This is a genomic window from Paenibacillus phytorum (assembly GCF_013141715.1).
Taxonomy (GTDB): Bacteria; Bacillota; Bacilli; order Paenibacillales; family NBRC-103111; genus Paenibacillus_E; species Paenibacillus_E phytorum.
Map to the genome: position 1 here is coordinate 1 of NZ_WHOA01000249.1, position 57671 is coordinate 57671.

46 protein-coding genes, 1 pseudogene and 1 riboswitch (1 of these 48 running past the window's edge) are annotated in these 57671 nt (G+C 47.4%); of the genes and pseudogenes, 38 read left to right on the forward strand and 9 right to left on the reverse strand.

Annotation, left to right across the window (positions count from 1 at the left end; all coding sequences use genetic code 11):
* Positions 1–604: 604 nt before the first annotated feature.
* On the reverse strand, positions 605–2269 hold the full coding sequence (locus GC098_RS37695) for an MORN repeat-containing protein (protein WP_171649456.1): 1665 nt from the start codon (positions 2267–2269) through the stop codon (positions 605–607).
* A gap of 51 nt (positions 2270–2320) precedes the next feature.
* Positions 2321–2707 carry a DUF4280 domain-containing protein gene (locus GC098_RS37700; RefSeq protein ID WP_171649457.1) on the reverse strand — a complete coding sequence of 129 codons (387 nt, stop codon included), beginning with the start codon at positions 2705–2707 and terminating at the stop codon, positions 2321–2323.
* 175 nt (positions 2708–2882) lie between these two features.
* On the opposite strand from GC098_RS37700, the gene GC098_RS41410 reads away from it, so the two are divergent.
* The 10 genes from GC098_RS41410 (at position 2883) to GC098_RS37750 (ending at position 18223) form a co-directional block, all read left to right on the forward strand.
* The gene (locus GC098_RS41410) at positions 2883–6158 is read left to right on the forward strand and encodes a stalk domain-containing protein (RefSeq protein WP_171649458.1); all 3276 of its coding nucleotides are present in this window, start codon (positions 2883–2885) and stop codon (positions 6156–6158) included.
* Positions 6159–6175: 17 nt separating this feature from the next.
* Positions 6176–8941, forward strand: a complete 2766-nt coding sequence (locus GC098_RS37710; RefSeq protein WP_171649459.1) for an adenylate/guanylate cyclase domain-containing protein — start codon at positions 6176–6178, stop codon at positions 8939–8941.
* A gap of 21 nt (positions 8942–8962) precedes the next feature.
* Entirely contained in the window at positions 8963–9457 is a 495-nt protein-coding gene (locus GC098_RS37715) for a GNAT family N-acetyltransferase (RefSeq protein WP_171649460.1), read from the forward strand.
* A gap of 23 nt (positions 9458–9480) precedes the next feature.
* Complete coding sequence (locus tag GC098_RS37720) at positions 9481–12537, forward strand: cyclic nucleotide-binding domain-containing protein (protein WP_171649461.1); 3057 nt, start codon at positions 9481–9483, stop codon at positions 12535–12537.
* Positions 12538–12589: 52 nt separating this feature from the next.
* Positions 12590–13027 carry an ATP-binding protein gene (locus GC098_RS37725; protein WP_171649462.1) on the forward strand — a complete coding sequence of 146 codons (438 nt, stop codon included), beginning with the start codon at positions 12590–12592 and terminating at the stop codon, positions 13025–13027.
* The gene (locus GC098_RS37730) at positions 13024–13359 is read left to right on the forward strand and encodes an STAS domain-containing protein (protein ID WP_171649463.1); all 336 of its coding nucleotides are present in this window, start codon (positions 13024–13026) and stop codon (positions 13357–13359) included. The genes GC098_RS37725 and GC098_RS37730 overlap by 4 nt, the downstream gene beginning before the upstream one ends.
* A 48-nt stretch (positions 13360–13407) precedes the next feature.
* A complete protein-coding gene (locus GC098_RS37735; protein WP_171649464.1) occupies positions 13408–14856 on the forward strand; it encodes a PP2C family protein-serine/threonine phosphatase in 1449 nt (482 codons plus the stop codon).
* A 133-nt stretch (positions 14857–14989) separates the two neighbouring features.
* Positions 14990–15766, forward strand: coding sequence for an eCIS core domain-containing protein (locus tag GC098_RS37740; protein WP_171649465.1), 777 nt, complete (start codon positions 14990–14992; stop codon positions 15764–15766).
* Positions 15767–15851: 85 nt separating this feature from the next.
* The gene (locus GC098_RS37745) at positions 15852–17690 is read left to right on the forward strand and encodes a hypothetical protein (protein ID WP_171649455.1); all 1839 of its coding nucleotides are present in this window, start codon (positions 15852–15854) and stop codon (positions 17688–17690) included.
* A 14-nt stretch (positions 17691–17704) separates the two neighbouring features.
* Positions 17705–18223, forward strand: coding sequence for a YbjN domain-containing protein (locus GC098_RS37750; RefSeq protein WP_171649466.1), 519 nt, complete (start codon positions 17705–17707; stop codon positions 18221–18223).
* Positions 18224–18290: 67 nt separating this feature from the next.
* Here the strand turns inward: GC098_RS37750 and GC098_RS37755 are convergent, their stop codons facing one another.
* On the reverse strand, positions 18291–18932 hold the full coding sequence (locus tag GC098_RS37755; RefSeq protein ID WP_171649467.1) for a hypothetical protein: 642 nt from the start codon (positions 18930–18932) through the stop codon (positions 18291–18293).
* 346 nt (positions 18933–19278) lie between these two features.
* Positions 19279–20262 (reverse strand): bile acid:sodium symporter family protein, encoded by a 984-nt coding sequence (locus GC098_RS37760; RefSeq protein WP_171649468.1) that lies wholly within the window; start codon positions 20260–20262, stop codon positions 19279–19281.
* A 151-nt stretch (positions 20263–20413) separates the two neighbouring features.
* A riboswitch (TPP riboswitch) is annotated at positions 20414–20512 on the forward strand.
* Between the two features lie 334 nt (positions 20513–20846).
* On the opposite strand from GC098_RS37760, the gene GC098_RS37765 reads away from it, so the two are divergent.
* From GC098_RS37765 to GC098_RS37805, 9 genes and pseudogenes are all read left to right on the forward strand, one after another.
* The gene (locus tag GC098_RS37765) at positions 20847–21467 is read left to right on the forward strand and encodes a thiamine phosphate synthase (RefSeq protein ID WP_171649469.1); all 621 of its coding nucleotides are present in this window, start codon (positions 20847–20849) and stop codon (positions 21465–21467) included.
* Between the two features lie 9 nt (positions 21468–21476).
* Entirely contained in the window at positions 21477–22760 is a 1284-nt protein-coding gene (gene thiO, locus GC098_RS37770) for a glycine oxidase ThiO (RefSeq protein WP_246359208.1), read from the forward strand.
* Positions 22744–22947, forward strand: coding sequence for a sulfur carrier protein ThiS (thiS, locus tag GC098_RS37775; RefSeq protein WP_171649471.1), 204 nt, complete (start codon positions 22744–22746; stop codon positions 22945–22947). The genes thiO and thiS overlap by 17 nt, the downstream gene beginning before the upstream one ends.
* A 5-nt stretch (positions 22948–22952) precedes the next feature.
* Positions 22953–23720 carry a thiazole synthase gene (locus GC098_RS37780; protein ID WP_171649472.1) on the forward strand — a complete coding sequence of 256 codons (768 nt, stop codon included), beginning with the start codon at positions 22953–22955 and terminating at the stop codon, positions 23718–23720.
* Between the two features lie 516 nt (positions 23721–24236).
* Positions 24237–25028: pseudogene (thiD, locus tag GC098_RS37785) on the forward strand (bifunctional hydroxymethylpyrimidine kinase/phosphomethylpyrimidine kinase); the annotation flags it as partial.
* 158 nt (positions 25029–25186) lie between these two features.
* Positions 25187–25831 (forward strand): thiamine phosphate synthase, encoded by a 645-nt coding sequence (thiE, locus tag GC098_RS37790; RefSeq protein WP_171649474.1) that lies wholly within the window; start codon positions 25187–25189, stop codon positions 25829–25831.
* A 13-nt stretch (positions 25832–25844) separates the two neighbouring features.
* Positions 25845–27629, forward strand: a complete 1785-nt coding sequence (thiC, locus tag GC098_RS37795) for a phosphomethylpyrimidine synthase ThiC (protein WP_171649475.1) — start codon at positions 25845–25847, stop codon at positions 27627–27629.
* Positions 27630–27908: 279 nt separating this feature from the next.
* A complete protein-coding gene (locus tag GC098_RS37800; protein WP_171649476.1) occupies positions 27909–28514 on the forward strand; it encodes an ArsR/SmtB family transcription factor in 606 nt (201 codons plus the stop codon).
* Positions 28515–28517: 3 nt separating this feature from the next.
* A complete protein-coding gene (locus GC098_RS37805) occupies positions 28518–29633 on the forward strand; it encodes an aminopeptidase (RefSeq protein ID WP_171649477.1) in 1116 nt (371 codons plus the stop codon).
* 78 nt (positions 29634–29711) lie between these two features.
* Here the strand turns inward: GC098_RS37805 and GC098_RS37810 are convergent, their stop codons facing one another.
* Positions 29712–30563 (reverse strand): AraC family transcriptional regulator, encoded by an 852-nt coding sequence (locus GC098_RS37810; RefSeq protein WP_171649478.1) that lies wholly within the window; start codon positions 30561–30563, stop codon positions 29712–29714.
* Between the two features lie 334 nt (positions 30564–30897).
* On the opposite strand from GC098_RS37810, the gene GC098_RS37815 reads away from it, so the two are divergent.
* From GC098_RS37815 to GC098_RS37825, 3 genes are all read left to right on the forward strand, one after another.
* Positions 30898–31749 (forward strand): sugar phosphate isomerase/epimerase family protein, encoded by an 852-nt coding sequence (locus tag GC098_RS37815; protein ID WP_171649479.1) that lies wholly within the window; start codon positions 30898–30900, stop codon positions 31747–31749.
* A gap of 149 nt (positions 31750–31898) precedes the next feature.
* The gene (locus GC098_RS37820) at positions 31899–32564 is read left to right on the forward strand and encodes a TVP38/TMEM64 family protein (RefSeq protein ID WP_171649480.1); all 666 of its coding nucleotides are present in this window, start codon (positions 31899–31901) and stop codon (positions 32562–32564) included.
* A 45-nt stretch (positions 32565–32609) separates the two neighbouring features.
* On the forward strand, positions 32610–33293 hold the full coding sequence (locus GC098_RS37825; protein WP_171649481.1) for a phosphatase PAP2 family protein: 684 nt from the start codon (positions 32610–32612) through the stop codon (positions 33291–33293).
* Positions 33294–33637: 344 nt separating this feature from the next.
* Here the strand turns inward: GC098_RS37825 and GC098_RS37830 are convergent, their stop codons facing one another.
* Together GC098_RS37830 and GC098_RS37835 are read right to left on the reverse strand one after the other, a co-directional pair.
* Positions 33638–35635 carry an alpha-amylase family protein gene (locus GC098_RS37830; protein ID WP_171649482.1) on the reverse strand — a complete coding sequence of 666 codons (1998 nt, stop codon included), beginning with the start codon at positions 35633–35635 and terminating at the stop codon, positions 33638–33640.
* Between the two features lie 139 nt (positions 35636–35774).
* Positions 35775–36659, reverse strand: coding sequence for an AraC family transcriptional regulator (locus GC098_RS37835; RefSeq protein WP_171649483.1), 885 nt, complete (start codon positions 36657–36659; stop codon positions 35775–35777).
* Positions 36660–37155: 496 nt separating this feature from the next.
* Between GC098_RS37835 and GC098_RS37840 the strand changes: the two genes are divergently transcribed.
* From GC098_RS37840 to GC098_RS37895, 12 genes are all read left to right on the forward strand, one after another.
* Complete coding sequence (locus GC098_RS37840) at positions 37156–38463, forward strand: ABC transporter substrate-binding protein (protein ID WP_171649484.1); 1308 nt, start codon at positions 37156–37158, stop codon at positions 38461–38463.
* A gap of 87 nt (positions 38464–38550) precedes the next feature.
* Positions 38551–39435, forward strand: coding sequence for a carbohydrate ABC transporter permease (locus GC098_RS37845; RefSeq protein ID WP_051253895.1), 885 nt, complete (start codon positions 38551–38553; stop codon positions 39433–39435).
* An 18-nt stretch (positions 39436–39453) separates the two neighbouring features.
* Positions 39454–40281, forward strand: a complete 828-nt coding sequence (locus GC098_RS37850; protein ID WP_171649485.1) for a carbohydrate ABC transporter permease — start codon at positions 39454–39456, stop codon at positions 40279–40281.
* 38 nt (positions 40282–40319) lie between these two features.
* Positions 40320–41348: a LacI family DNA-binding transcriptional regulator gene (locus GC098_RS37855; protein ID WP_312880605.1), complete on the forward strand. Its 1029-nt coding sequence runs from the start codon at positions 40320–40322 to the stop codon at positions 41346–41348.
* 73 nt (positions 41349–41421) lie between these two features.
* Positions 41422–42375, forward strand: a complete 954-nt coding sequence (locus GC098_RS37860) for a carbohydrate kinase family protein (protein WP_171649486.1) — start codon at positions 41422–41424, stop codon at positions 42373–42375.
* Between the two features lie 2 nt (positions 42376–42377).
* Complete coding sequence (locus tag GC098_RS37865) at positions 42378–43745, forward strand: family 4 glycosyl hydrolase (protein WP_171649487.1); 1368 nt, start codon at positions 42378–42380, stop codon at positions 43743–43745.
* Complete coding sequence (locus GC098_RS37870; RefSeq protein WP_171649488.1) at positions 43745–45028, forward strand: glycoside hydrolase family 125 protein; 1284 nt, start codon at positions 43745–43747, stop codon at positions 45026–45028. Before GC098_RS37865 ends, GC098_RS37870 begins: the two co-directional genes overlap by 1 nt.
* 5 nt (positions 45029–45033) lie before the next feature.
* Positions 45034–48087: a glycoside hydrolase family 2 TIM barrel-domain containing protein gene (locus GC098_RS37875; RefSeq protein WP_246359205.1), complete on the forward strand. Its 3054-nt coding sequence runs from the start codon at positions 45034–45036 to the stop codon at positions 48085–48087.
* A 56-nt stretch (positions 48088–48143) separates the two neighbouring features.
* On the forward strand, positions 48144–49085 hold the full coding sequence (locus GC098_RS37880; protein ID WP_171649489.1) for an aldo/keto reductase: 942 nt from the start codon (positions 48144–48146) through the stop codon (positions 49083–49085).
* Positions 49082–49837: a sugar phosphate isomerase/epimerase family protein gene (locus GC098_RS37885; RefSeq protein WP_216625581.1), complete on the forward strand. Its 756-nt coding sequence runs from the start codon at positions 49082–49084 to the stop codon at positions 49835–49837. Before GC098_RS37880 ends, GC098_RS37885 begins: the two co-directional genes overlap by 4 nt.
* Before the next feature lie 24 nt (positions 49838–49861).
* Entirely contained in the window at positions 49862–52993 is a 3132-nt protein-coding gene (locus GC098_RS37890) for an alpha-mannosidase (protein ID WP_171649490.1), read from the forward strand.
* An 877-nt stretch (positions 52994–53870) separates the two neighbouring features.
* A complete protein-coding gene (locus GC098_RS37895; RefSeq protein WP_171649518.1) occupies positions 53871–54899 on the forward strand; it encodes an LLM class flavin-dependent oxidoreductase in 1029 nt (342 codons plus the stop codon).
* 8 nt (positions 54900–54907) lie between these two features.
* Here the strand turns inward: GC098_RS37895 and yxiS are convergent, their stop codons facing one another.
* Positions 54908–55216 carry a protein YxiS gene (gene yxiS / locus GC098_RS37900; RefSeq protein ID WP_171649491.1) on the reverse strand — a complete coding sequence of 103 codons (309 nt, stop codon included), beginning with the start codon at positions 55214–55216 and terminating at the stop codon, positions 54908–54910.
* A 77-nt stretch (positions 55217–55293) separates the two neighbouring features.
* Here yxiS and infC point away from each other — a divergent pair, with 77 nt between their 5' ends.
* Positions 55294–55779: a translation initiation factor IF-3 gene (infC, locus tag GC098_RS37905; protein ID WP_171649492.1), complete on the forward strand. Its 486-nt coding sequence runs from the start codon at positions 55294–55296 to the stop codon at positions 55777–55779.
* 97 nt (positions 55780–55876) lie between these two features.
* On the opposite strand, the gene GC098_RS37910 is transcribed toward infC, so the two are convergent.
* Complete coding sequence (locus tag GC098_RS37910) at positions 55877–56599, reverse strand: C39 family peptidase (protein WP_246359209.1); 723 nt, start codon at positions 56597–56599, stop codon at positions 55877–55879.
* Between GC098_RS37910 and GC098_RS40645 the strand changes: the two genes are divergently transcribed.
* From GC098_RS40645 to GC098_RS37920, 3 genes are all read left to right on the forward strand, one after another.
* The gene (locus tag GC098_RS40645) at positions 56481–56780 is read left to right on the forward strand and encodes a hypothetical protein (RefSeq protein WP_246359210.1); all 300 of its coding nucleotides are present in this window, start codon (positions 56481–56483) and stop codon (positions 56778–56780) included. The two genes, GC098_RS37910 and GC098_RS40645, sit on opposite strands and share 119 nt — an antisense overlap.
* Positions 56781–56924: 144 nt before the next feature.
* Positions 56925–57431: a hypothetical protein gene (locus GC098_RS37915; protein WP_171649494.1), complete on the forward strand. Its 507-nt coding sequence runs from the start codon at positions 56925–56927 to the stop codon at positions 57429–57431.
* Positions 57428–57671, forward strand: the 5' portion of a protein-coding gene (locus GC098_RS37920; RefSeq protein ID WP_171649495.1) for a M48 family metallopeptidase. Its footprint extends 1007 nt past the window's final position; the window shows 244 of its 1251 coding nt (coding positions 1–244); the start codon lies at positions 57428–57430; its stop codon lies off the right edge, out of view. The genes GC098_RS37915 and GC098_RS37920 overlap by 4 nt, the downstream gene beginning before the upstream one ends.

A 57671-nucleotide genomic window follows, 5' to 3' on the forward strand; every position in this document is an offset into this window, starting at 1 on the left:
TTCCAGTAGAAGAACGAATTTCTAAGCCTGGAAGTCGATTCCATTGGAAAAATCCAATGGAAGTATGAATTTCGTTTTGAATACCGATTCGAATGTCCCAGAAGGTCAGTAGGCGCAAAGGGGTTGTCCGCAAGTAGATTTATCTACTTGCGGACAACCCCTTTGTTTATGCATTAACTTGAGGTGATGAGTGAGAGAAGCGAAGAATTACCTACTTAAAACTGATTTAGAGGAACGAGGAGCCTCTATTTTAGGAAATAAGTGTTAAAAATGAAAATGGCGGAACGTGAGGGCCTTATTTCTTAAAATAAGCACCAATCCAGAGGCAAAACAGCGAAATAAGGTCCTGTCGTTCCGTTTGCTTCGGAATTTGAGCTTTTTCATCCAAATAGCGGCACTACGTTACGTCTAAGTGCGGAGAAAGCGATTGCCAGGTCAGAAGTTTGTAGCTAACTCCCCTTCCGCGTGCAAAAGGAACCCGTTAGCATGTGAAAGAATCGAGGCAGCAACACGTGTAAAAGGAACCCATTAGCACTTGAAGGACTGAGGCAGCGCCATCTGCAAAAGAAACCCGTAACACACAAAGGTCTTGAGGCAGCGCCTCTTATTTGGTAGAGCTGACCTGAAGCAGGTGAGCTTCTTTGGTTTTGTTGAAATGCGTGAAGGTGAAGATGAAATCACCTTTGTAATAGCTGTTCGTGTAGGTGCCAGCCCCGGCACCTACCGCGAGTTCCATGACGATGTAGCCGGCATCGTTGGGTTCTCCGCGCTTTTTGACAGTCTCGATGGCTGGCTGCAGCAGCGCCAAAGGCTTCGAGCCCCAAATGCTGAAGGAGGTGACAACGGCCTCCTTCGGGTTGCCCTTGGACGGCTCTACCAGCAGCGACAGCTGGTAGGCCGGATAGTTCAGCAGCAGCTTAACGCCTGCTGCCGATGCCGGATCGGCCGCGCCAGCGCCCGCGGCCGGCGGTTCCACGGCGGCGTCGCCCGCAGCCGCCGTCTCCGAGGAGGCAACCTGCGGCGCCTCCTGGCCCGCGAGCATGACGCTGGCATCCTGCAGCGTCACCTCGGCCGGTTTGCCCAGCAAGTCTTCGACTTTCTTGCTGGACAAACCGATGAAGCTCTGCAGGCTGGCCTGGCCGCCTGCAAAAAAGCTCCGCAGCAGCGGCGCGCCGTCTGCGTCAAACAACGTACCAAGGCCGTCATAGACGCCGGCCTTGAAATCGCCCTTGTAGACGAGTTTACCCAACTCGTCATACGCTTCCCCTGCGCCGCTAAGGGCGCCGCTCTGGAACGTGCCTTTAAAGCGCGGCACGCCTTTCTCATCGAAGGCGGTACCTTCACCGCCATACGTGCCAGCGAGGAATTGGCCTTTATATTTGATCAGGCCATTCGAATAAAACTCGGTGCCATCTCCGGAATAGCTGCCGTTCTTAAAGCCGCCTTCATAGATAAGAAGTCCCTTCGCATCAAAAAGCTTACCAGCCCCGTTATATTGACCGGCTGCAAATTCACCCTCATATTGGGCGATGCCGCCCGATGAGAACAGCTTTCCAGCCCCATTGTAAAGGCCGCCGTTAAACAAGCCTTCATACAAAAGATCTCCGCTTGGCGCGAACAATTTCCCAGCCCCGCCGTATTTTCCATTTTGAAATTCGCCGATATACTGCACTTTCTGCTGCGGATCGTATTGGGTTCCCGCCCCGTTAAAGGTATCTCCGGCAAATGCCCCTTTATATTGCCGGGTGCCGTTTTCGTCATAAAGGGAGCCGCTGCCTGATTTTTGCCCTTTTTCAAAATCACCTTCATAAGCGGGTTTGCCGTTACTATGGAAAAGTTTACCTTTACCAGCATATTTGCCGTCAACCAGATCCCCCACATAGAGAGAATCCTTTTGGATACCCACGACTTTGCCATTGCCTGAAAAGCTCGTAAGTTTAGGGGTATCTTTCTGAAAAACAGGAACGCGATTCAACCACTTATTCACGATCGCAGGAGGGCGGATGAAGATAAAAAAGATCAAAACGAGTAGGAACAAAGTGAGGAAAAGAAGCAATCTTTTGGAGACATAATAGGAGCCGATCAAAACGTAGTTTTTCAGCGACGTTTCGCGCGTCTGCAGCATGACCCTTAGGATCTGCTGAAACTTAATAATCGCCATTTTGGGCAGCCTTCCGACTGTTAAGATGGCTTTCATGATATGCCCTATGAATGGTGCAACGACAGGCCTTAGCACTTTTTCAAGGGTTTTGACCGGCTGGATCTCCAAATCTTCTCACTCCTAGATGGCATTATTAAATGAGGTGTTTTTTAAAATGAGTTAAGGCACCTGAATGGTCATTTGCCCTGGTTGCTGAATTTGAATGACGCCGCCCCAGTTGCACATACATTTGGACGTATTGTTCAGAGCGGGCATGTTCGCGACGAGCACAGTCGGTGACCCAGGAGCCCAAGGCGCAGCTGTTACTGGCACGCAGGGCATGGGAGTTAGCACTCCAAGTGCAGCCGCCGTTGCCGCAGCAACCATTGGATTCGCCATAGAATTGCACATGCCAAACGGCATAATGTTCACCATTGGCTTATTATCCATAATGTTGGCAATGGGCATAGCAGTCATCACCATGTTCGCCGGAAGCAGCATTAATGTACCGGGCGCTGCACCGAACGAGCATTGCAGCATCGCTCCACCGCAAACGAGGTTTCCCATATGAGTCTCTCCTAACAAAAATTCACTGTTTCCATTACTTTTATACTACTAGATAAGTACATGAGCAGTCTATTACTATATTCGATAGTTTTCACTATTTTTCTCCAAAAGATGGGTGCGGGAGTGGGGGAGATATTGTACTATAAGAGGAGATGGTTGAGCGGAGGGATTCATAGTGATACGGGTAAAATTTGTGAAGTTGGGACTTGTGCTGCTGCTAGGAGTATCGTCGATTGTGACAGCAGGTTCGGAAGTCGAAGCTGCGACAGTGAAGTCTTTAACCATGCGCGAAGCCATCGATCAGGGGTTGAAAATAAGTCCCCAATTACGGAATGCTAAGACCGATATTTTGAAGAAAAAGATAGAGCTGGAGCAAGCGCAGCATGCGGTTAAAAATGAGGAAACTAAGGCTTCTGGACTATTTGCCAAACCTCGTAATTTAGGTCAGGAATTATCGACTCGTTTGAAGGTGCCTGAAGCACGCAAGCAGCTTTATATCGCGCAGGAAACGCTGCGTCAGTCGATGAATACGGCACGATTTGATGTGCAAAAAGCTTATTTAGCAGCTTATCAAGATGAAGTGGCAGAAGAAAATGCACGGAAGAAAGCGGAAGAAGCTAAGACAACAGTGGAAACGGTAAAAAAGAAGCGGAAATTCGGTCTTGCAGATAGTACTGAACAAGAGAAGACAGATAAGGCGCTGGAGAAGGCGCTATCTGAATATAAACAAGCACAGTTAACGGCCAAATCAAGTCGTCTGGCGCTGGGCAAGCTGCTGAATTTGGAAATGGAAAATAAAGTCCAGCTTTCTTTTGAGCCGGATTACGCGGATTTGAATCAGAAGCAGCTGCCTGCCTACATAGCAAGGGCTCAAAAGTCGACGCTGAGTTTGCTGAAGGACACGGAGGATCGGCGGTTAGCAGATGAGAAGCTGAATACGACGCGTGATTTGTACAGTTCCAAGTTTGGTTCGGCGCGAATGAAGGTCATGGATGGGATGTATAAAGCCAAAGATGTGGATATGGAGCTGTTCCTAGCTAGTTATGAAACGACGCTTTCACAAGTGAAGAAGGATTGGGAAGGCTTTTTTATGCTGCTTGGATTCATTCCTATTCCCAAATCGCTGCTTCAAGGGGAGTTTGACGGGCTGCGCTATTTGGACGATCTCAGAGATGCGCTTCCGATCGCGACCATGGAGCAGAATAAAGCACTGCTTCAGGAGAAGGAAAGCCGGAATGCGGTTATTGCTGCGGTACGGCAGTCATTTTTGGAAGCAAAAGGGGCCGAAGAAGGCTATGCGCAGGCGTTGCGTGATAAAGACAATGCGGTAGCCAATCTGGATAAAGCGAACCAGAAGCTGAAGCTAAGTCTGATGAAAACAGATGAGCTGCAGGCTTATAAGGACACTGTCATACAAGCTGATCAACAAATTCTATCTGCACAAATGGGTTATAAAATGGCGCTCGGCAAGCTGGATATGGATACCGGCGGTGCGGTTGAAAGAACGATAAAGAAAGGTGTTTTGCCATATCGTGACCTCGATGATGGGCTTGCAGCTGTAAAGCCGCAAAAGCCGAAAGCGCCTTTAGGTACTTGGAAACTGAAGCCTTCGGTGGGCACGCTGCTTAGCGATTTCAGTGTGAAAGTAAATAAAAAGCTGGGCGCTACGGAGTACGCGGTGTTTACGAAAGAAGGCCGTGCTATTGGGAAGCGGACGAAAATGAATAAGCCTGTGCGTAATTTATCGCTTAAGTTTAGTTCCATAGATCAGCTGAAGGTTGTGCTGTATCAAAGAGGGAAAAAGATCGACGAACTACACCTGGAAGGAAAAGGGAATTCAGGGCGATTAGTAGCTGTAACTGCCGAAGATGGAGTGTCTAGCGGAAATTCAGGCGCAAATTCAGATGGTGACAAAGGGGACGGAAGCGGTGGCACAGGAGAGAACGGATCAGGTTCAGCTGAAGAAGAGAAAGGGCTGGGAACCGTCATCATCGGCTCCTACAAAGTGCAGCTGGACGCGCTAACCCCAGCGGCCTATAACGCAGCAGCGGCCACGATAACGAAGTCGGGGCAAGGGATTTTTTATAAATCGGATGAGCCTGGGGCGGCTTGGATCGGCATGGATAATGCCGTAGACCCAAGCGCGTTAACCGATCCAGCCAGTTCTGCTGTTCTGACGAAAGAAGCAGCGGCTGCTTTGAAGGTTACCGTTGAGATTACGAAGCCGGGAGCTATTGCTTCTTTGGAAACACCCGCACAGCTGCAGCAGCAGATTGATACGCTGAAGAAAGATATCGTGAAGCTGGAAGCGGCCAAAGAATCAGCTGTAGCAGATTTGAAGCTGAGCGAGATCGCGGATCTAGCGGTTCAGCTGAAGGATGCGCAGGCCCAGCTCGGGATGCTGGAGGCGCTGCTCAAAGGCGACAGCCAGGCAGCTCTCAAGCAGATAGAGCTGGTGAACAACCCGGACGCGCTGATCGCAGCGCTGTCCGAGGAAGCCGTACCGCCGGTCGAACCGGGCGGTGAAGGCACTCCCGGCGGCGCAGGGCCCGCCGCCGGGAACGAGGCCAGCGAGGATCAGCTGGCCGATCAGGCCGAGCTCCAGCAGCAGAAGCTGGAGCAAGCACTCGCCGCCGGCGATGCCACAGCGGCAGCAGCTCAGCTGCAGCCGCTTCTGGCGACGCAGGCGCAGCTCGCGGATGCGCAATCTGGCGCATCCGTAGGTCTGGCTTCGCTCAAAGAGGCGAAGCAGAAGCTCCAAGCTGCGCTTAGCACAGCGCAGCAGGATCCTGAGCGGGTCGCGACACTGACCCGCTCGCTGCAAGCCGTCGACGAAGCGATGCTGTCGCTGCAGAAGGACGCGCTGTTCGCGCAGCTTGACGCTGTGCAGGAGCTGCTGGCAGCGCTGCCAGCAGCTTCGGCCGTGCAGCCGCAGCTGGAACAGCAAGTAACCAAGCTGCTGGAGCAGCTCCAGCAGCAAGAGAAGGCCAAATACACGCCAGAGGAGCTACAAGCTCTGGCTGAAATCTCAACCACCTTGTCTAACATCACAACGGTAGACACAAGCTCTGCGTCTGGTTCTGAAGTCACGATTCGACCCATTTCGGCAGAAAACGTACTTTCTCCCAATATTTTCATCAAATTCGACGTTCCGCCTGTTATAATAAACGGGCAGGCCTATTTACCTATAAGATCCGTATCCGAATCGTTCGGTGCGGCTGTTGATTGGGATCAAGAAAGCCTTACCGTAACGGTAAGCACGGAATATGCGACCATCACTAGCCGTATTAATAATACTACAGCCTATATAGATGGCGAGCCGATTCAGATCGATGGACTCTCTTTGCTGCTCGCAGGAAAGACCTATGTGCCGCTAAGGTTCATATCCGAATCATTAGGACTTCAGGTCGACTGGCATGCACCTACTCAAATGATTCAGATTTCTAATTAAGAGGAGATTAAAGTGCGATGAAGAAATCGATTGCGGCATTGCTGCTAGTACTGCTGCTTCTAGGTGCTGCCGGTACTTATCTTAGTCTACACCGGGATAGCTTTACGCTATGGCCCTTTAACAAAAGCATGCCCTTCGATGGTTTGTCGAAGGCTGTCTCTGATCATCAAAACAACTTGTTCGTGATTGATAATGCAAAAAAAACCATCCACAAGCTGAACAGCCAAGGTGTTCTACAATTCTCCATCACAAGTGAGACGGGGAAGAACGGGGAAGTGTACCGTTTTAATGATATGGCTGTCGATGACCAAGGCTACCTCTATACCATTCGTACACTGCTAGATCCGTATGGCATTGCGGTCAAATCCGAGCAGATTGTTCGATATAAGCCTGACGGACAGTTTGATCGCAGCTTGTTTACAGAAGAATATGATTCCCAAACGAAACGATACAGACTGGGGTCCTTACGGAATGTTCAGGTTCGTGAAGGTATGGTGTACTTTTTCAACGACGAGGTACATCAATTGACCTTATATCAGGCGCCAATTGGAGAGGCTTCTTCCTCCGAGCCGAAGTCCGTATACACGATTAAGCTTCCGGAGAATAAATATGTGTCCGAGGCAGATGGTTATAAGCCAGGGGAGATTTATTATTCGACGCGCAGCGGAGAAATTTATCGCGCTTTTAGTGATGGACGCTCGGAGCTAGTTTATCCGCTTCCGGGTCTTGACCGCACGAGGCGTAATTTCCCAGAAAGCTTACATCTGGATAATCAGGGACGACTTATTTTCATAGATTTTAACAGTAAATCGATCTCCAGACTTGATCCCAAGCAGCCCTATATCATCGAAAGTCTTGTGAATGAGGATAAAGCCAAAGCTAGCGGCGTGGAGCTTGCTTTCGATGCAACGAACAGCAGTATCGCTCAAGATGGCAGCCTCATTATTGTAGAATCAGCTCAAATTAATCGCCGTCTTTCAGATGGAACAATTACCCCCTCCTTAGAAGAGGCATTGTATAGCGAAGCGACGAGAACAAAGACCATTATTCTTTGGTCTATCGCTATAGCAGGAATTCTACTTCTGCTGTATGCGATCAAAATCGTTTTCTTTAACTTGCTGCAGCGTCGCCTCCCTCTCATGATGAAACAAATTTTTATTTTAGTGCCAGTCATAGCGGTTTCGATGATTCTTCTGTCTACCGTCATTTACACTAGCTTCTCGAAGAAAATGGAAGAAGAAACCTTCAGTGAGCTTCTCTTACTGGCCAAAAACGGTCAAAACCTGATTGATGGCGATAAGCTAGAGAGTCTTACTTCACCTCTGGATTACAATGGGGCTATTTATCAATCCTTCCGTAAAAAGATTCAATCTGTCTTTGACAATAATGAGCAAGATGATAATCAAGGCTTTTACAAAGCCGTTTATAAATACGAGAATGGCGTCATTTATCGTATTTTGGAAGATGATGATGGGATGCATATGTTCAATCCATTTCTACAAACACCCGAGAATCAGCAGGTCGTGCTGCAAGGCAAGCCAGCCACAGGCCAATGGCAGGATTTTTCCGGTGAGTGGAGATATGCGATTGCTCCTATATTTAATTCGGCGGGTAAAATTGTCGGCGTTTTCGAAACTAGTAAAAATTTGGACGGCATCCTCAAGCATCGCCAAACGGTACTCCAATCGATCATTCGCAACATTGCTTTTATATCGATAGGCTTACTGCTCGTTCTCTTTCTGATGACCTACGTGCTGCTCTCTTCCATTCGTAAGCTTCGCAATAGCGTTGGGGAGATTGCCAAGGGCAACTGGGATACGGTAGTTACCATAAACACAAGGGATGAAGTGTCAGACCTAGGCGACAGTGTCAACACGATGGCTGCACGCATTCGAGATTATATCACCAAGGTAGAAAACTTTAGCCAATCCTACTATCGCTTCGTGCCGCAGCAATTTCTGCGTTTTCTGAACAAAGAAAGCATTCTGGAAGTCGAGCTTGGTGATCAAGTGGAGCAAAATATGTCCATTTTGATTTTCAATATCCGAGGGTTCTACCAAATGTCCAAAAGGCTTTCACCTGAAGAGAATTTTAACTTCGTGAACTCATTTCTTAAAAGATTCGGACCTTATGTGCGCAATCATCAAGGTCTCATGAATAAGTACCTGGGCGCAGGCTTCATGGCGTTATTCCCGAATCAAGCAGATGAAGCGCTGCGAGCCTGTATCGAGATGCGTAAAGAACTAGACATCTATAATTCTCATCGAGCCAAAGTTGGTTATAAGCCGGTTGATTTCGGCATTGGCTTGCATAAAGGACCGCTCCGGCTAGGGATCATTGGTGAGGAGCAGCGTTTGGAAGGCAATGTGATTTCCGACGGTGTTAATTTGGCAACTATGCTGGAGAAAATGACGGAACCGCTAGGGGCATCGATTCTGATTACCGATTATGTGGTTCAATCGTTGGAGCAGCCAGACAGCTTCCACTATCGCAATTTGGGATTGATTCAGGTAGAAGGGGTCAAAGAGCCGCTACATCTGTTCGATGTGTATCAGGGAGATCCGGATACGATCCGAACACTGAAGGATAAAACCAAAGCTTTGTTCGAGCAAGCTGTAACGTACTATCAGGTAGGCCGTTTTTATGATGCTCGTGAAGCCTTCTTAATGGTTATTAAGCAAAATCGTCAAGATAAAGCAGCACAGCTGTATTTCTATATTTGTGATGAATACTTCCAAAACGGTACAACGGCAGAGTGGAATGGTACATTATCTGTTTCTTAATGTGAAAGAGGCGATCTTGGCATGCATGTACAGGAATTAGCAACGGAAAAGGACGCATTACGAATTACAGATTTCTATTTGTCTTCGGATTCTTTTGATGACCAGCGGCATACACCGGGAGAGCTTGAGCATTTCCGTAATGCTCCCATGCTAAGCTTAACGCAGCGCAATCATCGGCATTGGTTTATTGAGAACGAATCAGGTGAGATTATTGCGGTTACCAGCTGCAAGGAAAATGAGCATCAATCCGGAGGATTTCTGTGGGATTACTTAGCTGTACACCGCGAGTACCGCAGACATGGCTTTGCGAAGATATTATTCCAAGCGTTGGAGACGTTCGCCAGGTTAGCGGAGGGACGATATATACTTACCTATACCTGTGATTTGCCAGAGTACCAGCCCATCCAAAAAATGTTTAGAGCGAATGGTTTTGAATTAATCGGCACTTATCCGAATTACTATTATGAAGGTGAAGCTAGGCTGGCTTTTTACAAACCACTGTTAAACAACAAATGAAATAATAGATTGGACCTGATGATATGCAAGGAAGCTTAACCAGATGGATGGGACTGCGCACAGAAGATATTCGGAAGCTATGGATGATGCTGCCGATCTTTTATTTTAGCGGGATTGCTGAATCCTTGAACTATACCGCGTTCATGGCGCTTTTTAACCAACGATTCGGTGTGCAGTATTTACCTTATATCTATATCGTAGAAGCGGCAATCATGCCTCTAGAGGGTTGGCTCTTAGCGAAGCTGGCGAATCGGCTGCCTAAGGCCAAAATGATGACTACGCTCTACCTAATCATGATAGGATTGCTGCTCCTCAATGGTGCCGTGCTGCTTGGATTTAAGCTTGGCGGCATTGATTTCCGGTATTACTACCCGATTCTGTTCTTATCTTCCAACTTTGTCGTGAGGCAGCTGACGCTGCTGCTTTGGAGTACGGCCTTTGATCTGTGTCCCACACAGCAGGCCAAAAGGTTGATGCCGATGTTCATCGCTTCGACGACGACCGGGGGTATTACGGCAGGCTTGATCGCTCACCAAATTGGTAAACTGCTTGGTACCGAAGCGGTGTATGCGCTCGCTCCAGTGTTGATGGTGTTCGGCTTCATCTTTTTCCGCAAAGCGTTGGCACGGTATTTGGTGCCCTTGACTTTGAAAGAAGACAAACGATTGAAGGACCTGGGAACTTCCGGAACGGGGGGAGAGGCGCAGCAGCCTGCTGGCTATTATGCGAAACAGATGCTGCGCAGCCCGTTCCTGCTTTGCGCCATTGCTTTGATGACACTTATGCCTGCGGTTTATTTTATGATCGAGTATCAGTACTTCACGGTTGCTGAGAGCAAGTTCCCCAAGGAAGGAGATCTTACCTCATTTTATGGATTAATTACCGCTATTCAATTCACGATCTGCTTGCTTCTGCAAACGGTGTCTACCCGCTTAATGAACTGGTTGGGCGCGAGCAATATGCTGCTGGCGATTACGGTCATCTTCCTTGGTGGCTTTGGACTTACTGCTTTGTTTTTAAATCAATCGCTGGGGCTTGTGATGGTGTCAGGCTCTTATGCCATTTTTTATATTCTACTGTATTACATTGCGGAGCCGTGCTATCAGCTCTTTTTCAAAATGATGCCTATCGGAAAGCGCGACGGCTATCGTTATTTTGCTCAAGGTGTGGCTGCTTCGGGCGGGATCTTAATCGGTTCGCTGCTGTCCTTGCTGCATTCGTTTGGCTTAATTCAGCTGTCTCCTCTTGCCTGGGTAGGTGTAGTTGTAGCGGCTATTCTCGTCGTGGTGGCTTGGTTCGGAAGGAATCTGTACATTCGTGAACTGGTCAAAAGTGTGCAATCTTTGCATGCGGATCTTTCAGATATTGCGGGCTCCTTTATTGGAGGCATTCGCAGCTCCAAAGCTTTATCCTCCATGCTCGGCTATCTGAAGCATCCGAATGATTATGTGCGAGAGCTGGCTCTCGAAGTGATTGGTAAAGCGAAGGATTCCGCGTTCCTGCCGCATTTGATCGGAATGATCGGTGAGGAAAGCTCAAGAATCCGCATTGCTGTGCTGCGGGCGATGAATCTTCAAGGGGCAACGATTCAGGATCTCGTTCAGGTCGCTTCGTTCCTGGAGGATGAGGACCCTGAGGTGCGTGCGGAGAGTGTGAAGTTGATTTCAAAGGCAACACATCTCAAGAGCCAATCGCATTTCTTCATTCGTGTTAAGCTGCTAGACAACCATCCGAAGGTTGTGCACGAAGGCGTTAAGGCGCTTTATGCGTTGGAAAGTGAAGAAAGCTATCAAGCCTGTGACGAGGCTATTATTAAAATGCTCGATAACGGCGGTGAATGGGCGGTATATGGCTGTCACACCGTAGCGGATTTGAAGCTGGATTCCTATTCAGCATGGGTGCTATCTTTGCTTGACGATCATCGTCCTGCTGTCAAAGTTGCGGCTGCGCACTGTATTGGCAAACTTCAGCAGGTGGATGCAATTCCTCACCTCTTGTCGATGGTGCCACTCGCAGACCAAGAGCTGCGCAAGGCCATTCTCGAGGCTTTCGTAGATATGGGGGCTAAGGCCCTGCCAGCCTTGCTGAACGGTGCGAATCATGTGAATCCGTTTATATGGAATTCGGCGGTTACAGCACTTGCTGAGCTGCTGGATGAAAGTAAATTACATTCAGAGTTAGTTGATCGCTGCGTAAGTCGAATGCTTGCTTCCACGCAGGAACGCGCTCTGCCTGCTGCTCTTCAAGAGCTGGGGATGCAGGGACTTGCCGAGCTTGCCAACCAGCGCTGTGGTGAGCTGCATAATGCACTGGTAGGCGGCGCGTGGGCGGTAATGGCCAAGTTCGTAGATGAGCGTGTGGTTACGACACTACGCGAAGCGACTCAGGACGAGAGTGACGAGGTTCGCGATAATGCCTTGGAAGTTCTGGCTGAAGGGCTCGGTGATCGTAGACTGGCATTAGCTCTGTTGGAATTATTAAAGAAAGAAGCGGGCAGCAGTCGTGGGGTTATAACGGAGCCGCTTCTCATTTTGCAAGAAGCTAAGATTTGGTCAGATGATTGGCTTCGAGATATTGCTATTTATGCACTAAGTTCACTGGAGCGTGCCGATATGAAGGAAGATCGCAAGTTTTTAACGATGCTGGATAAAGTTATTTTCTTGAAGCAGGTTTCCCTATTCGCGGACCTGTCCGTGGACGAACTAGGTTTAATTGCAGGGATTGCAACGGAAGAAGTACATGAGGATCTAACTTATTTATTGCGCCGTGGTGAGCGGAATGCAGCCATGTATCTCATCATTGAAGGCAATGTTGAACTGAGCAATGAGACAGGTATTGGGGAGACTGTAACGATTGGTGTACTAGGACCGAAGCAAGCATTCGGCGAAACGACGGCATTAGACGGATCGCCTTCCTCGATTACAGCTCAAGTGATTTTCGATGAGGTGCGTGTGCTCACTTTGCAAGGGGAAAGCTTGTCTCGGTTAGTGAGATTGTACCCAGAGATCGGGATTGGGCTGCTTCATGCTTCTAGTGCCAGAGTGCGGCTGCTCGAAAATATGCTTTTGAAAATGGCTTAACCGGTTAATCGGCTAGTGGTTTCAGTAATCAGCGTCTGGGAGGGTGAATGTCGTGTCAGCAGAGTCCATCGTTTTGAGCAATGATCTGAAGGAACTGGAGCGGCTAGGTGTGTTCTTGCGAGGCTTGTCAGGGACGATGGGCATGGACGACCATACGTTGTACCAAGTGAATTTAGTCTGCGACGAGCTTGTGACGAACATCATTCTCTATGGCTATCCGACTGGTGAACCCCGTATGCATACGATCCGCATTGATTTGGGGCTTGTCTCTGGGGGTTGGGAGCTTCGAATGACTGACCGCGGAGTGCCTTTTAATCCTCTGTTGAAGTCAAGTCCGACTGTGGACCTGAGCTTGGATGATCGAGGGATTGGCGGTCTCGGCATCTACTTTGTGAAGCAGGTTATGGATGACATTGTGTATGAACGCTTGAATGATGAAAATGTTCTAATGATGAAAAAATGGCGAATCAAGGAGGAGGGAATATCATGATGATAACCGAGCAAATGCAAGGAGATATCGTGCTTTTGAGCTTAAACGGCCGACTGGATGCAAATACATCAGCGAACTTGGAGTCGGCTTTTGCAAAACTAGTTGAACAAGGGAAGGGCAAGTTTGTGTTTGATCTTCAAGGACTTGACTATGTCAGCAGTGCGGGGCTCAGAAGCTTACTTGCAGCAGCCAAAATGATTAAGGTGATTCAAGGCAAGCTGGCGCTGGCACGAATGAATGAGCATGTGAAGGATGTATTCGATATGTCAGGATTTAGCCGTATTTTCTCGATTTATGAGACGGAAGTGGATGCTGTCCATGCGATTTCTTAGTACGACGGCCAGGAATCAATGTAAGGCAAATTATAGGGGGCACGCTGGATGAATATCGTTGTTGGTGTGCTTCTTATTGTGTGTCTCGTGGTTGTCATACTATGGCAGCTGAGCGAGCGAAAGCGTAGATCCGCAGAGCTGGAGCTTCAGAGAACTATGCAGCTATTCGATGTAAGTTTGGAAGTGAATTCGACGATTCGTAAACAGGATTTGCTTGTGAAAATCATGGAAACCTCTTCCCGCATTATGAATGCCGAGGCTTCGTCAGTTATTTTGGTCGATGAGGAAAAAGGGGAGCTGTTCTTTGACCTTGCGTTAGGTGAAAAAGGCGACGAGGTTCGTGAAATTCGCCTCAAAATAGGTGAAGGCATCGCAGGTTGGGTGGCTCAGACCGGCGAATCGGTCAAGGTTGATGATGCTGGGCAGGACGAGCGATGGTCGTCGAAGGTAGCGAAACGAGTCGATTATCCGACGCGCAGCCTTCTCTGCGTACCACTGGTAAGCAAGGGGAAAATCATCGGTGTGCTGCAGGTGTTGAACAAGCGGGATGGCGCTCATTTCTCTGACCGCGATTTACAGCTGCTTGAGTCCATCGCATCGCCAACGGCGGTTTCTTTGGAAAATGCCATGCTGTACGACGCGCTGGAGAAGTCCATTCATGCTTTGAAAACGACAACGGCCGCTAAAGAACGGATGGAGAGCGAGCTGCGCATTGCCACTGATATCCAGATGGGCTTCCTCCCTCACGGGAGTTTGTGTTTAAGCAGTGGCGGCGTTGAAGGTGATATGAACGACTCAACTGAAGCGGGAGGTCGTGAAAGTACTGACGTGGCTGTCGTGGAGACACAGGCCATTATTCGTCCTGCTCGTGAAGTGGGCGGGGACTTCTACGACTACTTCTGTATCGGGGCAGATCGCTTGTTCTTCGTGCTTGGCGATGTATCTGACAAGGGAATACCGGCTGCTTTGTTCATGGCAGTAACCATGACGTTGTTGAAAGGGAAGATGACCTCAGAGATGACTCCTGGAGAGCTGTTGACGGCAGTCAATCAAGAGCTTTATAAGGATGACTCAACGATGTTTGCGACGATCTTCTGCGGTTTACTAGATGTACGAACAGGACAGTTAATTTATAGCGATGGTGGTCATTGTCCCCCTTACATCATGCGGGAAAGCGGAGACGTGGAGCAGCTGAAAGGGAAGAAAGGGCTTCCGCTTGGCGTTATGGATGATATGCTTTATATGGATAATGAAATAACATTAGGTCTTGGTGATCGAATTATACTTTATACCGATGGGATTACAGAGGCAGAGGACCGGCTGCAGGAGCAATATGGCTTCTTCCGACTATGTGAACTATTGACGAAGGAGCAAGCAAGTAATCAAACGCGCTTGCTCGAGCGGATGGTTGAGGACGTAGATGACTTCACGAATGGCGCTGTCCAGTCTGATGATATTGCTGTGCTCGTTATAGACAGAAATACAACCAAAACGTAACCTCAAAGCCATATAGTTGTGATATAGTGAATTTATACGACTTCATGCGTTCAGACACGGATAATTAGGGGACGCAAGCCATCAGCGGATGGGAAATAAGGCTGGGAAATACCACAATAGGGGGTTCATGCCAATGCAACAGTCACGTATAAACAGGCAACCAGATACTTCTTTGCAAACGAATCATCGTACCAAAAGCAGTACGCAAGGACAGTCTGCGGGAGCAGATCTGATGAATATTCAGCGCACGATTGGCAACAAAGCTGTTGGCAGCATGCTGACTGTTCAGACGAAGCTTACTGTTGGACCCGTGGGTGATTCTTATGAACAAGAAGCCGACAAAGTCGGTAAAGAAGTAGCTGATCATATCGCAGCATCGGAAAGTGGCGGGGCATCTAAGACTGACGTTCAGCGTACGGAGAGTGAAGGTGCAGGTTCGGAAGAGGAAGAGCTGCAGATGAAGCCGTCGAGTGAAGCAATCCAGCGCTCGGAGGGCGGAGAATCGGAAGAGGAAGAGCTGCAGATGAAGCCGTCGGGCGAAACAATCCAGCGCTCGGAGAGCGGAGAATCAGAAGAGGAAGAGCTGCAGATGAAGCCGTCAGATGGCGGAGGTTTCGACGCCGGGGCGTCCATTGAATCTCAGATTAAATCGAAACAAGGCAGCGGAAGTAAGATGGATGATCAGATTCAAGCGAAGATGGAATCTGCATTCAAGGCTGACTTTAGCAAAGTTAATATACATAATAACGCAGAGTCTACGAAGCTAAACGAATCGTTAGGGGCGGAAGCGTTCGCAACGGGGAATGATATCTTTTTCCGAGAAGGCAGATATAATCCTGAAAGTCATCAAGGTCAGGAACTACTGGGGCATGAATTAACGCATGTAATCCAGCAACGAGGCGGCAAATAAACTTAGATCTACGGCAACAGGGAATATTATTCGCTTGTTGCCTTTTTGTATGGATAACCAGATCGCGTAAAGGAGTAAAGCTCTAATGGCAAAAGGGAATCACTTTCAACCCAGACCGAGCGCAATTGCTAACCAACATGCAAATCAGTCACAAATGTCTCAGAGGAGCAGCGCAGCGCCTCAAGCGTTTCCGCTCGCTCCGAACTTCTTTATACAGATGCAGCGTACGGCAGGCAATCGGGCAACGCAAGCTTACACCAATCAACTCATTCAGCGTAATACACCGGCTTCTCCTTTACTAGTGGTTCCTACTGCGGCGCCAGCAGCTACGGCAGCGCAGACGGTAGCACCAACACCGGCAGCTGCAGCGACGCAGACAGCAGCCCCAACGCCAGCAGCAACGCAAGCTGCAGCGCCAGCGGCGGCAGCATCAGCATCAGGAATGTCTAAGGAAACCGCAGATATGACAGCGGGTGTCACATCAACATTCAGTGACAGCTTCGGGGCTCGATCGGATAATTTGAAAGATTCTTTTGATAAAACGGATAATGCAAGTGATGCTCAACAATCCGCTAGTATGGGGGCTGTCGCTTCAGCTGCGGATTTGATTGGAGGTCCCTTCCAAATCTTGAGTACGATCAGGGAAACGTTGGCCATTTCTTCAGCTGACCGTACGAAAGGGGATTACGCATCAGCAGGATTAGCCATAACTGAATCCGGCGGCAAAATGGTTAGCGGCTCGGCAGGTTTGGTTGATAAAGCAGCGAAATCTACGGGTCACAAGGATGGCGTAGGAGGTTCCTCATCAGTCAGCGATTACTCCGGAACGGTTGCTGAGGCGATATCGGCTGTGAAGAGTACCATTATGACCGTTAAGGGTATATATGATATGTATAGTAAGTTCTCCGAGAAGGATACGGGCGAGAAGGCAAAGGGTGTTATTGATGTTATCAGCAATGCCATCCAAGGTGCGCAATCGGGTCTTAAAGTGGCTAAGGGCATCATGGAAATTATGGAGACAAGTACAGCAAGCTTAACCTCCGTCATACCGGGTGTCAGCATTGCGGTCAGCGGTGTGAAAATTGCCATAAAAACCGTCGATGTGATTAAAGCCGGCTTAAACCGTTCGGCAATGACGGCATTGAAACGTGATTTCAAAGGGAAAGCTGAGAATGCTGCATTCGTCAAAGCTAAAACGTGGTATCGCAACGCAGGCGTGGATAAAGCGAAGCTTGCTGCGCATAAATTAACCCTAGAAACGAAGTCAGCGCAAGGCGATGCGGCAGCTAGAAGTCAGCTCGAAGCAATTAAAAACTACGAACTGGCCAAAGAAATGAAGAACATCAATGTGAAGCGGACGACACGCGGCGGCTTGCAAATTGGCTTAGAGTTAACTAAAATTGCAGCAGACATTGCAACATTGACTGGGGTTGGAGCACAAGTCGGAACACCTCTCAAAATTGTCGCTTCTGGTGTGGGAGCTGCCATGCCAATTGTGCGCTCTTTGAAACAAGCAGGACGCGACCGTGCAGCTAAGGACGGAGCATGGGGCATTACCAAAGCGGTATTCGATGCGAATAAATCGACAGAGAAGAAGCGGGAACGTCGTAGCAGAGATGCGGATCTGATTCTTGATTTAATCAGGAGCTTGCCTGAGATCTACGATCCTGTACCAGCAGCAGCGCCTGCAACGGCAGCCCCAGCGGCTGGGTCTGCACCAGCAGCAGCAACTCCTGCACCAGCACCGGTAGCTAGGTCTTTCACCGGAGGTGGCCATACAGATTCAGAAGTGATTACTCGCTACAAACAAGTATGCAGTTTTATAGAGGCAGCGGGAGTTAATTGGCCAACGCTTAAAGGCTTAGAGAATGATCCGGATAAACTGAGAGAAGGTCTTATTACTGCGATGGGCCAAAGAGAATAGGAGAGTGGACATACATGCTACCAGATTTGGTACATGCGCGCCATTTGGCGCAACTGGGATTATTGAAGCAAATCCTAGATGAAGCGGATCTTGCCACGAATTTATTGGAAAAATCCGAAGCGATTCCACTTCACGTGTTAATGGCAGGATTTCAAGAGGATAAAAAAGGGCGTGAACGGTTCCTGCACTTTAGTTTTTTACCTCTGAACGATGATGATATTGTTGCCATCCAGCTGCTACAAATTTACAGTACGCTGCCGTTTCACCTACAAGAAGGAGCGCGAGATGGCGTGGCTTCAGTACTGCTGGAAATTAATACAAGATTGCCAATTGGTCATTTTGGCATCAATGAACAGAATGAGCTGCACTATCGGTATGTGTATAGTATTTCAGCGTCCAGCACTTTTGAAAGCGAAGAAGTATTGGAGATTCTCAGCTTGTTCGTCTACATGTGCGATATGTTCGCTGAGCATGTTGAATTAGTAGCTAGCGGCGAAGCCTCTGCGGAGCAAGTTGTTCAATCTTTGAGATAGTTAAAGTAAACCCAAAAAACCGATTGCTTCCTTCCATAGGAGATCGGTTTTTTGGCTATATTCTGCGCTATTTGATTTTAGTCTGCAGCAGTTCGATAAGCTGCTTGCCGGGATCTCTCATTTCGCCGCCAGCTGGACGATTTCCGTTGCCATTCTTACCGCCTGTTCGATCGGTTGCATTAGCCTTTGGTTGTGCAGAAGCATCTGGTTTATTTTCTGTATTTCCAGATTCGCCATTTCGGTTACCCTTGCCACTGCCGGTGTTTCCGTTATTCCCAGATCCATTTGCACCGCCGTTTCCTCGATTGCTCATGCGCCCAGCTGAATCTTCTATAAATTTCTTCTGAGCATCCGTAAGCTTTTCAAACAGCTTGGTCTTGTTTTCATCACTAAGTTCAGCTTTTGTAACGATTTCTTGAGCAACGGGCAGCATGGCTTGAGCCTGTTCCTTCGTAATGGTAAGTCCATCAGCTTTGTCCAGCATGAGCAGCGTCTGGAATGTACTGAACATTTGTCTTTGCGCCGCATTCATGACAGGCCGTTCTTGAGCATTTTGCTTGCTGTCTGCCTGGGGTTGTCCGTTTTGTTGTTGCTGCTGCGGTTGTGCTGAGGTTGCTGCAGCGGGTTGTGAGGAAGACGCATTCCCACAACCACTCAGTAATACGGGAATAAGGATGCATAAGCCCGCTATTTTTGTCATTTTCATCATTGCTATGTTTCACTCCTATCAATCATCTTCTTCACAATCGTACATGGCAATTATGAAAAATCTGAGAAGAGAAGCTGAATGATACATAAAAGTTAGCTTAAAATTTGCTGAGGGATAAGATTAAGAAGACGAAATGACACAAAGTTTACAACTAGGGAGGTACTATTTATGCAGGAGCTTGTTGGGGAGTGCAAGGATTGTAAAAAGCCAGTTTTCTGCCATGATGGATTTATTAACGGCGTAGTGTTAGACGATAACACCTTAATATGCTTTGAATGTTTCAACGAAGAGAGCGAAATCAGCAGCTAGAAGAACAAAAAAAGAAGCTGCTCAGGCAGCTCCTCAACTAAACTTGTTTAACACCTTTGACGGTTAAGTTGGGAATATCACTCTTTAAAGCGTACCGCCTGTTCAGCAGATAACCGAAAAGGGAAGCCAGCGACTGCTGGAATAGCATTCCTAGTACAACGGGGACAGCCACAGGAGGCGGGAAGTAGGCAACTGCGAGTACCGCGCCAGCACTAATATTACGCATCCCACTGTTAAACGTAAGTGCTACGACGGCGTCTCGTTTCAACCGCATGAGCTTGGCGACTAACCATCCTAGGATGTAACCAAGTGAGGCTATGAAGAGTACAAATCCGGCTAAACCTAGTAATTTAGCATTAAAATCACGTAAATATGGGGCGATTACGGAGCTGTTGATAGCGACAACGATACCCATGGTTATTTTGGAGAAAGGACCTAGACGCCCACTCCATTGTTCTTTAATTTTGCCGCGTGTACATTGATTCAACAGCATGCCTATGATAGAAGGTAGAACGATCATCAGGAACAGGCCTTTCATCATCGCGAAGGAGTCCATCTGTACTTTGGTGCCAATTAAAGCAGATAGTGTGTAGGGAACGACAAAGGGTGAAAGAATGGTGTCCATGAGAATAATCGATAACGTGAGCACGATATTTCCACGATAAATGGCTACCCAGACGAAGCTTGTAATACCAGTAGGTATGGCTGCTGCTAAGATGAGGCCTGTTATGGTCATGGGCTCATGGCTATATACGACATGTCCGAGACCCATCGCAATCAGCGGCATCGCTACATGTAGAAACAACAATGTGGTTATGAGTGGAAGAGGCTGAACGACCACTTTGACGAATTCTTTGAAGCTGGAGCTTATGCTGCCTGCGAAAGTCATAAAGGCAAACAACCAAGGGGATAAATAGCTGAATCCGGATAAATGACTGCCTAGCAAAACGCCGATGAGAACGCTGACTGGTGTGATTAGCGGCAAGATTTTTTCTAATTGACGATTCAATTGGGACAGCATTTAGGTGAACATCCTTCCTGCAAACTTCTTAGGCAACACTGTCTCCCTATTATAAGAGTTGGTAGGGGGAGTGACTAGATTAAGATGCGGAGAAATTTTTTTATTTCCAAGCGCTGGATGACGTGCTATGATATTTAACAATTACATAAGAATGAATCCCTAGGGGCGCCGCAAGGCTGAGACAGAGTAATCTGAACCCTTTGAACCTGAACTGGGTCATACCAGCGGAGGAAAGTGGAACGATCATTGGAGCCCCATCTTTGCATGTTTATTAGGCGGCGCAACCTACAACCACTTTTCTTTGGAAAAGTGGTTTTTTTCATGCCTGAAAATAAGTTTTTAGGGGTGAAATTGATTTAATTCTTACATATTGGGCGGGACCCAAGAGATGAGATTTTATATGGATTATAGCGGTATAGCGATGTTTTTCAGCGCTAAAGTATATGCCTAGAGGAAAAGTGTCTCCGTAGCGGCGAAAAACATGCTTAAAACCTGAACGTACAGCTGGATAAGGAAAATTCTGTTTTTGTTTTGTTGTTTTTTATGTTTTAAAGCAAAGAGCAGGAAGGGAGTTGAGCCTCAATATGTCAGGATATGAACTGCATGTCATTTCCAATGGCAAGTTATCTTGGACGGAGTTGGCGGCGGTTGTAGCAAAGATTTACCCCTATGTTACGGCCATTCATATACGTGAAAAAAAGAAATCGTTAGATGAGATCTTCCTAGGTGTACAATTTTTGATCGAATCAGGTATTCCGTCGAAAAGCCTTTATATTAATGGTTACCCGTCCATTGTCACGGCTGCGGCTTTAGGCGGATTACAACTCCAGGGCAGCACCCCGCCGCTTTCAACCCTAAAAGAATTCTGTCAGGGAGTGCAGAGGACTGGCGTATCGATACATAGTGCGGAGGAAGCTAAGCAGCGAGAGCGGGAGGGTGCGGATTATGTGATGTTTGGTCATATTTTTGCTACGAATTCTAAGCTGGGTATCCCACCTCGGGGGTTGGAGTCGCTCAGAGATGTGGCAGCCCAAGTATCAATTCCGATTATTGCGATCGGAGGCATGAGACCTGAACGCGTAAGTTCAGTTTTGGAGGCGGGAGCTTCCGGTATAGCTGTGATGAGTGGGATATGGGAAGCGGAAGATCCGGTGGAAGCAGTGAAGGCTTACGCCAACGAGCTAGAGCGAAAGGAGGTGGGATAAATGAAACATATGAACGATGTGATCATCGTCGGCGGCGGAGTTATTGGCTCTTCAATCGCCTATAACTTGGCAAAGCGAGGCCAGTCGGTCATGCTCCTCGAGCGCGGGAGGCTTGGCATGGAAGCCTCGGCGGCGGCGGCGGGCATGCTCGGAGCACAATCCGAGATGGAGGATACGGGCCCGCTTTTCCAATGGGCCCGACAAAGCCGAGCGATGTTCCCTCAGCTGAGCGAGGACTTGAATGCTCTCACGGGCATCGACATCGGTCTCGTCCGTGAAGGTCTGCTGAACGTGGCGCTCAGCGACGTTCAAGAGCAGGAGTTGCGCGCGAGGGAGAAGCTCCAACGCGCAGCGGGCGAGCAGGCGGAGTGGCTGAGCGCAGCTGCAGCCGCCAAGCTCGAGCCCGCCTTGAGCGGGGCGACGCGCGGAGCCTTATACCTGCAGGGCGATGGGCAGGTAGAGGCGCCGCTGCTGGCGGCAGCATTCGCGCAGGCAGCCCGGGTGCTGGGGGCGAAGGTGCAAGAATTCGCCCAGGTACAAGGGCTGCTGACGGAGCGAGGCCGAGCCGTCGGGGTTATGACGAGCGAGGGTCCGCTCTACAGCGACCACGTCGTTGTGGCGGCTGGCACGTGGAGCGGACAGCTAATGGCAGGTATCGGCGTCGACCTGCCGATGTATCCCGTGAAGGGCGAGTGCTTCTCTGTCCTTACGACGAAGCCGTTGCTGAGGAAGACCCTGTTCACGACAGGGTGTTATATCGTCCCGAAAGCCGGAGGACGACTGCTGGTCGGCGCGACGGTAGTGCCGAACAGCTACGACCGCAAGGTGTCGCTGGCTGGGCTGGCCGAGCTGATGGATCGCGCGAGGCTGCTCATGCCCGCGCTTGGCGAAGCCGAGTGGGAGAAAGCTTGGTCGGGTCTGCGACCGCAGACGACAGACGGGCTGCCGTACATCGGCAAAGTGCCGGCGTACGATGGTTTATATGCTGCATGCGGGCATTACCGCAATGGGATTTTACTTAGTCCGGTCACCGGGAAGGTGATCGCGGATTTTGTTTTAGGCGGGGGAGAGGATTCTTTTCAGCCTGAGCTGGAGCTGGGATTGGAGATAGGATCAGGGACAGGATCCGAGGCAGAAACACAGTCAGGATCACAGACCTTTTCGGCTATGGAATCGTTGCTCGATGCTTTTAGTCCTGATCTATCTGGGGAATCGAAGCGGATTGGGCGGCGTGAAGGGAACCTATTTTCAGCTACAGGAAAGGAGCTGCACAGCATTGAAGCTGCACATTAATGGGCAAAGCGTAGACATTCCAGAATCGATCCGAACCATTGAAGAGCTGCTCGCGCATTTTGATTTGAGTGAGAAAATGCTCGTCGTGGAACATAACGAAAACATTTTACAAAAAGAAGATCACGCGAAAGTTGAGCTTTCCGAAGGACATAAAATCGAAATCGTTCATTTTGTTGGAGGGGGATAATTCTTATGTTAAAAATCGGTCCTTACGAGTTTCGTTCACGACTATTGCTAGGCACGGGTAAATTTCCGGATTTCAATATTCAGAAGCAGGCGGTTGAGGTTAGTGAATCTCAGATTTTGACGTTTGCGGTGCGTCGTATGAATATTTTTGAAGCGAGTCAGCCTAATTTCTTGTCGATGCTGGATGTGTCGAAGTTCACCTTACTGCCGAATACGGCAGGCGCCAAAACAGCTGAAGAAGCTGTACGTATCGCAAGACTAGCGAAGGCTTCCGGACTTTGCCATATGATCAAAGTTGAAGTTATTGGAGACGAGATGACGCTGCTACCTGACCCGGTTGAAACGTTGAAAGCCTCAGAAATGCTGCTAGAGGAGGGCTTCATCGTACTGCCATACACATCAGATGATGTTCTTTTAGCCAAACGCTTGCAAGCCCTCGGTGTTCATGCCATTATGCCTGGCGCATCGCCAATCGGAACAGGTCAAGGCATCATTAACCCGCTGAACCTGAGCTTCATTATTGAGCAAGCTACAGTACCTGTAATCGTCGATGCCGGCATTGGCGCTCCTTCGGACGCGGCACTTGCTATGGAGATGGGAGCCGATGGTGTGCTGCTTAACACTGCTGTGTCGGGTGCCAAGGATCCGGTCAAAATGGCTTACGCCATGAAACTGGCGATTGAAGCCGGACGTGCAGGATTCGAAGCGGGCCGCATTCCGAAGAAGCGGTATGCTTCGGCTAGCAGTCCGATGGAGGGTTTTAGTCGCGTTTAATTGGGGGAGAGCAAAAGTGTGAGTCTGAGAGAGCCGAAAATGACGTCTCGGTAGTGGAATAGTGAATATTCCATCGTGAGCGGTCGGAAAAAGTTTTCTCGGCTGGTGTGAGTGGATTGAGAGTAAGAATGTGGGACTGAGAAAGCCGGAAATGACGTCTCGGTAGAGATATAGTAGATAATCCATGGTGAGCGGTCGGAAAAGGTTTTCTCGGCTGGTGTGAGTGGATTGAGAGTAAGAATGTGGGAATGAGAGGGCCGGAAATGACGTCTCGGTAGAGGGATAGTGAATACTCCATGGTGAGCGGTCGAAAAAGGTCTTCTCGGCTGGTGTGAGTGGATTGAGAGTAAGAATGTGGGACTGAGAGGGCTGGAATGGACGTCTCGGTAGAGGGATAGTGAATATTCCATGGTGAGCGGTCGATAAAGGTCTTCTCGGCTAATGTTACCGTGCAAAAGCAAAAGTGTGTGTCTGTGAGGCGGACATGTAGAAGTTGAAGCTGAAAGGGGGAGTAAGATGTCTGTTTACAAAGCATTAACGATTGCGGGCTCGGATAGCGGAGGGGGTGCGGGGATTCAAGCAGATCTGAAGACGTTCCAAGAGCTGGGCGTCTATGGGATGTCGGTCATTACCGCGGTGACTGCGCAGAATACGCTGGGTGTTCAAGGGGTTTATCCGATGAGCGCTGAGGCGATCGAGCAGCAGTTGGCTTCTATCGGGGAAGATCTACCTCCCAATGCGCTCAAAACAGGGATGTTATTCAGTGGTGACATTATACGAATCGTAGCGACCGCGATACAAACCTACAAGTGGCAGCGGGTCGTGGTCGACCCTGTGATGATAGCCAAAGGCGGGGCCTCCTTGCTTCAGCAAGAGGCTGTTGAGGCGATGATCCACTCTTTATTGCCGCTGGCTGATGTGGTTACACCGAACATACCTGAAGCTGAAGCACTTAGCGGTATGCAAATAACAGACAGCGAGTCGCGTCAGCAGGCTGCGAAGCGGATTCATCTTTACGGCTGCAAGAACGTGATGATTAAAGGCGGTCATGACGTGAATACGGAGCATGCAACTGATTTGCTGTATGACGGGAAGACATTCACGGAGTTTTCGTCCAGACGTTTGGTTACCAAGCATACGCATGGTACAGGTTGCACGTTTGCTGCGGCGGTCACTTCGGGACTTGCACAGGGTTTAACGACGAAAGAAGCCATCCAACTGGCAAAAAGATTCATCCAAGCTGCAATTGCGGAGCCGTTACACATTGGCAGCGGTCATGGTCCTACGAATCATTGGGCTTATCAACGTGGAGTAAGAGCAAGTATTACTCGAACGGTGGCGAATGAGCTTGACAGGACGTCAGTTGGCGGGCAGCTAAAGAGTGATAGGGCTGTGGACGCTGAAGCTAATGCCGCTGGCTTAGATGACATATTCGTCAACGAGGATGTTCTCATTCGAGGTGTGCGATGAATAGCGAGCAGCTGCGCAAAGCGCTGCGTTTGTATTTGGTCATGGGCAGCCCGAACTGTGGAGGGGCTGACCCGTATGCAGTGCTGGAGGCCGCGATTGCCGGCGGCATTACGATGTTTCAGTTCCGCGAGAAGGGCGCCGGAGCCCTGCAGGGGGCGGCGAAGCTCGAGCTAGGCGCGCGGCTGCGCCGCTTGTGCGCGCAGCACGCGATCCCCTTCATCGTCAACGATGATGAAGGGCTCGCTCTAGAGCTTGAGGCCGATGGCATTCACATCGGCCAAGAAGACGCCCCAGCCGCCGCCGTGCGGCAGCGGCTGAAAAACATGATCGTGGGCGTCTCGGCCCACGATCTCGCAGAAGCCCGGTCGGCGCTTGCCGAAGGCGCCGACTATCTGGGCGTAGGCCCCCAATACGCCACGCGCACAAAGCTAGATGCGCGGGAGGTCCAGGGGCCTGCCGTCATCCAGCGGATTCGCGCAGGCGGCATCCGGCTGCCGCTCGTTGGCATCGGAGGCATCGATGCCACGAACGCATGCCACGTCATCCGCGCAGGGGCGGATGGCGTAGCCGTAGTCAGCGCGATTGCAAGCGCGCACTCACCACGTGAAGCAGCAGCTGAGCTGCTTAGAAACATCAAATAGAGGAGGAATTCGTATGACAACGACTAATAGTAGTTCTGTGAAAGACGTCCAAATTTCAACATTTCCAGGAAGTAAAAAGGTGTATGTACAAGGCTCAAGACCCGATATTCAAGTGCCAATGAGGGAAATTTCTTTGGGAACCTCCACGAATATACAAGGAGAGGAAGTAGCTAATGAGCCTGTGCAGGTTTATGACACAAGTGGTGTTTATACCGATACAGAACTGAAAACGGATATCCGTCAGGGTCTTCCCGCTAATCGCTTAACATGGATCGAAGAACGTGGTGACGTTGAATCTTACGTTGGACGTGAAGTGAAGCCAGAAGATAATGGGCTTGCATCTCCTGATGCAAGAGGTGCCGCTGAAATATTCCCTGGCTTACACCGCAGGCCGCTCCGAGCTAAAAAAGGCTGCAACGTGACACAGATGCATTATGCACGCCAAGGCATCGTGACACCGGAAATGGAGTACATTGCGATTCGGGAGAATCTCGATGCTGAATTCGTTCGTAAAGAAGTCGCTATAGGTCGTGCCATCATTCCTTCCAATATTAATCATCCCGAAAGCGAGCCGATGATCATCGGACGCAACTTCCTTGTGAAAATTAATGCCAATATCGGAAATTCCGCTGTCGCTTCTTCCATTGAAGAAGAAGTTGAAAAAATGACGTGGGCTACCCGGTGGGGCGCTGACACGATTATGGATTTATCAACTGGCAAAAACATACATACAACGCGCGAGTGGATCATTCGTAACTCCCCTGTTCCTGTTGGTACGGTGCCATTGTATCAAGCACTCGAAAAAGTGAACGGCAAAGCAGAGGACCTCACTTGGGAAGTGTACCGTGACACGCTGATTGAGCAAGCAGAACAGGGTGTCAGCTACTTCACAATCCATGCGGGTGTATTGCTGCGTTACATTCCTATGACAGCTCAGCGCGTAACGGGTATCGTCTCCCGCGGTGGATCCATCATGGCCGCATGGTGCCTTGCTCACCACCAAGAGAACTTTCTCTATACGCATTTCGAAGATATTTGCGAAATTATGAAAGCTTACGATGTCGCCTTCTCGCTTGGTGACGGACTCCGCCCTGGTTCGATCGCGGACGCGAACGATGAAGCCCAATTCGCCGAATTGGAAACACTTGGCGAGCTGACGCAAATCGCTTGGAAGCATGATGTCCAAGTCATGGTTGAAGGACCAGGCCACGTGCCGATGCACCTGGTCAAAGAAAATATGGACCGTCAGCTGGAAGTTTGCCAAGAAGCGCCTTTCTACACGCTTGGACCGCTGACGACCGACATTGCACCAGGCTACGACCATATCACCTCGGCCATTGGGGCAGCGATGATCGGTTGGTTCGGCACGGCGATGCTGTGCTATGTGACGCCGAAGGAGCATCTCGGCCTTCCGAATAAGGAAGACGTACGCGTTGGGGTCATCACGTACAAGATTGCTGCGCACGCCGCCGATCTGGCTAAAGGCCATCCGGGAGCGCAAATTCGCGACAACGCGCTGTCGAAGGCGCGCTTCGAATTCCGCTGGCGCGATCAGTTCAATCTCTCGCTCGATCCAGAACGCGCAATTGAGTACCACGATGAGACGCTGCCGGCCGAAGGCGCGAAGACGGCGCACTTCTGCTCCATGTGTGGACCGAAGTTTTGCAGCATGCGTATTACACAGGATATAAGGCAGTACGCACACGCTCAAGGGCTTGATGAAGAGTCCGCGCGAAACAGCGGCATGGAGGAAAAGTCCAAAGAATTCCGTGAAGCAGGAAGCCATATTTATCGATAAAATAGAGGGACGTTTCCACCATTAATGGGTGACAGAAACGTCCCTTTTTGCTACCATAGAGAAAAGCTTAACTTCGTTAATCCGTTAAAGCGTTGAAATGGTCAGAAAAGAGGACATTCATGCTTGCTGAGACTGCAATTGACATGAAATCCTTTTCGCATTATGATACGGTTAAAAAGATTTGACCGTCGTTTAATTAATCTCATTAAGAGATTAAGAGTTGACCATGAGCGCATGTTTAAGGGCTAGATTGGTACAATAGAGGGAGGTCGAGTCCAGATGAAGCTGCAACCAGTTTATATTATTGAAGAACTTGAGCAATTAAAAACGATAAGCGATCCACTACGCGCTAAGGTGTTACTTTATTTAATAGAGAAAGCTTACACCGGTCAGCAAATAGCTAAAATGCTGGGAATGGCACGTGCAAAAGTGCATTATCATTTGAACGAACTTGAGAAGCATGGTTTAATTTCGGTCGTTCGTACGGAACTCAAGAATGGTATTTTGCAAAAGTTTTATCGTGCAATAGCCCGCGGCTTCGTCCCTAGTGAAAAACTGCTGCCTTACGTCTCAGAGGTAGAGAATTACTATCGCGAGAGGACGCTTAGCGTACTTGGACGTGCCAGACGCAGAGCGATTAATGCCCCTGAAGAGGCGTTTCAAATTCCTTCTTCTGATCGTACCCAATGGCCGATTATCATGACCCAGGTCGAAGTCAAAATGAGCAAAGAGAAATATGCAGAATGGCTGAGAAAGTTTCGTGCTCTTATCTTTGAGCTCGATGCATCGCAGGAAGAAAATGGGGAGTGGTTTTATTTGACTACGGTCGGCTTTCAAACGAATGAGCCGAATTTTGACCCTGTTATAGAAGAAGAGGAGAGATAAAGTATGCTAGATCCAAGACTAACGAAGCTCGCAGATGTGCTTGTGAATTATTCGGTTAAAGCGCAGCCTGGAGAAAATATTTTGATAGAAGCGTATGGCATTGATTCAGCTCTAGTGAAAGAGATCGTGAAAAAGGTTCACGCAGCTGGCGCGCACCCTTTCGTCAATGTAAGAGATCATGTGATTATGCGTCAACTCATCATGAACGGTACAGAAGCTCAAATGCAAACATGGGCAGAAGCCGATGCTTTCCAAATGAAACAAATGCAAGGCTACATAGGTGTACGCGGCGGAGCCAATATTTATGAACTGTCGGATATTCCGGCAGATCGGATGAAGCTGTACAATTCGATTTATTATCAACAGGTTCATTTTGATGTCCGCGTGAAGGATACGAGATGGGTCGTTCTTCGTTACCCGACGTCTTCCATGGCGCAGCTTGCTAGCATGAGTACAGATGAATTCGAGGAGTTCTACTTCAACGTATGTACGATGGATTATGGCAAAATGTCCAAAGCAATGGATGCTTTGAAAGACCTAATGGATCGCACAGATAAAGTGCGCCTCGTTGGTCCAGGCACGGATTTGACGTTCTCGATTAAAGGAATCGGCGGCGTTAAATGCGATGGGGAGCTCAACATCCCGGATGGCGAGGTTTACTCTGCACCGGTTCGTGAGTCGGTGAATGGTATCATTTCCTACAATACACCAACGCCTCATGATGGTTTCATTTTTGAGAATATCGTACTTGAATTCGAAAATGGTAAAATAATAAAAGCGACAGCTAACGATACAGATCGAATTAATGAAATTTTCGATATGGACGAAGGTGCGCGTTATATAGGGGAATTCGCAATTGGTGTGAATCCTTACATTAAAGAGCCGATGAAAGATACGCTATTCGATGAGAAAATTGACGGCAGCTTCCACTTCACACCTGGAAATTGCTACGATGATGCTTATAACGGCAACAAATCCTCCTTGCACTGGGATATCGTGAATATCCAACGTCCGGAATACGGGGGCGGCGAGATTTGGTTTGACGATGTGCTCATTCGTAAGGACGGTATTTTCGTACTGCCTGAGCTTCTACAGCTGAATCCGGAAAACTTGAAGTAGAGCCCATTGTCTCAATAACAAAAAAAGGTTGTCCAAAGTCACGAAGACTTGGGCGACCTTTTTCTGTTTGGCTACAGATCAAACCCGCCGCTGCTGGGCCTGGTACTGCCGAGGAGGAAGGCCGACAGCCTTCTTAAACGTTCGGATAAAGTTGGAGTAGTCGTTGAAGCCTGCTAGCTGGCACGTATCAGTGACTGTAGAGCCCTCGCGCAGCAGCTGTTTTGCTTTGGCGATGCGCTTGAACAAAATATGCTCATGGATGGTGCTACCAGTGTGTTTTTTGAACAGTCTGCATAGGTAGGAACGATTCATGAACACGACGTGTTCCAGTACCTCGAGCGACAGATCTTGATCTAAATTTTCGTCAATGTAGGTGAAAAGAGAGGAGAGTTTGTCGGGAATCATGATCTGTTCCTCTTGTTTGCCTTGATTTTGAAAAATTCGATTGATAAACACGAGCAGCTCGATAAAGGCTGAAACAAACAGGATTTCCGATCCTGGGAGCGCTTGAGGTCGCTTATGCATCTCCATACGTTCGTAAAGCTTCATAATGTCATCAATCTGCTGTGGAGTCAGCCGCATCCGGTTTTGCTCACCAAAAATACGGTTATTGAAGCAGTCGAGCAAGTTAAACTGCGGAGAATTAAACGTCTCCATCAGCGTAGGATTAAAATGGATCACGACGTTCTCATAACGCTGTTTTTTGGATTGGAAATTAGGTCGATGCAATTCATTACTGTGCATGATCAGCAGATCCCCATACTGCAGGGGGTAAACCTGTTTTTCGATGAAGTAATGAACGTCCCCAGTAAGGAAAAAATAAATTTCATATTTGTCCTGGTGTTGGTGGAAATCCAATGGAATCGGATCATGGGTCACGGCATGTCTAAAATCGATCATGCGATGTAGATTCTGGTAAAGTTCCTGCATGTGAGGCTCTCCTCTATTTAGCTGGAGTCAATATTAGCAAACTTTTGCCCAATTAATGCAATGAATACGTTTTTATTATACTGCAAAATAAAGAATAGTTAAACAATCAACCAACTCTTGTTCAAGCGGAGAGACTTTAAGCTACGCTCAAAGATCCCTGTAATACCCCACAAAGTGACGCCAAGCTCTGAAGCATATTCCGTCCGCATCGAGCTTTAGCTCGATCGGCGTCTAAACTTACCATTTAAAGCGGTTATACATCACCGAATTGCTTCGATAAGAGTTTAGACAATACTTTGCGGGGGCCCCAAATGAAATTAGGAGGCATATTCATATGAAATTATCCGTGTTTACTGTAGCAACACCTGACCTGACACCAGAAGAACTAGCCAAGGCGGCCGTTGCTGCCGGGATTGAAGGCATTGAATGGCGTTTTAAAGATATTCCTGCTGACGCGGTAAATGAGAAGCCTTCTTTCTGGAGAAATAATCTTTGTTCCATTGATCCGAATGGTTCGGATGAAGAATTGGAACGTTTCCGACTTGCTGCTGTTAACAATAACTTAGTGAACTTGAGTATCACCCCTTACTTAAATGCTTGTAATGTTGCAGAGACCGAGCATGTTTTCAAAACTGCTAAGAAAATTGGAGCTTCCTTCATTCGTATCGGTGTACCTGGCTATGACAAAAGCAAAAATTATAATGACTTGTATGCAACGGCTGTAGACTATTTACATCATGTGCAGGAATTTGCTCAGCAGTATGGCGTTAAAGCCTTAGCTGAAATCCACCATAATACGATCACACCAAGTGCTGGTTTGGCACATCGACTGGTTTCTAACTTCAATTCGGATCACATCGGGGTTCTGCATGATGCCGGCAATATGGTGCATGAAGGATACGAGAATTTCCGCATGGGTCTTGAGCTGCTCGGACCTTATCTAGCGCATGTTCATGTTAAAAATGCAAGATGGTTGCCAACTGGCGAAGAGCAAGATGGCATCAAGCTCTGGAAAAGCGAGTGGTCACCACTAAGCGAAGGGATCGTCAATTGGAAGCAACTGCTGAATGACTTAAAAGCGGTCGGCTACGATGGTTATCTCGGCATTGAAGATTTCAGCGGTCAATATGGCTCGCAGGAGATGCTGAACAATTTTGCTTCGAAAGTGAAGCAATGGTTGGCATAAATAATTGAATGGTCTTAGGAGTCTCACTCGTCTTCAGCGGGTGGGGCTTTTTTTAGTTCGTTTATCCTTGTTTGCATGCCCATGGTTGATATGTAGCCTTTGCTTTGTGTAAGATGGAACTCAAGAATACTGGGCAAAGGAGGGGAGCCATGGCGCGCTCGAAATCGCTCTGGTTACTATTGTTGTGGTTTATAATCGCTGTCGCTGGTCTGCTCGTTTTGAAATGGACCGGTGTATGGGAGCGCTTGGATCTGGATTGGATGACCGATTGGCTGCGTGACCTAGGTCCACTTGGTGGGCTGCTATATATTATTGTTTACACGCTTCGTCCATTGGTGTTATTTCCGGCGACACCGTTGACCCTATATGGGGGCTATGTGTTTGGCGCTTTCTGGGGGACAATCTATGATATTATTGGGGCTGGCGCGGGGGCGATGCTATCTTTCTATATTACGCGCAAATGGGGCCGCAACAGCTTTCAGCGGATTTTGCGAAATAAGAAGCTGCAGTCTTTCGATCAGAAGGCCGAGGAAAAAGGTTTTATGGTCGTCCTGTATATGCGGCTAATGCCTTTCTTTCCTTTCGATGGCGTGAGTTATGGGGCAGGACTGTCCAAAATTCGCTTTTGGGACTATACGTGGGGAACGCTGATTGGTATAATTCCGGGTGCCGTTGTTTATAACGTTTTTGGAGCATCACTGCAAGACATTGGATCGGGTAAGTTTTATGCCGCAGTGGGAATGTACATCGCATTTGCGTTAATACCGCTGCTCCTGAAGAAGACACAGGCTCTAAGAACTCGCGACCGGGCATAGCGTATATAGCGTAATGAGAAGATTATTATGGGGAGAACTTAAGTTATGCAGGGGAAATCGTTGTACAAAGATTTATTTTGGGGATTTGGGGCAGCGTGCGTGTTGTTAATGGGTTTCGTTCTATTGTCTCAAAGCTTGTCATCCAGCTGGTTAAAGGAATTTGACGAGAGTATAGGTAGTGCTGTACGTACACTCAGAAGTGATGCTGTAACACCGGTTGCTTTATTTTTTACTATAATGGGAAAAGCGATAACAGAATTCATTGTATTCGTTGTTGTAGCCCTCATCCTGCTGATCAAATTTAAGCACAAATGGGAGACACTTATATTGCTCATTGGTGTATTGACTGCGTGGGGGTTGAATCAACTGCTTAAAGATCTTTTTCAGCGTGACCGCCCTGTTGGAATGTGGTTAATAGAAGAAAATGGCTTCAGCTTTCCTAGTGGACATGCGATGGTGTCTAGCTTATTCTATGGATTGATCGGCTACTTATTGTGGGTCAATGTGCGCAAAATATGGAAAGCTGCTTGGCTAATTCCGGTTGTTACTATCGTTGTGGTTGTATGTATCGGGTTAAGCCGGATTTATCTAGGTGTTCATTATCCAAGTGATGTACTGGCAGGGTTTGCCGCTGGCGGCGCTGGACTCATTGGATGTATCATGGCGATTCACCGTATTAGGACGAGAAAGATACGAAGCATACATAGATCGGAACAGCTGCGAGGCTGAGTTAGGTAAAACAAAAAGGGCCGTCAGGAGTATCCAGACGGCTTTTTTGCAAGTTGTTGTACAGCGTACAACAATTTTCTTGATTTCTTCTCGTCGGAATGCTAAGAATGTTGTATGTTGTACAACAATTTTGCCTTCTTAGAGGCTATAGAGCTACTTTTGGCTGAAATTGTTGTAATTTTTGCAACATTCGCGTGGAAAACGCGGATTAGCTTGCCTAAAGTTGTACAAAATACAACTTCACAAGGTTGAGCAGCGAATGTAAGTCTTAGTCGCAGCTTGCTTTGCATCAACTTTTATAGACGCTCAAGGACAGCGTAAGTCGTTTTTTCTATAAGATATACTTAGGTTTCAAAAAGAACCATTTGGTGACCGGTTAGACTGACAGAAACGGAAGTATAACCTTCTTCGTCCGTCCTATGAGGAATCATCGTCTTCTCCGGCAGCAGCATGACTTGTTTAACTTTCTCATCCAATTTGACCTGTACGGAGATATCCTTTAAAGTCAGCACATCTTCGATGACTTGGGTGTCTCCTCGCAAGATAGGGACGGCATAGAGCAAATGCAGCACGTAATCCGTACCATTGGATTGACGGGTCAAGTTTACTTTCCCTGCAGAAGGCAGATCGGTTTTCACCGTTGGAGCCGAGATAAACTGTTTGACACACGCAAGGAATAGGTCCCTATACAACTGCACGCCGTGCTTCCGATACAACCTAAATAGAGGTTGGGCGATATATATGATATTGCCGTGTTTAACAACAGCCGGATAATCCGCTTCTTCTTTGGCCGGAGCGTGAAGATGCGAACAGAAATGCCCGTGCCTCCGGTTGAAATAAGGCTTGTAGGTCTGGGCCAACACTTCAGCTCTATTCACCTGAACTTGATAACCCGACTCATAATTGAGAAAAGGGGATCTTACAAACGAACCGGTTAGTTGATCAGTGACTAGGGTATAATCCACATCCCACTCTGATTTTCCTTTGAACTCCACGCCTAGATCCAGGGCGAATTCAGGGCGGTCGACCCTAAGTCCGCTTTCAGCGCTCATGATCACATTTCCGCCGCTAGCTATATAATCTTCAAGTTTGCGCTGTAAGGCATCAGATACTCGAATACAGTCGGGCAGTACGATAATTCGATAGACGGAGAAGTCCATCGAGTCATCGATGATATCGAACAAATAGTGGCCTTCTTCAAGCATCATATAAGCACCCATATCGCTTGTTCGGCTATCTTCGGCATCCGTGAGAGTATTGGCTGAAAGGATGGCAATTTCGGATATGCTGGTCGTATCCTTACACCATGGTTCTTTGGCAGCGATCCCATCGAAAGCTTCCCCAATAATCCGGTAGGTTTCTTCGTCCATTCGTCCATCGGGGTGAAGCTGATCCCCAATACAAATTCTTGCTCCGAAGGCTAACATTTGCTGGCATTCATACTTCAATGCGGCTGGATTTTTGAATCCGCCGAATTCTCCCCACGATTTGTGGAATTTCCCTGTCATTCCTAGATACTGAAAGTCTTGTTTGCGAATGTACCGAACCATGCTGGTGAAGTAATCATAACCCCAGCCGCCTGTCGGCAGCGATTCGATGTCGTAATGCGAATAGTATGGGTAGTATTGTTTTTCACCCATTTTTTCAGTGCAGCAGTTATGATACAGTCTGGTTTCCGGGTTAAGGGACCAAATTAGTTCGGATGTCTTCTGCAAGTAATTCAAATATACATTTTTGGCCAATTGCTTGCGGTGATCCGGGTTGTTTTCGTCAAGACCCATTTCTTTGAGGCTGTCGCGGCAGTAAGAACATACGCAAGGATATTCTCCGACGATATCGTAAAAGATTCCAACTGGCTGGAATCTCTCCATGACTTCCTTCGTATAGTCCAGAAGATACTGTAAATACGGTGTATTTAGACATAGCATATGCCAACCGTCAAATCCGGTCGAACGGGGGTCATCTGGATCAGATTTTGGTGGACCGTAGGGATCATCTCCTTCGGGGGCGATTGCCACCCATTCCGGGTGCTCGCGGGCAGAGAGTTCGTTAAATCCGACCGTCATATAAATCGGAGCTTCGATGTCATTTTTGCTGCAAGCATCTAACATGCGCGGCAACAAATTCGTTTCCAAATGAGGATGAGGCTTACCGACTTTCGTGTCAAAATAACTCCAACCATGATGGCACATGGCGAAGACGTTGATGGTATCTACTTGAGCACTTTGCAAACAAGAGATGAATTGTTCTTCATCGAAATTTCTACCAACGCCGGTAATGTGCTCGGACGTATGAAAGTCCAGATGGACTTGGCGGTAACGAATAGATTTAAATGATTTCATAGATTCACATTCTTTCTAAGTGTATTGTTATTCCGTGTGAACCATCAATCTGGATGGAAACCCAAATTTAGAATAACAAAAGCGTTATGAGCTGTCTTTGAAGGAATGTATTACATTTGTACAAAACTATCCTAATCTTTTAATATCCCTCCCTTAAACGTTTGCGATAAGCTGAGGGTGACTCGCCGAAATTTTGCGTAAATAATCTTGAGAAGTAATGTATGGAACCGAAACCAAGGTCTTCCGTGATATCAGTGATAGACAGATTGGTCTCTCGTAGAATCTTCTTGGCTCTCTCCAACTTGCATTTAATCGCATAAGAATGAGGGCTCATGCCTATTTCCTGGATAAACAACTTATGCAAATATGAAGTGCTAATCCCTAGTTGCGAAGCCCATTTTTCTATAGAAATATTATGTTGAGGAAAATCCTTCATTTGCTTCATGATCGCTTGCATTCTTCTGTCACTTTTCAGGGTAGGGTTCCGCCATAGGTTCGCCAATTCTGAAACAAATTGCTCAAAGGCAGCTCTTCTGAAAAGTTTGGCATCTTCCTGTGTTTGCTCGATATTTTCGATGACATGAAGATATAATTCCATCCATCTCATCTGCTTGGGGGCATGCACTTTGGTAGGAATTGTAGGCATGTCCTGAAATACCACGTTAGGTGAGCACTCGGAAGGATCACGGATTTGGTCTCCGAAATGAAACAAAGACATATCTCCCACTCGAGGTATCGTGTTGATCCAATCAAAGTAAATCGAAGCATGGACCATCGGATGCTGGTGATCCGCATGAAAAGAGTGAGGCAGGCCTGGCGGAATGTAAAACAGCTCTTCTCTGGTACAGGAATAAACGGTTGTTCCAATAGTTATTAAACCCTTGCCTTCATAGATGTATACAAAGGAATGTACGAACGATTTACGCGGACCAATTCGCTCATTTGGACGAAACGGAAAATAATCGGCTCGATATATTTGCGGAACAATGTCGGAAAGTTGTATCGTTTTCACTTCTAGCTTCATATATTTAGAGTCACCTCGATCACCTTAATATTTGTATAATACAATACTTTACGAATGAATGAGATTCGTAGGGTGAAAATTTTAACCCTTTGTAAATTTATGCCATTGTCAAAAGAAGATAATCGATTTATACTATGAACCAGAAGCACGGTAAACTTTCTGGTATCGATACCAGAAACCGCATTATTTATTCAGATACAAATTAATTTGGATATCTAGCGCTGAATCTGGTATCGATACCAGATTGTTGTAATCTTACACAGGAAGGTGGTTAGCCCCTGCGAACGTTTTGCCTACCATTCTGGTATCGATACCAGAAATAATTCTTAGACGAAATGTTTATGCTAATGAATGCATATATGGTGGTGCGCAAGCGCCATGAATAACGTGAAATCAAGAGGGCATCCTATGTGGTTGGGGAAAGCTGAAATGAGCCTTGGAATTACAAATATCTGATATTATTATCAAATTTCGCTTTAATCGGAGGAACAAGACTATGAAATTTAAAGCATTGTACAGTGTGCCAGTAGCTCTTAGTTTGATTCTTGTCGTTTCTGCCTGTGGTGACCAGACTAATACGAGTACTTCGACGCAAAAACCAACTACGACCAATTCTAATCAAAATGAAAGCGCTTCTAATCAGAAGGTTGCATTAACGATGTGGTATTGGAACGGTGCGATATCCGATTCAACCATTGAAGCAGCGAAGAAAAAATTCCCGAATATTGATTTGCAAGCACAGAAGCTTCCGTCAGGAGGCGATTATGCTACCAAATTAAAAACAACAATCTCAGGCGGAGGAAGCGGGCCGGATATCGTAGCGATGGATAGCTGGATTTCTTCCATGCTCCCTTACAAAGAAAAATTCGTGAATTTATACGATCAAGGCGCTAAGGATATTCAACCCCAGTATTTGGATTGGAAATGGAAAATGGCCGCGTCATCAGACAATAAATATTTGATCGGTTTGCCGATCGATGTGGCTCCTCTTGTTATGTACTACCGCAAAGATTTGTTTGAGAAAGCGGGAGTGCCGAGCACGCCGGAAGCCATTAAAAGCCAAGTGAAGACGTGGAGTGATTATTTCAATCTTCAGCAGAAAGTGAAAGACGCAACAGGATCGCAATTATTATCCATTGTGGATGTTTTCAGAAACATCATAGGCCAAAATAGCCAAGGTTATTTTACGGAAGATGGGAAATATATTGGTGATCAGGCCCATATAAAAGGTGCTTGGGATATGGCTGTGAAAGCTTACCAATCGGGCTTAACGTACCCAAATGTTAGTGATGCTGAGAAAAATGCCGCAACGAATAACAGCAAAGTCTCTTCTTTCATCGGGGCGTCTTGGGCTGTTGGTGATTTGATTGGCGCAGCTCCTGACACGAAGGGGAAATGGCAGATTGCCTACCCGCCTGGTGGTGTGGGTAATCAGGGAGGATCCTTCTTCGGATTGTTGAAATCGACGAAAAATCCGAAAGAAGCTTATGAAGTTATTAAATTCCTAACTAGCCCCGACAATCTGGTTGCTGGATATAAGGAATTCGGTAACTATCCGTCTACACCGGAAGTTTACACGAAACCTGAAATGGTAAATAAAAATGAGTTCTTCGGAAACCAAGATCTGAGTCCGATATTCGCTGAAGCGGCAAAAGATGTAAAAATCGCACCTGTCGATTCAAGAGACGATATGGTCGGTACTTCTTTGACCGATGAAATTGGTTTAATTGACACGCAGAAGAAAGACCCAGAAAAGGCTTGGAAAGATGCGCAGGAAAAAATTAAAAGGCAGCTTTCACGCTAAGTCGGATCTGGCAAGTAAATGAATGAAATAATGGATGTAGGTGAGGAAGGAGGCTTCCTCGCCTCGTCCAATTAGCGGAGGAATAGCATGGGAGGTCTTTTTAAAGAAATTTATAAGAGCAGAACGCTGTATCTTTTTATTTCTCCATTTTATATTTTGTTCCTGATCTTTTCGGTATTTCCCATTTTGTTCTCGATGTACTTAGCCGTACATAAATGGGATGGGATTGGAGAAATGAAATATGTTGGATTCAAGAATTTTGATTATATGCTCCATGATCCGACTTTTTGGAAGGTGTTAGTCAACAATATCGCACTTTGGATATTAGGGAACGCCCCGCAGCTTCTGTGTGCATTGGTTGTCGCCTATATCATTAATTTATCTATCGTAAGATTCAAGGGTTTTTACAGAATTGCCTATTTTCTACCGAATGTAACAGCTATGGTGGCTGTCGTCATTATCTTTCAGTCTTTGTTCGGCAACGAGTACGGGCTAATTAACTATTTGATGGAAAAAATCGGCCTTCATAAGATAGCATGGTTAAATTCTGAATTTGGAGCAAGAGTTGTTATTGCAGCCATGATTTCTTGGAGATATATGGGGTATAACGCCGTCATCTATTTATCGGGCTTGCAAAGGATTCCAAAAGATCTATATGAAGCAGCTGAGCTGGACGGCGCTACATTATTTCAAACTTTCACTAAAATTACGATACCAATGCTCAGACCTATCATCTTGTTCTCTGTGATGATGTCGACAATCGGCGGGTTTCAAATTTTCACGGAACCTCAAGTATTAGCTGGAAATCAACCGCCATACCCGGGCACCGATACGATCGTTCTCTATATGTTCCGGGAAGGTTTTAATTATCAGAATTATGGTTATGCAGCTGCGGTATCATGGGTGTTATTCATCATCATCGGCTTATTATCCGTCCTCAATTGGAAATTTTTCAACAGATCGGATGATTGATAAAAAGGAGAATACAAGATGACTGTTGAAGTGTTGACCAAAAAGATAATCGTAAATACTTTATTGATGATCGGAGTCGCGATCTCCATATTCCCGTTTTACTGGCTTATCGTCATGTCCACGAATGAGACAAGTGCGATGTTTGCTTTTCCTCCGAAGTTAACGTTCGGAACTAATTTTATGAATAACTTTCATCATGTATTGGAGAAAAGCAATTTTATTCGTTCATTCTTCAACACGGTTTTCATTGCATTGATTAGCTGCGCGCTTCAGTTGTTTTTCAATTCATTGACTGGATTTGCATTTGCCAAATTTAAGTTTCCGGGTTCTAAATTGCTGTTTTTTGCTATGATGGCTACGATGATGATTCCTGCGCAAATGCTGCTTGTTCCGCAATTCATCATCATTAAGGAGTTCGGGTGGCTGGGAAGTTATAAGGCCTTGATTATCCCGGGCATGGCAAGTGCATTCGGGATTTTTTGGATCAGACAATATGCGTTAGCGATCCATGATGATTTGCTCGAGGCTGCGAGAATCGATGGCTGTAATAAATTTGGACTTTATTGGCATGTTGCTTTGCCGATTTTAAGACCTGCGCTCGCCTTTCTCGCTATCACGACGTTTATGGGCGTATGGGAAGATTATTTGTGGCCATTGATCGTATTGACGGACACATCCAAATTCACATTAATGTTGGCCTTACAGCAATTAAAATCGGCTCATACAGCAGACTATTCCATGGTTATGACTGGAGCACTTATGGCTACCCTTCCATTGATTGTCTTCTTCCTTATTGTGAGCAGACAATTCATCGCTGGGATCACAGAGGGTGCAGTTAAAAGTTAAGATATACATTGGAAGAGAACTAGTTTTCAGAAGGTAGGGTGACAAGGTTGGCTCCGAAGATTAAGGATGTCGCCAAACAAGCAGGCGTTTCCGTGACTACGGTTTCGCGGGTGCTTAATGGAGAGAAGTATGTAAAGGACGATCTAAAAGCTAGGGTGAAAAGAGCTATTGACGAGCTCGGCTACGCGCCTAGTCATATCGCAAGGAGTCTGGTGCGGAAAAAGACGAACCTTATCGGTGTCATTGTCCCAGACCTTACATCAAGCTTTTACTCCACCATTCTAAGCAGTATTGAAGAAACAGCGAGTCTGAATGATTACAATCTTCTGGTGTGTAACATCATTGAGGATACCGATAAAGAGTTCAAATATTTAAATGTATTTAATGAAATGCGTGTAGACGGCATTATCATTATGCATGAAAAACTGAATGATGAAATCCGGGCATTTTTGAATAAGCTGGATATCCCGATTATCTTCTCAAGTGTAAGACCATCGGATCAAACGTTCCTTTCTGTGATCATTGATGATTACGCGGCAGCCTTCGATGCAACCAATTATTTGATAGAGCTTGGACATCAACGAATTGGGTTTATTGGCGGCGACATGAGGGATGTGACCTCCGGCCAAAATCGCTACATCGGTTACCGCGGTGCTCTATCCGAGCGCAACATCCCAATCGTAGATGAATACATTCGGTTCGGCGATTATAAAATACAAAGCGGATACAATCTCATGAAAGAGATTCTGGCTTGCGGTACCCATCCAACCGCTATATTTGCAGTGAGTGACGATATGGCTGTAGGGGCTATGAATTGCATTCATGACCATCAGTTGAAAGTTCCGGAAGACATTTCGATCATTGGATTCGATGGAAGCCAGTTGACGGAGTTGGTTCGTCCACAGTTATCCTCGATGGAGCAGCCTATTCAAGATATGGGGAAAGTTACGGTGGAAACGCTGCTTGATTTGATTTCAGGGGATGCGGAAACGCCGAAGGAAGATATCATTTTGAAACACAAGCTTGTTGTCCGTAACAGCTGTGGGCCTTATCGCGAAGACAAATAAGCATAGAAAAACATAGATATAGAGAAGCGTAAAAGCATAGATTATTTATCTGGATTGAGAGAGGGAGAGTATATTGAAAAAATTTGATGCGGTGGTCATCGGTGACGCCAATATAGATCTCGTTGTGGCAGGACTTAATCAAATTCCTCAGCCAGGGCAGGAGATTTTCGTTAATAATATGACGATGCATGTTGGCGGGGGAGCGGCTTTGTTCGCGATTTCACTCGCTAAGCTCGGGCTTCATGTGGCTTTTAACGGTGTTCTGGGAGATGATGGCTATGGCCATTATGTTCGAGGGGAGTTTGGCCAATATGGAATCGATACCAGCTTGATTAAGACGAGTAAAACGAGTAACACCGGTATCACGATAGCGATTAATCCCGAGACGGATCGGTCTTTTATCACTTATGGCGGATCCAATATGGAGCTTGAAATAAGGGATCTGGACTTGGCACAAATCGCTCAAGGGAAACATGTCCACGTGACCGGATATAGAGGAAGACGCAACCATGAAGAATTCATAGCGATGGCCAAACTACTTAAGGAGATGGGTCTAACCCTTTCTTGCGATGTAGGCTGGGATGATTCCGGTGAGTGGTTTAAGGGCGTTTTCGATTTAATGGCTTATTTTGATGTGTTTCTAATGAACGAAACGGAAGCTTTTCATTACACAGGCTTCGATCATATAGAAGAAAGCTTACGCTTTATGGCGAGCTATTCCAATCATATTGTGGTTAAACTTGGTCCAAAAGGGGCCGTTGCCATGAAGGATGGCCGGATAACGTACCACTCGGCATTTCCAGCCGAGACTGTAGATACAACTGGCGCAGGGGATTCCTTTAACGCTGGTTATATCTATGGACATTTGACGGGTCAAAATGTGGAAACATGCTTGCAGTACGGAAATGTTTGCGGAGCACTATCTGTCGGCGCTCATGGCGGCAGCACGGGTACACCGGACAAGGATGGGCTTGAGGCCTTTATCCTTCAATTCGGAGATCACATTAAAGAACGTATGGAGGCGTAATTATGAAATTGACCTTAATCGGAGGCGGCGGGGTTCGCGCCGTTTTATTCACAAAAAGTTTAACGTTAAAAGCCGAAGATGCCGGGATTACTAAGCTTGTTCTTCATGATACGGATGCGGAGCAGCTAGCGATTATTTCGAAATTATGCCAGATCGTAATCGATCGCAGCGGAATCAACCTACAGTTGGAGACGACGACTGATAGCCGCGAAGCGATTAAGGGTGCGGACTATATTGTAACTACGGTACGTGTAGGTAAGGAATGGTCACGGTATGTAGATGAGCAGATCGCTCTAAAGCATGGCGTGATCGGTCAAGAAACGACGGGGCCAGCCGGTTTCTCGATGGCGATTCGTACGATTCCAGTTCTCATGGAATATTGCGAGATTGCCAAAGAGCTTGCACCCCAGGCTTGGATCTTTAACTTCTCGAACCCGTCTGGACTAGTTACGCAAGCATTGCGAAATGCGGGTTACGATCGGGTGATCGGCATCTGCGATTCGCCAAGCCATACGAAGCTGCGAATGGCGGAAGCGCTAGAGCTCGATCCGAAGGAGCTTGAAGTTGAATTTTTCGGACTTAATCATTTGTCATGGATGACCAAAGTGATTTACCAAGGCAAGGACATTATGTCGGAGCTTAAGAATGATCCTGATTTTACAAGTCGAGTGGATGAATTCAAAATGTTCGACACCGATTTGCTGAAATCACTTCCTTTTCTGCCAAATGAATATTTGTACTATTATTACCACCGTGAAAAGGCCTTCGCCAATATTGTCAAATCAGGAATGACGCGCGGCCAGATGATCGCTGAGAATAATAAGGAAATGTTGGATATCTTACGCAAGATGGATATTGAAAGCAACCCAGATGAAGCCATTCAAACCTATTTGTACTATACGCAAAAAAGGGAAGCTTCTTACATGGCGATTGAAACCAACTCGGAGTCGAAGCCTGTTCTACCGACAGATAAGCTGGAGCTGCCTAACTCACTTGGCTATGCAGGTGTCATGCTGGATTTTGTGGAGTCGCTGCAAACGGGTGAGACGAACAACATCGTTCTATCTGTACCGAATGAAGGCAGTATCGAAGGGTTCGCGGATGATGACGTCGTTGAAATTTCTTGCGTTATTACGAAAGACGGAGCAAAGCCAGTTCATATCGGTTCCGTGCCGGAGGAAATGAGCCTGCTGATGAAAAATGTGAAGCTGTTTGAGCGTCTGACCGTTGAGGCTGTCAAACATAAATCGCGTGACCTAGCCATCCAGGCACTCACCGTTCATCCGCTTGTTAATTCCTATTCCATTGCTAAGCTGCTTGTCGATGATTATTTGGAAGCCTATAAGGATATTCTGGGGGATTGGGAATAATGACCTTGCCTAATTCTGTCACTTCCTTGCTTGAAGAAGCGGAGATTAAGCTTGCTGGGCACCCGAAACTGCTCGCCATGTTCAAGAACTGCTATCCGAATACACTTGAAACGACAACCAAAATAATGAACGACAATACCGCATTTGTATTCACCGGGGATATCCCGGCGATGTGGTTAAGGGATTCCAGCGCGCAGGTGAGGCATTATATACCGCTTACGGCCGGAGACAAAGAACTGCAGGAAATAGTGGCGGGATTGATTCGCAGGCAAATCGCTTATATTCATATCGACCCTTATGCCAATGCGTTCAATGAGGAAGCGAATGATAATCGGTACGATCAGGATCTGACCGAGCTGAATCCGTGGATTTGGGAACGCAAATACGAAATTGATTCGCTCTGTTACCCGATCCAACTGTCTTACTTGTTTTGGAAGGCGACCGGACGGACGGATATGTTCGATGATTCCTTCCGGTCAGCGGTCCACACCATTATGTCGCTATGGAAAACAGAACAAAGACATGCCGAAGAATCTCCTTACAGGTTCGCCCGTTTAGATTGTCCGCCAAGTGATACACTGCGTAATAAACGGATGGGAATGCCCGTAAATTATACAGGGATGACTTGGTCCGGATTTCGGCCAAGCGACGATGCTTGTACGTTCGGCTATTTGATTCCTGCCAATATGTTCGCGGTCGTGGTGCTCCGATACATCGAGGAAATTGCCCAGATCGTATGGGACGATCAGGAGTGCGTACAGCTTGCAGCGGAGCTTCGAGAAGAGATAGACTTTGGCATTCAAAACTACGGCACTTATCTTCATCCTAAGTACGGAAAGATCTATGCGTATGAAACAGACGGATTCGGCAACTACAACCTGATGGATGACGCCAATGTTCCCAGTTTGCTGTCGATTCCTTATTTGGGTTACACGAACTCTGACGATCCGGTCTATCAGAATACACGTAGATTTGTGCTAAGCAGTGACAATCCATACTACTTTGATGGAAAATATGCCAAAGGGATTGGAAGCCCGCATACGCCGGCTGGCTACATTTGGCCGATCAGTCTGGCGATGCAGGCCCTTACCTCGGAGGATGAAACCGAAGTAAGAGAGCTTCTGGAGATGCTGCTGCGGACGGATGCGGATACGGGGTACATGCATGAAGGGTTTGATCCGAATTCCCCGACTGATTATACGCGCCCATGGTTTGCTTGGGCCAACAGTTTATTCGCCGAGTTGATCCATCGTCTGATGGTAAAGAGTTACTTTAATTCATAGATGTCTTGACGAAAGAGAGAGTGGTCATATTGATTCACATCAATCGATATTGGGAAGACTTAAGCGTTTTGCAAGTGAACAGGGAGACTCCCCGAGCCCATTACATCCCTTATGCGGATGCGGGATCGGCGAAATCCGGAAAACGCGCTCGTTCCCCTTTTTATCAGACATTGAACGGAAGTTGGAAGTTCCAATATCATCGCAGTGTTAGGGAGGTAGAAGAAGCTTTCTACGAGGAATCGGCGGATGTCAGCGCCTGGGATGAATTAATCGTTCCGTCATGCTGGCAGGTGAATGGCTATGATCAGCTTCAATACACCAATATCAATTATCCTTTTCCTTGCGATCCCCCTTATGTACCGGATAACAACCCAGCCGGGTTGTATGTGAGAGAATTCAACGTTTCGGGTCACTGGGACAAAAAGGATAAATATATCGTCTTTGAAGGCGTTAATTCGTGCTTTTACCTCTGGGTAAACGGCAAGTTCGCCGGTTACAGCCAAGGCAGCCGGGTACCTGCGGAATTCAACGTATCTTCCTTGCTCCGCGAAGGGAAAAACCGTATTGCCGTCATGGTGTTGAAATGGTGCGACGGTTCTTATCTGGAAGACCAAGATGCGTGGCGGTATACCGGAATCTTCCGGGGTGTGTATTTGCTTGCACGCGATTCTGTCCATGTTCGAGATGTGTTCAATAAACAAACGTTCGAAGACGGTTTCCGGAAGGTAACTCTGTTGACAGAACTGGAGACGACAGGTCAGGTTGCGGTCCGAGCTGAATTAAAGGATTCTGAAGGTAGCATCGTGGGTACGGACGAAGCCGCTGTCGACGGAAAAGGCACGCTCCGCTTCGAGGTGACGAATCCAGTCTTGTGGAATGCCGAGAAACCGAATCTGTACCAACTCTATGTTCATTGTGGTAATGAGGTGCTTCAATTTCCAGTCGGGTTCCGGCAAATTACAATTACGGACGGCGTTTTCCAGATCAATGGACAGGCGGTTAAGCTAAAGGGCGTTAATCGCCACGATTCCCATCCTGAGCTAGGACAAACGATTCCGCTGAATCATATGATCAAAGACCTCATTCTGATGAAGAAGCATAATATCAACACGATCCGAACCTCGCATTATCCGAACGATTCCCGATTTATGGATTTGTGCGACGAGTACGGTTTCTATGTCATTGATGAAGCTGACTTGGAATGCCATGGAATGGGGACGGCCAGCGAGGAATGGGATGATGGGAATATCCATCTGCTTTCTCAGAAACCTGAATGGAAAGCTTCATTTCTAGATCGGGCTATTCGTATGGTGGAAAGAGACAAAAATCATCCATCAATCGTGATGTGGTCCATGGGCAACGAGTCTGGTTACGATGTTAATCATATCGCAATGGCTGAATGGACCAAATCGCGTGATGCGTCCATACCGATTCACTATGAAGGTGCTGCTTCAAGTCAAGCTAATCCCGACGTGGAGAGTCTCGATATGCTAAGCCGAATGTATGCTTCCGTGCAAGAAATTGAAGCGTATGCCCAGGATGAGAAACAGAAGAAGCCGCTGTTCCTATGCGAATACAGCCATGCTATGGGGAATGGTCCAGGTGATTTGAAGGATTACTGGGATGCCATTTACAAATATCCGAAGCTCATGGGCGGCTGTGTGTGGGAGTGGTGCGATCACGGCATCAAGACCGAGACGAAAGACGGTACGCCTTTCTTTGCTTATGGGGGCGATTTTGGAGATAAGCCTAACGACGGGAATTTCTGTATCGATGGTCTGATTACGCCGGATAGGAAACCACATACGGGGTTGCTGGAGCTCAAGAAGGTGGTCGCGCCCATTCGCATCGAAGCGCAAGATTTGCGAAAAGGTACGATCAATGTGACGAATCTTTACGACTTCATTGATTTATCTCATTTGGGTTTTTACTGGAAAGTGGAGATGGACGGTTTGGTTGTCCAGCAGGGACAACTGGGGTCTATTGAAGCCGCACCGCATGGTCATCAAATTGCGACAATACCCTATAATTTGCCGGAAACCTCAACTGGCACCTATCTGCTTACCTTATCCTGTTGGTTGAAGGAACAGACGAGTTGGGCGGAAGCCGGCTACGAAATCACATTTGAACAGTTTGTATTACCTGTGCAGCAGGTGAAAGAATCAGGTGATAGCTTACGGCAGATGTTCCCTCTTCAAGCTTATCAGGAGGGAGATATTCTGACGATCGAAGGCTTTGATTTCTGTCATTCATTTGACTTGTACAGCGGAATGATACAGAAGATTTCCAAGCAGGGAGTGAATATGCTCCAGGCTCCGGCCCAGCTCACTATTTGGCGCGCTCCAACGGATAATGACATGCATTTGAAGGAAAGATGGATGAACGCCGGTTATGATCGGACAGCAATGAAAACCTACAGCTGTGAATGGACGGAAATTGACGGTACATCTGTTGAAATCAAGAGCGATTTCTCCCTCGGCGGTGATAGCCGGTTTACCATCCTTCATGGAGAAGCAATATGGCGAGTAGATGGCACTGGCGAGATTTCAGTCAAGCTGCAAGTAAAAGTGGGAGAAAAGCAGGTCTATCTTCCGCGCTTTGGCCTTCAGCTTATGATGCCTCAAGGTATGGAGGAAGTCGAATATTTAGGCTTCGGACCGCATGAGAGCTATATCGACAAGCGTCAAAGCGTGAAAAAAGGCAGATACCTGATGACCGTCGATGAGATGTTTGAAGATTACATCATGCCTCAGGAAAATGGGTCCAGGTATGGAACAGAGTGGGCTATTGTTTCCAATGAGCAAGGGATGGGGATCAAGTTTTCCTCTCCAGAGGATTTCTCCTTGAATGTGGGCCATTTTACCCCAGAGGATTTGACAAGAGCGGCTCATAACTACGAGCTTGCGAAGAGGAAGGAAACGACCGTCCATCTGGATTACAAGATGAGCGGGGTAGGATCCAATTCATGTGGACCGGAGCTTCTTGAGTCATACCGTCTTAACGAAAAAGAATTCACGTTTGAACTCCGTTTGCTGCCGGTGTTTAAAGAGGATGAATAGAACGGCAGCTGTACTCACTTTGATTGGTCGGTCAAATGTTTGAAGGAGGATTCAGGATGAGATATATGTATATCAAGGGCGTAGATAAACCCATTTCCCGGTTGTTCATGGGAACTGGAGATTTGAGAAAATTGGAAGAGCCAGAACGGATGATGCTGGATGCTTACATTCGCGCTGGCGGCAATGCCTTCGATACTGCCCATCAATATCGCGGGAAAGAACTGGTTCTCGGCCAATGGCTCGCGGAGCAGAAAAACCGAGAGAATGTGGTCATTCTAACGAAGGGTGCTCATCATGATGACGGCAGTCCGGGTCCACGGGTAAATCCCGAAGCGATCCGCAAGGATTTGACAGAGAGTCTGGAAAGGCTAGGAACGGAGTATGTCGATCTATATGCGCTGCACCGGGACGATCCGGACGTTGCGGTCGGACCGATCATCGAAGAGCTGAATGCACACCTTGAGGCCAAGCGAATCCGGGCAATTGGAGCATCTAACTGGTCGCATAAGCGAATCCAGGAAGCGAATGAGTACGCGGCTGCCCATAAACTCACAGGTTTTTCATTCAGCAGTCCGAATCTTAGTCTTGCTAAGCCTAACGTACCCCGCTGGGAAGGCTGCGTTTCGGCAGATGAGGAAACCTGCGGTTGGCATTCGGTCAATCAGCTGCCATTATTGGCATGGTCCGCCCAAGCTGGCGGATTTTTCTCAGGCAATTTCACACCAGACAATCGTGCGGATGAGGAAATGGTACGCGTGTACTACAGTGAAAACAACTGGGAACGTTATCGTCGTGCCGCGAAGCTGGCGGAAGAGAAACAAGTTACACCGATTCAAATTGCCTTATCATACGTTCTTAACCATTCTTTCCCGACTTGTGCAATCATTGGGCCTCGAAACCCCGAGGAGTTGGATTCCTCCATACAAGCTATGAATCTGCTCTTAACTGAGCAAGAGGTCGAATGGTTGGATTTGAAAAGGGAGGAGATGGCGGAATGATCAAACATAAATTGGCTGCGCAATTGTATACCTTGCGAAACGAATTGAAAAAAGATTTCCCAAGCGTGCTTAGAGAACTGAAAAAGATGGGATGGGCAGCCGTCCAAATCGATGGGTTACATGGAAACCCCGCGAAAGATATTGCTGCGGTAATGAAGGAAATCGGCTTGCAAACGGCTGGCATGCATGTCGGTTTGGAGCGATTGAAGAACGATATGGACGCCGTATTGGAGGAGGCTCACCTTTTCGATACGAAGGATCTGATCTGCCACTCGCTACCGGATGGTCTGCAGAATCCAGAAGGATATGCTAGCGTACGTCAAGATTTGTTGCAAGCCGCTTCGAAAGTCAGTGGCATGGGATACCGCGTAGGTTATCATAATCACGATTTTGAATTTCATACGACAATCGACGGTAAATTTGCGCTTTCATATTTGCTTGAAGATCCGGCTATTTATGCGGAGATTGATACCTACTGGGTCAAAAAAGCGGATCAAGATCCGCTATCCTTCATCCAAAATTATGCTTTTCGTATGCCGATCCTCCATTTGAAGGATATTACTGCAGACGAAAGAAAATATTTTGCTGAAATCGGAACTGGATTGATTGATTTCGCACCTATCCTGAAGTGGGGATTGCAAAATGGGGTAGAATGGTTCGCTGTTGAGCAAGATTATTGCCCGGGAAACCCGATGGATAGTTTGGCGTTAAGTTATACCAATTTGCTCAAGCTAGAGAAATTGATTCACTGAAATCGATAGGAGGAGAGATTCGATATGTTTTTTACAGAATCGAAGCTGGAAGCGAGACTGCGCGAATTAAGCGAAACCCGGTATCGCGATGCGGTACCTTTGGAGCGATTTTCAGCTACGGAAGACGAGGAAGGAACGATTGGAGCAAGGCCGCCAGTCACGCAGCCTACGTTTGAACTGAAGACAGGTGAGACTTGGAAAGGGCGCGACCGCTACGTGTGGCTATCGCGCACGATTGATATTCCAAAGGAATGGGCAGACAAAACCATTTTGGGGCGCTTCGATTTCGGTGAAACGGGCGGAGGCAACAATGACGGCTTCGAATCCTTATTATATTGGAACGGTTCCCCTTTTCAGGGTGTCGATTCGAACCATCAAGAAGTATTTTTGCCGGAAGAAGCGGCAGGTACGAAGGCGCGGATGGATATCCGCCTGTGGTCAGGACTCGAAGGAGGCGGGAAACCGCGCGAGAAGAAGCATACGGTAAATCGCGCTGAAATCTGCTGGCTGGATGAGCGGGTTGACGATTTTTACTACACAGGACGCGCTGTGCTGGAAACAATTCGCAGTCTGGATGCTAACCATCCTGAACGTACTCAGTTAGTTAAAGCGCTCGATCGTTCTTTTAAGCTAGTTGATTGGTCGAATCCGCTCTCGGACGCCTACTATGAATCCGTATATAGTTCCCGTGAGCTGCTGCTTGAAGAATTAAATCAGATGGAGAAGAAACATCCAGTTACGGTTACTTGTATTGGGCATACCCATATTGATGTGGCCTGGTTGTGGAGACTTAAGCATACTCGGGAAAAATGTGCACGCTCGTTCTCAACCGTGCTGCGCCTAATGGAACGATTCCCGGACTATGTGTTTTTGCAGACGCAGCCTCAATTGTACGCCTATATCAAGCAAGATTATCCTGATATTTACGAGCAAATTCTTGAACGTGTACGTGAGGGACGCTGGGAAGTTGGCGGAGGTATGTGGCTGGAAGCGGATTGCAACCTAACCTCTGGGGAATCGCTGGTGAGACAATTTTTACAGGGAACCCGATTTATTCGTGAAGAATTCGGAGTAGAAAGCACCTATTTATGGCTTCCTGACGTATTCGGGTACAGCTGGGCGCTGCCGCAAATTTTGCGGAAATCCGGTTTCGATACGTTCATGACGACCAAAATCAGCTGGAACCAGTTCAATCGCATGCCACACGATACCTTCAAATGGCGGGGAATTGATGGCACCGAAGTTTTGACGCATTTCATTACCACACCCGGCGATTGGGAGGAAGCTAACTCGTTCTTCTATACGTACAACGGCATGGTGACGCCAATGACAGTCAAAGGTACTTGGGACGCCTACCGTGATAAGGAAGTGAATCAAGAGCTTCTGCTTTCTTATGGTTATGGGGATGGCGGCGGCGGTGTCAATCGAGAGATGCTGGAGATGCGCCGTCGTTTGGAAGACATGCCTGGCCTGCCACAAGTGAAAACAGGGCGCGCAGACGAATACTTTGAGCGGTTACATGAAACCGTTGAAGCAACGGACCGTTATGTGCATACATGGGACGGTGAGCTGTATCTCGAATATCACCGCGGGACTTATACGAGCCAAGCCTATATCAAACGGATGAATCGTAAGCTGGAGCTTCTATATCGTGAAACGGAATATGTCAGCGCTTTGGCTGCCTTGTTGAAATCCGATTGGAGCGTTTATCCACAGGAGATGCTTAACAAGGGTTGGACTATCATTTTACGCAATCAGTTCCATGATATTATTCCTGGTTCTTCGATTACTGAAGTCTACGAGGACAGTCGTGAGGAGTATGCGGAAGCTATGTCTATAGGGACAGCCGCGTGGAATGAAGCTGCAGCACGAATTGGAAACCAGCAGGAAAAAGGTGCGGTAACGGTTCTGAACAGCGCTTCATGGGAACGCAGCGATCTTGTTGTAATCCCTGGGGAAAAAGCTGCGATTGGCAGCGTTTGGACAGATCGGGAAGGCAACCAATTGAAATCGCAATACACGGATGGTCGCTGGATCATCGACGCACCTAAGATGCCATCATTAGGTATGACGACGATTCACTTTACAGATCAAACTCAAACAGCAGTGGTTGACGAGATTCCTTTCCAACTGGATGGACGCTCGCTGAAAACGCCTCATTATGAAATCGAATGGAACGAATCCGGTCAATTAGTTCGCGTATTCGACCTAGATAATCGCCGGAACGTGCTTGCTGCAAGCTCGCAAGGCAACGTTCTGCAGGTGTTTGAAGATAAGCCGATTGATTTCGACGCTTGGGATATCGATATTTTCTACCAAGAAAAAATGCGCGAAATTACCGATCTCGTATCTGTTGAGCTCGTTGAAAATGGACCATTAGCCGCAACTGTTGCATTCAAATGGAACTTTGCGAAGTCTACGATCTCGCAGTCGATGACTGTCTACGCAGGCAGCCGACGCATTGATTTCAGCACCCATATCGACTGGCAAGAACGTCAGCAGCTCCTAAAGGTTGCATTCCCGGTAGACGTGCGTTCTACGGAGGCTACTTACGATATCCAGTTCGGTAACGTTAAACGTCCGACGCATTGGAATACGAGCTGGGATTGGGCGCGTTTTGAATCCGTTGGGCACCAATGGGCGGACTTGTCCGAACGTGGATACGGCGTAAGCTTACTGAATGATTGTAAGTATGGCTACGACATTAAGGATAACGTCATGCGCTTATCGCTAATTAAATCTGCGATTCATCCGGATCCGACAGCTGATCTTGGGGAACATTCCTTTGTATATGCCCTTCTCCCACATACGGGGGATTGGTATGCAGGCGGCACGGTACAGGAAGCATGGGCGCTTAATAATCCGCTGACGAGCTATGTAGGTGTTCCAGCTCAAGGTACACTTTCCATGTTCGAATTCTCTGCTCCAAACGTGATGGCGGATGCGATCAAGAAAGCAGAGGATGGGGAGAGACTAGTGCTGCGTATCCATGAGTTTGCTGGAGTCCGAACCCACGTGGATATCAAGAGCGATTTTAAAATTCGATCGCTGCAGGAATGTGATTTGATGGAGCGTCCTATCGGAGACGTGGAGGCTGCTAATATTGAGCTGAAGCCTTATGAGATTAAGACATTTCTTGTTAGTCTTGAAGTTTAGGGTAGCGGCTGGAAAACCTGAACCTGAACCTAAACCTAAATTCCCACTGAAAAATTCAGCCCCACCTTTGTGATGTTGCAGTTTGCCAGCTACTCCCACTGGATTAATCCAGTGGAAGTAGGAATTTGGCGGCCTAAAAGTCAATTCCATTGGATTTATTCCAATAGAAGCACAAATTTCGAAGCCAAAGAGCAAATTCCATTGGAAAAATCCAATGGAGCTATGAATTTCGTTCTGAATACCGATTCGAATGTCCCAGAAGGTCAATCGACCAAAAGGGGCTGTCCTCAAGTAGATTTATCTACTTTCTTTGGGGACAGCCCCTCTTCGTTTATTCAGATTATGCCTCGTCACAACTGGCAGGCACACCTCCTCGGCAATAGTGGTTACCAATGTTGTATTCTCTACAACAATTCACACACCTAAAGGCTATTTTGTAGGTTGAAGTTGCAGTTTGTACAACATTTTGAGCCTATTTATTGCCAAATGGCCTTTATGGGGTCCAATTGTTGTACATGATGGAGCATTGATGGGAGAGAGGCGGGATCTAGGGAGAAATTGTTACACATTCTACAACATCATTCAACCGAGAAGAGAGAATCCTTCATACAGCAGCCTCATATGAGTCTATATGACGATGGATTCCGATTTAATAACACGTAATTAAAGATAAAAGTGTATTGAAAAATTGTAGTTTGGAAAAAAGGCTGTCATAAAATTTACCCATAACCATACACTTTTAGTAAGTAAGAGGAATGGATTAATCAAAATTTAACAATTCGGGACAACGCCATTAGGGGTTTGTCCTTTTTCTTTTGTTGGTCGGACGTTGTATAATCAAGATCATCGGCAGATGACTCAGAAAGAAGGGATGACAATGCTGAAGCTAAGTATTCTTGATCAGTCACCGGTATCATCCGGGTTTACGCATAGCGAGGCGTTACAGCAAACAATTGGGTTGGCTCAGGTGGCCGACCGTCTAGGCTACACCCGATTCTGGGTGTCGGAGCATCATAACTCGGCAGGCCTTGCGGGCTCCTCGCCTGAGGTGCTTCTCTCCACGCTGGGTGCCCGCACTAGTCGTATTCGGCTCGGCTCCGGCGGCGTGCTGCTGCCCCATTACAGCCCCTACAAGGTCGCTGAGAATTTCCGTATGCTCGAAGCGCTCTATCCAGGGCGCATCGACCTTGGCATCGGGCGTGCGCCCGGAGGCACGCCGCATACGGCGAAAGCGCTGCGAGGCATCAGCGCTGATATGTTCGAAGGACTTGAGCGGTTCCCAGCGCAAGTCACGGATCTGCTCGGGTTCCTCGCCGACTCGGTGGAACCCGGGCATGTGTTCGAGGGCATCCGCGCCACCCCTTTGGTGGACTCGATGCCCCAGGTGTGGCTGCTCGGCTCCACCGGGCAGAGCGGGGTGTATGCCTCGCAAGCAGGCGCAGCGTTCTGCTTCGCGCACTTCATCAACGGAGCGGGAGGACAGCATGCGGTGCGCAGCTATCGCAGCTCGTTCCGACCGTCCGCGCTGAATGTCGTACCGCAGGCGACGGTGTGCATCTATGTACTGTGCGCTGAGACGCAGGCGGAGGCAGAGGGGCTTGCGGCTTCGATTGATTTGCGCATCCTACAAACGGAAAAGGGCGAATTCACAGGAGTGAAATCGCCCGAAGAAGCGGCTGACTATGTGTACTCAGATTGGGACCATACAAGGGTAAGGGACAATCGATCCCGTATGATTATTGGTGATCCGAACCAAGTAAGGGAGCAACTGTTGAACCTAGCCGAAAGCTACCAAGTCGACGAAGTAATGATCGTGACCGGCGGCTACCGTTATGAGACGAGACTGCAGACGATTGAATTGTTGGCAGAAGCTTTTAAACTTGAGATGAGACAGCATGCATTTTAAACAAACGATTAACGGTTCTTACTCGGACGCTTATCGATTTCTTGTGTGACGATGAAGGCGAGCTCCTCGTTGCCGAATAGAGATAGTACGCCTAGTACAGTATCATCAGGGACTTCACCGGCTTCTTCTTTGGGAACCGTTAAATCAAGGGCTTGCTGCAGCGATTCGTTATTAGGCTGGTCGGGATAGGCGCTATGATAAAGCGCAGCAGGATCCAAATCATGGTTGATACACCATTGTGCAAAAACGAGGATCATCATATGCTCTTCACGTTTGTAATTTTCGATCATTTGCTCTTCTAATTGTTTATTATTCATATTTGAATAGACATCTCCTTAAAACAACCTCTTCCTGGTGATGGGTTCATTATAGCGAAAGATTAGGTGTAATCACAATGATTAAGAATGAGAAAATTAAAGCATCCGAGGTACATGTTACGGGACTGCTTGGCGAAGATCTGGGCGTTATGTCCACGAAGGAAGCATTACTGCTGGCGAAGCAGCTGAAAGTGGATTTAATCTGCACCTCGCTCATGAGCAGTCCTCCTCCATGTAAGCTCATAGGCGCTGGGCAAGCGAAGCAAGAAGCATTGCAGGAAAAGCAGCAGGCCCGCAAGCGGGAGCAAGCACCGAAGGTCAAGGAGCTCCGCTTAACACCTCACATCGAAGACCATGACTTGGAGACGAAGAGGCAGCAGGCGGAGCGCATTCTGCAAGGCGGCGACGCTGTGCTGCTGGTCGTGAAGATTTCAGGCAAAGAAGGCGCGAAGGCCAAAGAATTGCTTGAGACGCTGACCAAAGATTTGAGCTCGCATGGGCGTAAGCACACAGGCATACAGCTTAGCGGTAAGCAAGCGGCTGTGCAAATGGATCCCATATAAAAAAAGCATGGACTACTCGGGATAGATCGAGCAGTTCATGCTTTTTATTGTTTGGAGACTATGTATAGATGCCACACAAAGCAAGAGAGACTTTCTGTTAATTAACTGTAATCGCTTGAGACCCCATCTGCTCCCAGACTGTTTTGAAATCAGATAAAGCATAGGATTCCTGTTTTCCGGTCATAGGATCGTTCAAATAGGCATAATCGTCGTCCCAGCCGGTTAAGAGCAAAGCGTGCTCAGGTTGATACCACTCAACTAGCTGCCCCTCCTCATCCTGCCATTCCATCTCCAGATAAGGTGTATCCATATGTTCGGTTGCCCAGATCATGGCTGGTTTTCCTTGGGCAATAATCGTGAGCAAATCATCAAAGGCAATACCAGACAAATCCTTAACTCGACCAGGTAACCATTGATCCAGCATGTCCGCGATCGGCTTATGATAAATACCATAACCTACCTCATAAGGGTTACCTACAAATACATCTTTTGGATTACTGCCAATAAATGCACCGTCGTCATTCACATAGGGCAACTCGCCTAAGGGGAGTGCATCAGCGACTTCCTCTTTGGGTACTGGGACTCCAGCCCAGTTTAGCAGCATCGTAGCAACGACTGCTTCGCATCCGTTCGGCAGCTCGGGCAGTTGCGATAGGGCAGGAACATTTTGTAACTGAAAATGATGCTCCTTATTAGGTTGAATGGATGGTGCAGGGGTGGGTATTGAAATTGATATTGATATTGGTTGCTCTGTACCTTCTAGATGCGGTTTAGTGACGGATATAGGTAATACCTGCTCCGGGGCAGGAGGTGTAGGCATAGCGATTTCCAAACAAAAGATGCTGAATAACACTAAAAAGCAACAAGTCATTTTCTTCATTTCCCACGTCCAATCTGGGTTATCTTCTCATTACAACATGGGAAAATACAAAAATCAAATAAAGGTCTCGGCCATTTATTTCTGCAAAGTGAAAATAATCAATCCAATGCACATACAATGACAACTCTGCAGCATAGTTTAGGAGAACGGATTATTGCGAGGGGCGTAGGTTTTTTAGAGCGATCATAAGAACTTGTGAGGTATATGCACATAGAATAGGGTAAAATGGAGCAAAGACTCGTTTAACGGATATAAAGGGAGACTTATGAATAAACACGAGGATCAGAAAAAGGCGATGGAACAAGCCGCTATTGATATCTTTCTGGAGTTATACAATGTGAATAACGAGGTTCCCCTTCGTATAATTCAACAGCAAGAGAAGCCGGACGCACTGCTTGAGGATGCCAGGAATAATCGAATTGGGTTAGAAGTCACCCATCTGTTCTATGATACCGAGGAAGCACGGCTTATGCTATCGCGTTCCGAGCTGACTAAGCCTAGTGTCGAAGGCATAGATACGTTTATTCAGGTCATTAATGACCGCATTCAAAGTAAGGAACATAAATTTAAAGATTACTCACATGATTATCCCTGCATGCTGCTTATTCGTAATTTATCCCTTTTGTTTGGGATGTCCGATATACTTGGCCGGAAGCGTAATCTGGTACTACCGCATGGACATTTCACCCAGGTGTGGCTCCTGGCTAGAGATTTCACACCAGACTGGTTATTGATTAACTTGAACGATGTTGGTCGTGGAGGTATGAAATGAAGCGTTTCTACATGGGACTTGTCGTAGCTTTTGGAGTATATGCGTTAACCTTGATCGTTTACTTCTTAAAAGGGGACTTGTTCCACATCCCATATGCACTAATTGGAACCATTGCAGACCCGCATACGTTCATGACCACACAAGAAATTACAAAGGCCGAGTCCTTGTCACGCATACGGTCGCTAGCTTATTTCCTGAGCACTCCACTACAGTTGGGTGTTCTGCTGGCCCTGCTCGGAG

Coding starts and splice junctions, on each gene's coding strand:
- GC098_RS37890 (WP_171649490.1), top strand. CDS start 49,862: ATGTTTTTTACAGAATCGAAGCTGGAAGCGAGACTGCGCGAATTAAGC.
- GC098_RS37915 (WP_171649494.1), top strand. CDS start 56,925: ATGAATAAACACGAGGATCAGAAAAAGGCGATGGAACAAGCCGCTATT.
- GC098_RS37835 (WP_171649483.1), bottom strand. CDS start 36,659: ATGAAGCTAGAAGTGAAAACGATACAACTTTCCGACATTGTTCCGCAA.
- GC098_RS37830 (WP_171649482.1), bottom strand. CDS start 35,635: ATGAAATCATTTAAATCTATTCGTTACCGCCAAGTCCATCTGGACTTT.
- GC098_RS37750 (WP_171649466.1), top strand. CDS start 17,705: ATGCTACCAGATTTGGTACATGCGCGCCATTTGGCGCAACTGGGATTA.
- GC098_RS37720 (WP_171649461.1), top strand. CDS start 9,481: ATGCAAGGAAGCTTAACCAGATGGATGGGACTGCGCACAGAAGATATT.
- GC098_RS37865 (WP_171649487.1), top strand. CDS start 42,378: ATGAAATTGACCTTAATCGGAGGCGGCGGGGTTCGCGCCGTTTTATTC.
- GC098_RS37825 (WP_171649481.1), top strand. CDS start 32,610: ATGCAGGGGAAATCGTTGTACAAAGATTTATTTTGGGGATTTGGGGCA.
- GC098_RS37845 (WP_051253895.1), top strand. CDS start 38,551: ATGGGAGGTCTTTTTAAAGAAATTTATAAGAGCAGAACGCTGTATCTT.
- thiO (WP_246359208.1), top strand. CDS start 21,477: ATGAACGATGTGATCATCGTCGGCGGCGGAGTTATTGGCTCTTCAATC.
- GC098_RS37780 (WP_171649472.1), top strand. CDS start 22,953: ATGTTAAAAATCGGTCCTTACGAGTTTCGTTCACGACTATTGCTAGGC.
- GC098_RS37870 (WP_171649488.1), top strand. CDS start 43,745: ATGACCTTGCCTAATTCTGTCACTTCCTTGCTTGAAGAAGCGGAGATT.
- GC098_RS40645 (WP_246359210.1), top strand. CDS start 56,481: ATGGATGGTGCAGGGGTGGGTATTGAAATTGATATTGATATTGGTTGC.
- GC098_RS37820 (WP_171649480.1), top strand. CDS start 31,899: ATGGCGCGCTCGAAATCGCTCTGGTTACTATTGTTGTGGTTTATAATC.
- GC098_RS37755 (WP_171649467.1), bottom strand. CDS start 18,932: ATGATGAAAATGACAAAAATAGCGGGCTTATGCATCCTTATTCCCGTA.
- GC098_RS37910 (WP_246359209.1), bottom strand. CDS start 56,599: ATGCCTACACCTCCTGCCCCGGAGCAGGTATTACCTATATCCGTCACT.
- GC098_RS37895 (WP_171649518.1), top strand. CDS start 53,871: ATGCTGAAGCTAAGTATTCTTGATCAGTCACCGGTATCATCCGGGTTT.
- infC (WP_171649492.1), top strand. CDS start 55,294: ATGATTAAGAATGAGAAAATTAAAGCATCCGAGGTACATGTTACGGGA.
- GC098_RS37840 (WP_171649484.1), top strand. CDS start 37,156: ATGAAATTTAAAGCATTGTACAGTGTGCCAGTAGCTCTTAGTTTGATT.
- GC098_RS37800 (WP_171649476.1), top strand. CDS start 27,909: ATGAAGCTGCAACCAGTTTATATTATTGAAGAACTTGAGCAATTAAAA.
- GC098_RS37715 (WP_171649460.1), top strand. CDS start 8,963: ATGCATGTACAGGAATTAGCAACGGAAAAGGACGCATTACGAATTACA.
- yxiS (WP_171649491.1), bottom strand. CDS start 55,216: ATGAATAATAAACAATTAGAAGAGCAAATGATCGAAAATTACAAACGT.
- GC098_RS37815 (WP_171649479.1), top strand. CDS start 30,898: ATGAAATTATCCGTGTTTACTGTAGCAACACCTGACCTGACACCAGAA.
- thiE (WP_171649474.1), top strand. CDS start 25,187: ATGAATAGCGAGCAGCTGCGCAAAGCGCTGCGTTTGTATTTGGTCATG.
- GC098_RS37805 (WP_171649477.1), top strand. CDS start 28,518: ATGCTAGATCCAAGACTAACGAAGCTCGCAGATGTGCTTGTGAATTAT.
- GC098_RS37880 (WP_171649489.1), top strand. CDS start 48,144: ATGAGATATATGTATATCAAGGGCGTAGATAAACCCATTTCCCGGTTG.
- thiC (WP_171649475.1), top strand. CDS start 25,845: ATGACAACGACTAATAGTAGTTCTGTGAAAGACGTCCAAATTTCAACA.
- GC098_RS37810 (WP_171649478.1), bottom strand. CDS start 30,563: ATGCAGGAACTTTACCAGAATCTACATCGCATGATCGATTTTAGACAT.
- GC098_RS37765 (WP_171649469.1), top strand. CDS start 20,847: ATGTCAGGATATGAACTGCATGTCATTTCCAATGGCAAGTTATCTTGG.
- GC098_RS37710 (WP_171649459.1), top strand. CDS start 6,176: ATGAAGAAATCGATTGCGGCATTGCTGCTAGTACTGCTGCTTCTAGGT.
- GC098_RS37730 (WP_171649463.1), top strand. CDS start 13,024: ATGATGATAACCGAGCAAATGCAAGGAGATATCGTGCTTTTGAGCTTA.
- GC098_RS37735 (WP_171649464.1), top strand. CDS start 13,408: ATGAATATCGTTGTTGGTGTGCTTCTTATTGTGTGTCTCGTGGTTGTC.
- GC098_RS37740 (WP_171649465.1), top strand. CDS start 14,990: ATGCAACAGTCACGTATAAACAGGCAACCAGATACTTCTTTGCAAACG.
- GC098_RS37850 (WP_171649485.1), top strand. CDS start 39,454: ATGACTGTTGAAGTGTTGACCAAAAAGATAATCGTAAATACTTTATTG.
- GC098_RS37745 (WP_171649455.1), top strand. CDS start 15,852: ATGGCAAAAGGGAATCACTTTCAACCCAGACCGAGCGCAATTGCTAAC.
- GC098_RS37885 (WP_216625581.1), top strand. CDS start 49,082: ATGATCAAACATAAATTGGCTGCGCAATTGTATACCTTGCGAAACGAA.
- GC098_RS37700 (WP_171649457.1), bottom strand. CDS start 2,707: ATGGGAAACCTCGTTTGCGGTGGAGCGATGCTGCAATGCTCGTTCGGT.
- GC098_RS37760 (WP_171649468.1), bottom strand. CDS start 20,262: ATGCTGTCCCAATTGAATCGTCAATTAGAAAAAATCTTGCCGCTAATC.